The organism is Pseudoalteromonas sp. SR41-4 (genome assembly GCF_014163985.1).
GTDB lineage: Bacteria > Pseudomonadota > Gammaproteobacteria > Enterobacterales > Alteromonadaceae > Pseudoalteromonas > Pseudoalteromonas rhizosphaerae.
Map to the genome: position 1 here is coordinate 1 of NZ_JACJEI010000024.1, position 57,671 is coordinate 57,671.

Consider the following 57,671-nt stretch of genomic DNA (forward strand, 5'->3'; position numbering starts at 1 on the left):
GTTAGACTGTGAGGAGTCAGTTGCCGCAGGGAAAGCCAATGGCCTACCGGTCGTATATGCATTATTTGACGATGAAGGTCATGGTTTTAGCAAAAAAGAAAATCGTATCACTGCCTCCAACGCGTATCTAAACCTTTTAGATACCTACTTAAAAGAACCCTTTGGCCCACAAGGCTAATATATTAAAGCTGACTAGAAGTTTAATTATAAGCCGGTAGTTCTGATCAAGCTTGCTGGTTTTATTATGTTCTTTGTCAAGTTCAGGTAAGATAACTGATAGCTGATAGCTGATAGCTGATAGCTGATAGCTGATAGCTGATAGCTGATAGCCAAAGTATGTTTTATTGCAATAGGTATACAAGGACTTTATAAACTTATTATTGAGGAAATAACAAGTGGCGGAGTGGACGGGACTCGAACCCGCGACCCCCGGCGTGACAGGCCGGTATTCTAACCAACTGAACTACCACTCCGCAGTGGTATGTGCATGGGGTAATGCACTTACTAATTTTATTACTGATATCAAGTGGCGGAGTGGACGGGACTCGAACCCGCGACCCCCGGCGTGACAGGCCGGTATTCTAACCAACTGAACTACCACTCCGCAGAGATATCATTATACTTGTTATTACTTAATTTGTTGGCGGAGTGGACGGGACTCGAACCCGCGACCCCCGGCGTGACAGGCCGGTATTCTAACCAACTGAACTACCACTCCAGCATACAAATTTTGTAATATAACATTGTTTAAATAGTTGGCGGAGTGGACGGGACTCGAACCCGCGACCCCCGGCGTGACAGGCCGGTATTCTAACCAACTGAACTACCACTCCAGCGCATATTTAAACTGTTATTTTTTCTTATTGGCGGAGTGGACGGGACTCGAACCCGCGACCCCCGGCGTGACAGGCCGGTATTCTAACCAACTGAACTACCACTCCATAATAAGAATATGTTTTACAACCATATGTTGTGTAAGTGTTGGCGGAGTGGACGGGACTCGAACCCGCGACCCCCGGCGTGACAGGCCGGTATTCTAACCAACTGAACTACCACTCCAGCGTCTACTTACAAATTGTCGAAAATTGGCGGAGTGGACGGGACTCGAACCCGCGACCCCCGGCGTGACAGGCCGGTATTCTAACCAACTGAACTACCACTCCACATTTTCGTTGCTGTCTGAGTCTCCCCTGACAGCGGCGTGAATAATACGAACCAACCCCTACTTCGTCAAGGGCTTTTTTGTTTTTTTACAGGTTTTTTAGTCATCTGACATCGAAAGGTTTAAAATTTCACCGGATCTATCACTTTTTGAACCATTTTTGTCGAGTTCTTTTTTTTCATTACTTTGCGGCTCATTTTCAACTGCTGTTTTTTTCTTCAAAAATGGTAAGTTGATTTTCGGCATGATTGATTTTTTCTGCACAAATACACGAATTGCTAACCAACCCAACAGCAAAACCAGTAAATTCCCGCCAACAATTAAACTAATAAATGTAATTGTTGCCATTGATTCGGCTTCCTTAGCAACTCTTTCTATTTCTTGTTGCTGTGCTGGGGTAATAATTGGTTCTGGTAATTCAGGCACCACTTCTATTGGTCGTTCTATTTCAAATTTATAGGTCGGTAAAGTCGCCATAAATTCGCGCCCATTAACATTAGTACCAAAAACAGACAGTTCAATACTGTATCGCCCCCAATCATAATTTTTAATCGTCAGCTGACGGGTCAAACTGTTTTTAGCATCAAGCGTAAACATTTGCTCTTCATTATTGGGGTAATAAATTTTACCTTGGATCAATACCGTATCTGGTTGCACTATTTGGTTATCGAGGGTAATGGTTAATTGATGTTCTTGCAGGTCATCTTCGGCTAAGGCGATTTCATAACTAAAGGGGGGTTCTTTAACTTCGATAAGATCTTGCACGACGGTGCGCTTTAATAATGGGGTTTCAATATATAGCTCTGGTCGCCATTGTCCGGCTGGGAAAACTAATTTAAATTCACCGGTAAAAATACCATCTTTAGGGCGCTCATCGAAACCACGGCCATCGTCTTTAAATTCAGCAACATTCTGAGTGCCAGCGCCAAAGTTTGCAAAGTCACTGTTATTGGTGCTAATAAAGTCAACATTTAAACTGACCACATCCCGAAACAAGCCCACTTGAATCGGCTCACCATCATTTAGTATTTGCCCTGTAATTTTAACTGTTTCGCCACGAAACAGTAATGGGGGTAATGGTTCGGCTTGTAATTCTACTTCTCCTAACACCACAATCCGGCTTTTCGGCAAAATACTACCAACGACCTGCCAAGGCCCAGGCATTGGCTGCTTAATAGTAATCAGATCATAACTTAGCTCATCAAACCATTGTAGGTTGTCATCTTTTCTCGCCGAGGTTGCATAATATTTACTGCCATCGGGTTTTACCAATACCACTGCTGGTGCACCGGGCTTGCGAAAAAATAATAAGGTGATTTCGTCAACTTTATAATCAATACGAAAACGATTTTCCAGTAAAGGAATTTCATTTTGCCGCCCATCGCGCTGCAGTAAGGTTATTTTATCTTCATTTGTTGCACTGCTGGTGTTTGGTAACATCATAACCAAACACACAACTAACATTATGCTTCTCATGTTTTGCCTTATTCGGCGCGCCATATACATTGACCACCGGCTTCGTTGACTATATTTAATCGCTCTTCGTGAGCGAGTTGCTCATCATTATTGGCTTGTAAGACCACCAGCGGTGGACGGTTTGAATCTAAACGACGCAGTTCTTTTTGTTGTTGCTCACTGCCTTGATTTTTATTTTGATTAAGATTGAGCTTTACCTGCCCCCCCGTCATCGCTAAATAAACGTCAGCTAAGATCTCAGAATCCAGTAGTGCGCCGTGTAAGGTACGCTTAGCGTTATCTACATCATAACGCCGGCATAACGCATCTAAGTTATTCTTCTGTCCTGGATGCAAGTCACGCGCCATTTTGAGGGTGTCGAGAACTTGGCAGTAATCATGGGTTTTTTGATAACCTTGATTGAGCAACGCAAATTCATTATCCATATGACCGACATCGAACGGCGCATTATGAATTACCAGCTCCGCCCCTCTAATATAGTCGAGAAACTCTTGAGCTATTTGATGGAATAACGGTTTATCACGTAAAAACTCATTAGTGATACCATGAACATCAATGGCTTCTTCGTCACTTTTGCGCTGTGGGTTGATATAAACGTGAAAGTTATTGCCGGTTAAACGACGATTCACTAATTCCACACAGCCAATTTCAATAATACGATGCCCTTGTTTAGGGTCGATGCCGGTGGTTTCTGTATCTAAAACTATTTGTCTACGTGCCATATCGAATTTAGCCTGACTCTGGTATCTTTCTATAATCACTTTATTGTACATAAGATCAAGGGAAAACAGTGCAAAAAACCGTAGAGATTTACACCGATGGCTCATGTTTAGGTAATCCGGGCCCCGGCGGTTATGGTATTTTTATGTTTTATAATGACCACGAAAAAAAATTAAGCCAAGGCTATACCCTCACCACCAATAATCGAATGGAAATGCTCGCAGCAATTGTTGCTCTTGAGAGTTTAAACCGCCCGTGTGAGATAAATCTCACCACCGACAGCCAATACGTGAAACAAGGTATTGAATCATGGCTTGCTAACTGGAAGAAGCGAGGCTGGAAAACAGCTGCTAAAAAACCAGTTAAAAATGTCGATTTATGGCAGCGTCTTGATGCAGCCTGCGCCCGTCATAATGTGACTTGGAAGTGGGTAAAAGGTCATAGCGGCAATAAATACAATGAAATTGTTGATGATTTGGCGCGAGATGCCGCTGGCAGTAAAGATTTATTAGTCGATGAAGGTTACAACCCTGAATAATATTAGTAGGTAATTCATCATAAACCATTTAACAACTTAGTTATATGATATAAGATTTGGATATATTAAATAATGGAGTTGTTAAATGGCTATCTCGATCGAGTCTTTTTTTCATCAGCAAAGTGCTACCTTTACTTATTTAGTGTCTTGCCAAACCACTAAATCTGCCATGTTGATCGATGCCCCTGCTGACTTTGATGCTGCTAGCTATACGTTAAGTTTTCAAACCGCCGACGAGATCATTGCCCATATAAACGATAACCAACTTATTCTTGAGTGGGTTTTAGAAAGCCACGCCCATGCAGATCACATTACTGCCGCCAGTTATATAAAGCAGCAACTTGCGACATATCATCCTTGCAAGTTAGCAACGGGTAAAAAAATAATACAAGTGCAAGAACATTTTAGCCGCCTGTATAATATTAATATGCCATGTGATGGCAGCCCATTTGAACAGCTATTTACTGATAACGAGCATTTTGCACTGGGCGCACACAAGGTTACTGTATTAGCGACTCCAGGCCATACTCCAGACAGTGTGTGTTATTTAATTGAAGGCAACTTGTTTGTTGGTGACACATTTTTTATGCCCGATAGCGGCACTGCACGCTGTGATTTCCCAGGTGGCAGTGCCAAAACGCTTTATCAGTCACTGCAACGTATTTTAGCCCTGCCCGATGAAACTATTTTATGGATGTGCCACGACTATCAGCCGGGTGATCGCCCACTTGCTAATAAAACATCGGTACTCGAGCAGCGCACCAGTAATATTCATCTACAAGCCTCTGAGCAAGATTACATAACAACCCGTAGCGCCCGTGATGCAACACTCAGTGCACCTAAATTATTGCACCCAGCAATACAAATGAATATTCGCGCAGGCCAATTACCAAAAGCACAGCAAAACAGTCAGCGTTATTTAACGCTTCCGCTCACAGTGTTGCTTTGAGGTTTGCCGTAAACCAGCTCCTTTTACTGGAGCAAACTGTGGACGAGCGTGCCATTTAGGCTTTATGGGTGTCAAAGGCGCAACTCGTTTACGAGCGACCAACATATACACACTTCCCATGGGTTTTAGATATTGCTTGGTAAAACGTCGCCATGGCGCAAACCGCGATAAACGGTTGCCTCGTGCTAATGACGAATAAATAAAACGTTCATCACTGACTATTTCAAAACCTAATAGGTTAAGCCAATCTTTTACCCGTGCGGGAGTGAAAAAGCGTCCCGTCCATGGCAACTTTTGACCGCTAAAGGGCAACAACTGCGCAAGTCCACATAAACTAAATGGGTTAAACCCGGTGATCACCATATAGCCACCTGGTATTAAGGTGCGGTGTGCTTCACGTAATATATGATGCGGATCGGTGTGATACTCTAAGCAATGACTTAATATACAGGCATCAACACTGTGCTCGTAAAAAGGGAGTTCATCTATATCGGCAACAACACCTGTAAATGGTCCTGACTCTGCTACGCAGACTTGGTGTTTAATGGTACTTTTACTGGTATTAAGTTCGCCACTGAGATTACCGAGTTTTAACATGTGATAGCCAAACATTCGCGGTAACCACTTGGCCATTTTACGTTCTATATCACTACGTAAATAGTCACCATGAGGAAACTCTTGCCACGACAGTGGTTTGGGTCCTTCTTGAAAACTAAGGGCTGGTTTCATACGCTGAGCTCGTTATACTGTTTGATATCGTCACTTTATAGAGCAATGTCACATGGTGCAAGTCAAAGCAATTAAAGCCTTTTCTGATAATTACATTTGGTGCCTTAGCGATCCTACAAGTTCGCAAGCATGGGTAGTTGACCCAGGTCAAGCTGAACCAGTGTTAACTTATTTAAACCAAGCTGGTTTGACCTTAGCGGGTATTTTAGTTACCCATCATCATTATGATCATACTGATGGCGTAGCCGCTTTGTGTGAAAAATTTGTGGGCATTGATGTATATGGCCCACACAATAGTCCATTTAAAGGGATCACAAAACCATTAATGGACGCGGATAAGATAACCGTACTTGGGACAGAATTTTCCATCATAACAACACCTGGACATACCTTAGATCATATTTGCTATACCCACCCTGCTCTCGCTTTTACTGGCGATACATTATTCAGTGGTGGTTGCGGACGCTTATTTGAAGGAACAGCAGAGCAAATGTACCACTCATTTAACAAACTAAAAGCGCTACCGCATGATTGTAAAATTTATTGTACTCACGAATACACCCAAGCTAACTTAGCATTTGCATTAGCCGTTGAACCGGATAATCAAGACTTGCTCAACTATTCACACTGGGTTGACGAGCAACGTAACAACGACTTAATCACTTTGCCGAGTACTTTAGGGCAAGAGTTAAAAATAAACCCGTTTATGCGTAGCGAGCTGCCAAGCATTACCACGCTATTGCCTGCACAATTTAAAGGACTCAGAAAAAACTCAGCACAAAAAACTGAACCTTGGCAAAACTTCGCAGGTCTGAGAACCTGGAAAGATCATTTTTAATATAATAAACCTGCTCTGTAGTTAATAAATCTAAGCAGATTATTTAGTTAGCTGGTAAACAGCGGCATTGTTGCATATTTTAAACGGTCATAAAGTGGTAATACCGACTCATAACGGGTAGTATTCGCCGAGTTTTTTACCTGATGTATTGGTATTTATGAATAAATCCCCCCTCGTTTTAGCCTTGGCTTTAGTGCTAAGTGGTTGTCAAACCTTGACATCAACACAATCTGATGACGCTATCGTCAATCAAGCAGAGCAGCCACAACTTAATGGCGCCAGCCCACACGATATCAGTGAAGCATTGATGATCAATGCACAATACCAACAAGTTAACGACTTGGATGATGCACCACCCGTTTTTGATGATGTGTGGGAGCGAATTCGTTACCAATTATCAATTGAAGTGCCGCAAAATCGCCCAGTTGTCACTGAGCGTAATTATTATGCTAAACATCAAGCTTATCTAGATCGCATCTCAAAACGCGCGGAACCTTATCTGCATTTTATTGTAGAAGAAGTTGAAAAGCGTGATATGCCAATTGAAATAGCATTACTGCCTATTGTTGAAAGTGCCTTTGACCCGTTTGGCTACTCATACCGAAGTGCATCGGGTATTTGGCAATTTATGCCACAAACTGGTGAGCGTTTTGATTTAAAGCAAAACTGGTGGTACGACGGTCGTCGTGACATTGTACAATCAACCCGTGCGGCGCTTGATTATCTATCTTATTTACATAAAACCTTAGAGGGTGATTGGCTCAACGCCATTGCGGCCTATAACTCAGGTGAAGGGCGTTTATTACGCGCCATAAAAAAGAACCGTAAAAAGCACTTGCCTACTGATTTTTGGTCTCTTGATTTACCAAGTGAAACCACCGCCTATGTGCCAAAGCTATTAGCATTATCAGATTTACTAAAACGCCAAGATGACTTTGGGGTAAAGTGGAACCCGATTATCAATGCACAAGTTGTTGAAGCCGTTGATATAGGTTCACAAATTGATTTAGCACTTGCTGCGGATATGGCTGACATTAGCCTGACTGAATTGTATCGTTTAAATCCTGGCTTTAATCGCTGGGCAACGGATCCAAATGGTCCTCACTTTTTATTATTACCAACAGACAAAATTGAGCAGTTTCAACAGTTATTAGCTAAAACAGCGATGAAAGATCGTCTGCGTTGGCAACAGTATATTGTCGCAAGCGGTGACAGCTTATCGGTAATTGCGAAGAAGTTTGCCACCAGCACCAGCGCTATCAAATCACTCAATAAACTAAAGTCAAATACCATTCGTATTGGTCAGCAATTATTAGTGCCGTTAAGTGACGGTGCAATTAATAGCGAACACCTACCAAAACAAATGCGTATGGCGGTGAATAACAATAGTCAAAAGAAACTGTCTCATACGGTTAAAAGTGGCGACACTTTATGGGATATAAGCCGAGAGTACGATGTAACCATTAATGAACTCGCTAGCTGGAATAAACTTAAAAAGAATAGTGTATTACGTTTAGGCCAAAAGTTAACGGTTTATCAGAGCCCTAAGACCCCTAAGGCGGCGTTAGTCAGTACCGAGCGGACAATCACCTATAAAGTTCGCCGTGGTGACTCTCTGGCTCGCATCGCAGCTAAGTTTAACTTAACAGTAAACGATATTATCAAATGGAATAACTTAGCAGGACAAAAGTACTTACAACCAGGGCAAAAGTTAAAGCTTAAAGTGGACGTAAAAAGCACCTAAGCGAAATAATACAGACAATAAAAAAGAGCGTTTTCGCTCTTTTTTATTGTCTAATGAGGTAACTTAGCTAACCACTCTTGGAGCCATGGCTGAGTTACTGGCCAAGGTTCAAAATCTTCACAGGCATCAATTTCTAAACGATGGCCGATAGGTTGTGCTTGTAAGTCACGAAATAACTCATCAAAACTTCGCCCTGCACCACAAAACGTATCACCATAACTTCGGTCGCCCATAGCGATAATACCGTATGGCTTAGCAGTTAACATAGGAAAAGTGCTATTCAACTCGTTAAAAAAACCAGCAAGGTTGTCAGGAATATCACCTTGCCCGGTAGTTGAAGTGATAACTAAAATATGTGTGGCTTGCTGAATATCTGCAATGGTTGGTTGATCGACTAAATTTACGCTGTGCCCTGCTTGTTCTATTGCGTCAATAACTTCGACACTTAAACGCTCGGCACCGCCATATACACTGCCTACAAATATGCTAATAGTTGCCATTAATAATCCCTCTCTTGATGTGGCCAGCCAAGCTGTTGACAAATAGTGAGCATTTCTTCACCTAGCGGCGCTTTAATATTGATCTGTTGTTGAGTATAAGGGTGCACAAAATTAAGCTCAGTTGCAAATAACATTAATCGACGTAATGCAAAATGCTCTCTAAAAAATTGGTTATGCTGATTATCACCATGATTAACATCACCAATTATAGGCAGTGATAAATGTTTTAAGTGACGGCGGATTTGATGCTTACGACCAGTTTTAGGAAAGCACTCCACCAGCGAATAGCGCACTGTTGGGTATTTATCAATTGGTATCGGTAACGTTGCTTGCTGCAAGCAGTTAAACAGAGTTTGTGCCTCTTGTGGGGCTTTATTTTGATCAGCAAACTTATCCGCAATTTTATCCAGCTGTTCTTTTAGTGGCTTATCTAAAAACACCGACTCCGGCGCAAAACCACGCACTAACGCGAGATAGCGTTTAGAGATTTGATTATCAATAAATAACTGATTAATGTCCCGTGCAGCTTCAGAGCTCAATGCAAACAGTAAGACGCCCGATGTAGGCCTATCTAAACGATGCACAGGGAACACATGCTGGCCAATTTGATCGCGCAGCATCTGCATCGCAAATTGTGTTTCATGTTTATCTAAAAATGATCTGTGTACTAATAAACCAGAAGGCTTATTAATTGCGATATAGTTTTCATCACGGTATAAAATTTCAAGCTCAGCAAATTCAATTGGCTCAGGGCGTTCACTCATGGCTGCTTCCTAGTACATTATCAAACTCTGTGAGTAACGCGATGATGGCATCGCCTCCAGCCTTTTCAGTAAGCATTAACTCAGCCATCGGTGCAATTGCAAAATTACTCGGTAACGGCTGCTGTTTAGCAACTAACATTTGCATTTTTTCAATAAATACAAATTGTAACCACTGCTCAAACGCCATAGTATCGTGACAAAATGGCACTGTTGAGTTTAACGCTTGCGGATCAATTGGAGTATTTTGCCAAAGTTGATGCTGTTTTAATAAGTCTTCGAGTTGCGTTAAGTAAGTTTGGGTCTGTTGGTACATAACCACCCTTGTTGATTATCATTGCTTGATTATACCCTGTTCCCACATGGCCTGCTATGGCGTATAATTTAACGAATTTTGCAGTAAAAAATCAGTGGATCATTATGACCGAGCAGATCGCAACCTTAGGGCAATTACTTGATGGCGCAGGTACAAATTGGCGCGCTTTTGATATTGGCAGACATATTACCAAGCTAGATAAAAAGCAATTTTTAGCCATTGAGCAAGCACAGATCCCCTATCCTTTCCCGCTCGCAGGCCATGCATGGTTAGCTATTCAGTTTTGGGATAGCAAAGCCAGTAGCGAGCCCTACGTGTGGTTTTTAAAGTTTCCAGTTGATGAGCAAAGCAAACTGGTATGCGCCAGTCGCGATCACTTTGCCAATATGGTGATAGAAGCACTTGGCAATGATTTGACCGGCGAGCAAGCCGACGGGAAGCTTGATAATAACCCATATGTGTTTACACCTAACGCAAATAAACTAGCTGCATTTAATGCACAGTTAAAAGTGTTATTAAAACAACCTGCCTCACAATATTATGAGTACACCCAACTGTATTTTAGTGGCAAACTAGGGTTTGATAATTGGCAAAGTGTTGCAGTACAGGGGATTGCTGATTTTGCATTACGCTTAGATAGCGATAAAAATCTAGCGTCATTACAACAAGCCTGGGAGCAACTGCCAGCTGAAGTGTTACAACCGCTCAGCGCAATGCTTGAACACGTTGAAATACCGCCGGTATTTAGTCAACAGTTGTTAAGCTACGCCCAGCAAGCCATTGCGCAAAAAGATACCTTAGCACTGTGTTGTGCCCTACGTGCAATGTCAAAAGCACAAGCGCAAACACTTACGGTACAATTAGTGGATACTCTTTTAGATTCAGAAATCGCCACAGAATCGGATGTTTTACTGACCATTGCAGGACGTTGTTTTAACTTGCTCACTGATCCCGAGCGGTTACATATTTTTATGGACAATTGCGCCCACCATCAGCAAATTGAAGAGCTTTTCCCAAGTATTTTTGCTGACTTAGTTGCAATACCGAGTATTCGACCACACCTATTAGGTTTACTTCGCAAAGAAAATCGCAGCGAAACCCTCGCGCGAGCAATTGGAAGGTTATTCTCGTAAATGGCAAGTTTATGGACATTCATTATCATTGGTGGTGTGATTTATCTTTTTTGGCTTAATCGTAAAGTTGCTGAAGCTGCCAACGCACACGCAAAACGTCAAAGCGACCAGTTACAAGTGCAATTAATGAGTGTCGCCTGCACTAAACGCCGCTTTGGCCTTTTAAAAAGCGGCAAACCTGGTATCAAAAGCGAGTTTATTTTTGAATTTTCCAGTGATGGTGAAAGCGTTTATCAAGGGGTGTTATTTATGGAAAATGAAATGCTGAAAAGCGTTTTAGTGCCGCCGCATAAGATTTAGTAGTGAGTTAGTGAGTTTGCGAGTTAGCGAGTTAGCGAGTTTGCAAGTTAGCAAGTTAGAAAGTTAGAAAGTTAGAAAGTTATCAGCACACACTGATATTTAATCATTTCACGTCAACTATAAAAAACTAAGGCGTAACATATAGTTACGCCCCAATCTGACTTCGTCCATAATAAGGCATCCATACCTACGCCGAAGCTACCATTTTTATCTATCCCCTGAACGGGTATATATCCAAATACACCCTCACATTGCATCTATGCAATATCCTACACATCCTAGTGTTATCCTCTTTGCCTACCTGGCCGTCCTGCGTTTCCAAACGCTCCTATTACTTCCTGTAATATAATCCTTTGGGCTATCCTTATCATTAGCTCCGCTAATGTACCGCATCCTCGCAGTGTCCTAACTCATCCTTGCATCCGTGTTAACTTGTCCATTTGCTTCCTGCTAAGCATCTTGCTTAATTGCCATAATCCGTTTCCTTGGCAGCAGCTCATTCATTGAGTCTGTGTCGTCTTGACAAAGTAAAGTTTAAAGCAAAGTGGACTCAGCGGTAGTCATAAATAATAATAATTTTCATGTAACAAATTTGCAAAAACAATTTTTTTACTATAAAACAGTTTGTTACGATGAAATCAATCATGATCACAGCGATATAAAAGGCTTAAGCGCACGATAATGTAAGATATCTCTCACAGTGACATTTCCATTATGGCGCTTTATCTTAAATCAATGCTGTTGAGCTGATTTAAATAGCAGTTCACCTTGTACATTGTTAAAAGTCAGTTGTTGTAAGTGCACAAAACCTTCACTGGCAAAAAACGCGGTATGTTTATCTTGGGTTACAAATACAGCCATACCCGATGCAGCTGGATTACCGCTAACTAAATCATTCAAGCCACGAAGTAGATGACGGCCGAGGCCTTCACCATGAAAATGAGGATCAACTGCAATAAAGGCTAAAAAATAGTAGTTTCCTTGTGCTGCGAGCGCATTACGGATCGTTTGCTCTTTCTCAATTAATTGATTTGTTTGCAAATAGCCAGCACTAAGCATTAACTTTAAACGCCAGTGCCAATAGCGCTGTGCTTGCAGCTGACTTGATGATTCGAATACACACGCAACCGCTTTTAAACGATCATTTTTATATAAACCAATCAGCGGCTGTTTTTCTTGCCAAAAAGTACTGAGCTCTTCACGGATCAGAGCACGTAATTTTTTTTCATAAACGGCTTTATTCGCCTCACTATAATTGAGCATTGGTTGCAATAGCGGATCATCATGATAAGCTTGATAGATTAAGCTCGCAGCAATACTAATGTCTTCTGCAGCAATATATTGAACTCGAAATGTCTCATTTTCAGTCTCAACTGTCATAGCTAGTCCTTTTTTATTATTTTGATTTTTTGTACATCAACAACTATAGGTATATTCCTATCTGCGTTAAAAGGCAAATTCAGCGGGTGTTAAACTCTAACAACCCATCATAAAGTTCTATAACTGTTTTACTGTTACCATCAAGGAGCATGACATGGATACCACTAAACACGATATCAATACATTATTCAAACAACTCGGCTTACCAAGTTCAGAGGCTGAGATTGACACTTTCATTGCTGCTCATTCATTACCCGCCACAACATTATTACAAGACGCCCCTTTTTGGGATCAAGCACAACAACATTTTATTGCTGAATCATTAGCAGAAGATGGTGATTGGAGTGAAGTGATTGACGAACTGGATGTACGTTTACGTCAGCAGTAAAAGTATTTGGCTACGGCCAACCACCTGTTATTATACCCGGCGCAGCACATGTTAGTGCTATGCCTTACTTTAAAGAGTTTAAAAATCGAATGAATGCTGTTGTTTTTGATGCAATTAAAGCCCTTCTTGATGAAGGCAAAATTCCTACTGTAGCTTTAACTAAAAGTAAACTGACACAACCTATTCCATTGCCTGTTATTATTGCTGCTGTTAGCCAATATAAAAATAACCCTGATTCTATCCATAATTTAGCAAAACAACCTCAGCAAAAAAGTGAGACTATAGATAACTCTAGTCAACTTGATCGCATCGAAGCAAAACTAGACCGCTTACTAGCACTACTTGAAAAATAATAAATTAGAGATCCATCATGTTTGTTGTTGATTTAACGTTTGATTGTTACCAAGACACGACCCTTGAAAATGCCGAACAAGCGATAAACCGCTTAGTTAATGCACTGCGCTTTAATGGGCAAATAATGGGAGAAGAATTCCCAACAGTATTAAAAGATGGCTACTTTGTAACGCGTGTTATGTGTCCCACTGATGATGCAATGCACCCGCTCAACAACAGTCCATTTGTAAAACACAGCATTGATAAATTACATAGCGCTGGATTGCTGGCACCAAAAGTAAAAGTGATCGGCCAAGATATTCACTCTAATGGTGCAGATGAGTGTCATGAGCCGTCCAGCTATATTTTATATACAACCTATGTGCATACATGTAGTCCGCTGTATTGCGGTGATGATTTTTTACCCGTTCCGTTGTTTAAAATACCCGCTATTGCCAATGGTGATTATAAAACTTTAATAAAATGGCAAGAAGACTGGCAAGCTTGCGACCAAATTCAAATTAATGGTGCAACACGTTGTGAATTTCCTGCATTAGATGAAATATCAAACATTGATAGCGATCTTTCTCGTCGCGGTAAAGATATTGCCAAACGTGTTAGCTTTTTAACTAAAAAGCCAGTTTATTATTATTTGTATCGGGTTGGTGGCAAAGACAAAGCATCTGAGCTTGAACGTAAATGCCCAGGCTGTAATAACGATTGGAAGTTACCTGAATCATGGTTTGGCTTATTTGATTTTAGGTGTGAACCATGTGGTTTAGTGTCTAATATATCGTGGGATTTTCAGTAATAAAAACAAAAGGGAACTGCAGTTCCCTTTTTTAGCATTGTTATATTTCAAGTGCTGCAATAAACTCTCCAAGATTAGCCGCTAAGGTATGATGCGGTTTCTTTCCGACATACTCCAAACATACTTCACCTGAAGAAATTAATACTGATACTAATAAATCGTCTTGATCCGTTAAGCCTATAAATACCGTTGGCTCTTGCTTAAGCTTACGCTTCATCAATACATGCCCGGTTATATTTTGCTGCAGTAAATCAAAGTCATCTTCATTCCAAGCTTGCAGTAACTCCACGCTATGTTGGTTTATTTTGGCAGTAATTGCTCCTGCGAAAAACGCGCCATAATACTCATTCAGTGCTTGTGGAAACTCAACCTCAAGGGCTGCTGCTAAATCAGTTAAAGAGCCTGTAGGACTGCGACGCGTCGCCTGCCATTGGATCATACCATTTGCATCCGCACTGCCAACCTCACAAGGGCTTGACCAATCACTGTCGTGCTCAATACATGGTAATGAATCTGTTTGCTCTAACTGGCGCTGGGCAAATCGTTGATGAAGTTGTTCTAATTCTGTAGCAATACTCATACTGTGAAACTCATAAGCTTTAGGTATAATGGCGCTATTGTAACTATAAAAGACGTAACATGACAGATTACAGCAATTCACCTGAACTAAAAGGCAGCGTACTTGGCCAATCAACCGAGTATGTAGATACCTACACACCGAGCTTATTGTTTCCGATCGCACGTAAACTTAACCGCGATGATTTAAATATTGATGAAAGTGCCTTACCCTTTAAGGGTCAAGATCTTTGGACTGGCTATGAGCTATCGTGGTTAAACGCAAAAGGTAAACCTGTGGTTGCCGTGGCCACCTTTGAATTTCCTTGTCAAAGTAGCCATATCATTGAATCAAAGTCTTTTAAGTTATATTTAAATAGCTTTAATCAAAGCCGTTTTGATTCAATTGATGACGTACAGGCTATTCTAACTGCGGATCTATCGACAGCAGTAGCAAAGCCCGTCAATGTTACTTTGTACAGCCCGAGTGATTATAACTGTTTACCCTGTACGCCGTTGCCTGGTGAGTGCATTGACGACTTAGACATTGAAATTGATAACTACCATTTACATGCTAACTCTTTACAATCGGTCGCGACAAATACAGTGACTGAAACACTGCACAGTCACTTATTAAAATCTAATTGCTTGATCACCTCACAACCTGACTGGGCGAGTATTATTATTCGCTATACCGGTGAGCAAGTATGTAAAGAGTCTTTATTGCGGTATTTGATTTCTTTTCGTACTCATAATGAGTTTCATGAGCAATGTGTTGAGCGTATTTATTGTGACTTAATCACGCAATTGAAGATTACCAAGCTTGAAGTTTATGCCCGTTACACCCGACGTGGTGGCCTTGATATCAACCCATATCGATCCACAGATCACGATACAATACCATTTAACGTGAAAATAAACCGCCAATAATAGTCATTTTATTGTATAGAACCCCGAGCCCGCTCGGGGTTAATTTTCAACTCGCTAACTTTCTAGCTCACTAACTCTTTTAGTTGGTATTGACATACCGCATACATCAACATAATTAGGCGTTTCTACAAACCATGCTTCACTGCGATTTTGACGCGCTTTAATCAACATTTTAAAACTATTAGAATCTGTTTTTAGCACCTTAAATTGACTGCGGTCCTCTTTGCTTATATCAGCTAAAACTTGCAGATCCGTTATTGGATTAAATTTCTCTCCTGCTGTTTCTATGCGTGAGAGCAGATTAAAATGAGCCATGCCTTCTAGCACCCGGCCAAATACGGTAATATTTCTATCTAAGTAACGAGGTCCATGACCTAATGTGACATAAAACTCAGTGCCACCGCTGTTAATATCATTATCCCTTGCCATCGCAAATATACCGTTACAATGTACTTGCCAAGTTTGGGTTTGCGCTTCATTTTGTGCCACTGCAAAGCCATTTAAAAACCCCGTGATTGCAGCGTAACCATCTTCTCTATCCAGTTCGGTAATTTTAAGTGCCGTTTTAGTCGCTAAATAAAACTCAGCAGGTACTGCTTTACTTGCAGTGTTAATTACTTTTTTACCACTGGCATCACCGCCTTGGGCTACAAAACCTTCCACAAAACGGTAAACACTCAAACCTCTATAAAAGCCTTCACGAGCAAGTTTTTTTATATTCTGTGTGTGTTTTGGTGCAAGTAATGGATTAAGTTCAATATACGCCGCGCCCGAAGGTAGAGTAATTTTAATGATATTATCAGTATCTACCATTCGCCATTCTGATGCGCTGACATTACTCATTACGCCACTGACTGTTGGTTGTTCAACCGTGTTTGCCACGCTTGTTTGACTCAAGATTAACGCAACTGCAGCTAAGCATGATTTTTTCAACATATCCCACAACTTTTTTTATTATTAGTGGTGCTACATTATTGGGTTAAGGTTTTTTTATCAAGCCAAAATTGTTGTTGCTGAATCGGCGCACTGCGCGGCAACAAGGGATTAATGAGCTCAATAATTCGACGATTTTTTAAATTAGCTTGCGCAATAGCTGCGGCAAAATACTGATAAAATAACGCATCAAAAGATCCATCAGCGATCGCAGCCAATAGTCCATCTTGAAGGAGTTTATGTAATGTTTCATTATTATTTGCGACAAAAAAGTACACTGCGGATGGGTAACGAATAGCAATATGCTGATCGTGAATAACATCATTGCCGTAATTTTTCGACACATCAAATATATCGTACGCAAGTGCATCAATATGCCCAGTACGAAGCATTTCTATTGGCTTAGCCCCCATGCCATACCTTAGCGTAGATAACTCATTGCGTTCGAAAATAGCTGAGTCAGGCCAATCTTGCCTTAACCCAAATAGAAATGAACGCAACTGTCCTGAATGCGTAACTTCTGCAAACATATTTTTGTTACTAACATGCACTAAAGGAATACGATAACCCAGTAAACCTTTATCTATGGGGATCAAAATGGCTTTGGCTTGTTTTTCCCATTTCGCGCTTGTTACCCCCCAAAACACATCAATACCATTTTTATCGCCTAACAAGCGTATTGCTCTGGTTTGCGATGGAATACTAGGTACTTCAACTGGCACAATAGTGATAGCAGACTTACTTAATACCAGTGCGAGTAACTCAGCAGAATAAGGATGGCTTCCTGCCGAGTAACGTACACTTAATTGCGTATTAGCGTACCCACTAAAAGAACACAATAAGTAAACTAACATTAGTTTTCTCAACGTATCATTACCACTAATCTAAATCGAATTTATAAAGAATATCAACATTTTGATACAGGCCACTGGTGATTTCAATGTATAACTGCGACAGTAACTGATAGCGTACTGCCACTTCACTGAGGGAGTCAAAAATCCCCACACTGTATTTCACTTGAATGCCTGGCGCAACGTAACCCGAAATTTCAACTTTGGTCTCTTCGCCGCTCCCCTTAGAGCTCAAACTCACATCAGATAAACCAAACGTTTCACCAACTTTAGAAACCATTCCTTCACTACGGCTCACCCCTTGTGCTAGCAACAACTGAGTTAACATCGCATCGGTTGAGCTATCACCTTCACCTAGTGGTTGACCATTTAACAAGTAAGCGAGTGATTGTGCTTGATCCATTGCTGGTTCAGAGAACACTTTGAATACAGGCTGATCGATATTGCCTGTTAAAGTGATCCCGGCAATAACATCATTAGCAGTATTGTCTGGATTACGGATCGCTTTAATATTTAAGTACGGCTTATCAATTGGGCCACTAAAACCAATTTGCCCGGTACGAATTATCAAATCTTGACCAAATGAACGATATGTACCTTGTCGTAAGTTCAATTCACCGGTGGTGATCATTGGCGTTTGTTGATCCATTTTAATCGCTAAATCACCTTCAATTTTTGACTCCAGACCAAAAGATTTTATACGCACATCGTTTTCAACAATTAGCTTTAAGTTTATATCGTAATCAAAAGGCACAGCTTGCGTTTGCTTGGTCTGCTTATCAATAATAATCTCATCATCACTGACTCGCACAGCGCCTTCTGGTAACTCTTCTATTTCTATTCGACCATACGGGACAACCACTTGCCCTGCTAGTTTAAAAGCATTATCAACTAAACTTATTTTTAGGTCTGGGGAGATCTTAAAAATCACTCCTTGCTGCGCACGCACGTAAAACTGCTCACCAAGTACCGCTAAGTTAACTGCAGGCTGAGTTCCTTGCCAATCAATATCACCGATCAGTGCTAATTCACCGCCTTCAGCATCTTTTAACTTCCCTTCCAAGGTGGCTTTGGTTTTATCAAATGCGATACTAATATTTGAATCCACAATCGCAACTGGAAGTTGCTCGCCTTGTAAATTCACGTCGGAAATCTCAAGTTCACCATTTAACAATGGCGCACTGAGCGAGCCAGCTAACGCAATTTGCCCGCTAATACTGCCTTTTAATTGCTCTAGAGTACCCATAAAAGGCTGTAAATCGGTTAATAAAATCTTATCAATCATAAGTTGACCACGAAGCAATTGCTGACCAGTTAAATCTTCAGTATTGAGATCAGCACTGATATCACCAATCACACTAGAGCTTAGACGAGCCTGCAATTGTGCATTTTGTTGATCTGCGGTGGCGTTAAGCGAAAATGTTTCTATTGGTAAACGATAGCGTTTATCTTCATTTATAAGCGTGGTCGCTAAATCATGTGAGCTAATTACTGCTGTTAAAGTTTGTAATTGAGTGTTTTGCCAATTCGCATTTAGTTGGCCGTTCAAGCCCCCTTCGGTAATAATATTCTCAGGTAATAAATGTTTTATCTCAGCTAGGTCAAAATTATCCAGTTGCGCTTTAAACTGGCCTTGTTGGTTAGTTTGGCTAAGCTGCTCAACGCAAAGTTTGCTATTGTCACTTTGCCAGCAATGTTGCTGCACCGAAAAATCACCATTGTCGATGTTAAATTCAATTGCAACCGCCGGTTGTGCGCTAACGCGAATAACATTATCAGTAAGCATTACATCACTGACATGGCCTTGCCATAATTGATTAGTAAATTTACCAGCAACTTCAAATTGAGCTTCTCCGTCAGCGGCATCTAAATTAAATTGCAATTGATGATCAGCTTTATCGCCTGCTGCTGCAATAGTAAAACTGTTGATATGACGACCAGATACACTCGCATCTGTGAGCTTTAAACTCACATTGGTTTGCCAATCAGCGGCATAATTAAAGTCGGTCTTGAGCGCTAGATGTTCAATCGCAATATCAGCAAAGCTTAAATGACTGATGCCAACATCTAGATTGACTATCGGCTCCAACCGTTGCCCAGTTATAGCAAGCTTACCTTCACCAACACCGGTAAATTCGAGTTCATTTTGCTGCGCTTTATTTAAATGTAACAGCCCTTTAATATTCCACTGCTTAGTAATATCACCAGATAATGTGAGTTTATTCTCACCACTGGCAAGCTCAAACTTGTCAATGCTTGCATACAGTGAGTTATTTAAATCAAAGTCTGAGGCTAAGCTAAATGGTATATCGTTCAGCGTACCAGCTAGCTGAGTATTGGTCATTTTCAGCTGCCATTGCTGCTGCTCAGCACTGAAAACACCGTTAAATTGCCCTGAAAGATCACTTGTTAGCGCATCTGTTAGGTACTGGGCTTTCAAATGAGTTAATTGCCCTGAAAACTCACTATGGATACCTTCATCCCAACGCGCAGACGCTGTAATAGTGGCTTTACTCTCGTTCGCTAACAATGACAAGTCATCGACGTGGATCTGGGTTAGGCCACCTTTAAGAGAGGACTTTAACTGTACCTTAGGGTATGCCGCCAACTGACTTTGTGCTATTAGCTGTAACTTATAATCATCAGCATTACCTTTGCCAGTTAACTGCACATCACTAATCTCTAAAGCGTTGTTATCTACTTCAAGCTGCCACTGAGTAATATTTGCATTGACTGAAAAAGGAAAGTTTATCGTTTTTAAATCTGCGTTTATTTTTGCACTTAGCGGATATTGCCCTTGGGTGATTACATCTAGTTGCAAATCGTGTAAATCACCATCCACAGCCAAACTGAGCTGATGCTCTGGATTGTTAAGAGTTATTTTTGCCGTAACAGGCGTATCATCAACTAAGGTTGCTTTCAATTGGCTACTCAAATGCCATTGCAAATAATCAGCACTGAATGAAGGTAATATCAGTTGACTTTTTGCAATTGAGAAAGCACCTTTAATATCTGTAATTTCATGACTTTGCTCACCTTGTACAATCGTTACTTTCGATACCAATAATTGCTCAAGTGTTGCTGCAAGCGGCGAGCTAAAATGGATGTCAGGTAACGCCGCAAGTGCAGTTAGTGGTTCGCTAGGAGGTGATTGAGTCTCTTTGAGCAGCACATCAACTTGAGCAATTGAGAGTGAGTTTAACGTCACAAGGGATTGCTCTGCCGAGGCTGACAGCGCAAATTTTGTCACTGTGACATCAGCGCTGGGATGAGCAAGCTTAAACGATGCAATTGCGATACGTTTAATCGAAATTGCTATCGGTAAACTGATCTCATCAGTACTACTGGCAACTGGCTGCTCTGGAACAGTCGCTTCATCATCAGCTAAATTTTGTGAAATATCGGGCAATATCAGTGCCATACTCTGCGCACTAATATTTTCGATGCAAATACCTTCACATCCCCACCAATATAGGTCGAGTTTTAGGTTTTTAGCATTAAAATCTAAGCCATCTTGTTGAAACTGCACATCAAATGAATCGTTATATAAAAAACGGCCATTGTTAATATCTATGTGTAAGCCATCGACTAGTTTATTTGCAGTATAGGCAATCAGCTGATTACCTGGTGCTGTAAATAATAAACAAAATACCAGCACGAATACCGAGGCGAGAAACACTGTGAGTACAGTGATGATTTTTTTCATTCTTGACATTAAATTTCAGGCCCTATGGTAATACTTAATCGTGTACTTTTACTTTCTTTAGTGAGTCCCCACGCGTGATCAATTCTCACAGGGCCTACTGGTGTTAAATAACGAATACCCAACCCAGCTCCCACTTCGACACGATCAGTAAAGTCATTGGTCGCTGTACCGCTGTCTACAAATAAGGCTGCTCGCCAACTCTCTGCAAATTGATAATTATATTCAACAGTACCTGTAATTAGATATTTACCACCAATCAAACGACCGGCTTCATCTGTAGGTGATATTGATTGATATGCAAAACCACGTACGCTTTGATCACCACCAGCATAAAAACGCAGTGAAAATGGTACTTTATCAATATCATCAACCAACATTGCACCAATATTTGCTTTTAAAAAAATCAGATGTCGATCAAGGTATGTTTGCAACCAAGCATTTTGTATCTGCATTCTGACGATATTAGTAGTTGAAAACATGTCCTTTAAGCCAAACTCTGCCGACAATAACCATTGATATCCTGATGATGGTGTTGTGCCTCCCTCTGTGACTTTTTTTGCGTAACTGAGCCCAGGCATTAACATTTTTGAGCTTTGCTCTGCATCACCAATTCGGTATGTTTCTCGATCGCGGCGTAAAAAGGCAGTACGAACCCAATTATCATCAGTCAACCATTGGCGTTGTAGTTGCCCAGTAAGGATTTTACTGTAAACGTCGTTAGTTAACTCATCTTCTAACTTGTAACCGACAGAAAAACGCCATAAATCATCATTTGGATCATCAACAGGAACTGTGTAACCAAGTGAAATATCTTGTTGGGGCTGCGACACATTTAAGTTGCTTTCAAGATAATGGCCATCTTCTGTGATCCAAGGTTTACTCCACTTAAAACGGACTCTAGGCTCACTTTCAGAAACACCGCCACCTATTTCAAAACTGTTGGCAGGTCGATGTAGTACGTCAACCCTAATGGGTACTTGCTTATTCGCACGATTAGCAATATCAGCGTAAACACGTACGCTGGCAAAATAAGGAGTGGTTGAAAGCGCTAAGTTATACTCAGAAACCAAGGTTGCTTTATAAGCTTCACCTTGCTTAAATTTTGCAATTGAACGAATGTATTTCTCTGCTTGGGTTTCTTCACCTAAAACTAACTCACCAAATTGGTAGCGAATACCGGTGTCGATCGTTAAAATCACTTCAGCACTGTTATTCTTTAATGAAATTGCGAGTTGATGTGCTTGCCATTTAACATCAAAATATCCTAACTCAAGCAATTGTCCTTCAATTTTTTTACGCGCCGCGTCATAATTGCTGTGATTTAAAATATCTCCTTGCTTTAAATTAATACTATTGATGCTTTGCTTGAGAAGAGGGTCATCTTTACCATCACCTTGAACAGTGATACGTACATCTGCAATTCGTGTTACAGGTCCACGCTCAATGGTAGCGACTAAGGTTTGTGTTTCATTATTATATTTTAACTTAATGGTCGGTTTATAATAACCGAGTGCTTTTAAGCTAATCGCCACTTGTTTTTTTGCATGACTTAACAAAGTGCTGGTTACTTTTTCACCATCAAGTTGTTTTAAGTACAGCGCAACGTTTTTTTCAAGATCGCCCTTAATACCATTAATTTCATAACTAGTTACCACTTGCGAAGCTGCAAATACATGAAATGAAAACAACAAAAATAAACCAACCGCAAAGCGAGTTAATATCCAACTGGGCAAGTAATTTCCTTACTTAAAAAAAATTTACCGATAATGATTGAAATAGTACCATATTGAAGTGACTTCACGCAGTAACTCAAATGTGAAAATTAGTACGCTTATGTGCTTTATTTTGGTTACAATAGTCGATACTAATTTGAAATAATTTTATTGAGTTTTTAAATGCACTTTCCTGATGATGACAATGGCCAACTTTTAGCTGAAATCGCCGCTGCGGGTATAGATTTGGCGCAGATGCACAAAATTGATTTCTATATTTTATTTGAGCAAAAAGTAGATGCCGAAAAGTTTGCCACCGCGATAGCCGAAGATGAACTCTCCCCTGCCACCGAATTAGTGCAATGCACAGACACGGGTATTTGGGAAGTGGTAACTCAGGTCGAGATGGTGCCAGATCACACTTTACTTGGCCAAACAGAGCAATATTTAGAAAGTATTGCAAATGGCTATAACGGTTATGGTGATGGCTGGGGATTAATGGATGGCGACGACGCCTAAATCTAAAATCAGTTAAGCTTATTAATAGCTTAGCTGATTTGCCTTTCTAAAGTTACCTTGATAATCAAATAGTTTATCGGCAACCTTCCAGCCATATTTTTTACTCTTTCTAGCAATAACAAAATCCGGTGCAACAAGCTGCATCTGTCCAGCAATAACTTGTCCAGCTGACTTATATTCTGTGGGTGTTTGACCATTAGCAGTACGCTGAGAAAATTGTTTATTAAACGCATAACGGGCGCCGGACTTTGAGAAATCATAAATTTCATCGCAACTAGCACCATCTTCATCATAATAAGTAACTTTAATAATATGTTCGTTATTTGCGAGGCTAACAACACTTAAACCACTGCAACGTAATACCAATGCATCTTTTAAATTTAATGCAGCACGTAGTTTATCATCAGGATCAGCCATTACCTCATGGCAAGACTGGCACTGACGTGCGGCAATATCATTTTGCGCACCACACGCTTCACATTCTTTAAAGCGAAAACGGTAATCACATTGCTCTTTTGAGCCATCATCATCTTCGAGTAAACCTTGGCAGCGACGGCCAAAATGCTCAATCACTTTACCTTGTGTATCGGTTTTTCCCCAAAATATATTGGCAAAACCACAACCAGGGCAAAGTACTTGTACAGGCTCGTTATCACTATCGCCTTTTTTACTTCCTACTTCGGGGTAAAATAAGTCAAAGCCATTACCTGCATAATCAATTACCAAACACTCGGTTTTCCCTTCGCTTAAACGCAGGCCTCGACCAACAATTTGTTGGTATAAACTAACCGACTCTGTCGGGCGTAAAATAGCAATAAAATCAACATGAGGCGCATCAAACCCGGTGGTGAGCACAGATACATTGACTAAATACTTTAGTCGGCGCTGCTTAAATTCCATAATAATACGGTCACGTTCAGCGTTAGGAGTATCCCCGGTGATCAAAGCCGTTTGTTGTTCAGGCAAATAACCATAGACTTCTTTTGCATGCAGTACGGTCGCAGCAAAAATCATGATCCCTTGGCGTTGCTCGCTGTACTGAATAACTTGCTGCATAATAGCTTTGGTTGCTCTGCTATGCTTTTCTAGTAACTGGTTCATATCATCGGCTGTATAGCGTCCGAATGAATCACTTTGTAAAGAAGAAAAATCATAATGACTGATCGCCGCATCCACTTCCTTTGGTGCAGTCAAATAATGATGCTTGATCATATAACGCAGTGGTAGTTCAAAAATACATTCTCGAAATGGACTCGCTTTATCGCCTCGAACAAAACCATGATAATGACGATAATAAACCCAGCCCATTCCCATACGATAAGGCGTAGCGGTAAGTCCAAGTACTTTTAACTGCGGATTATATGCTTTTAGCGCAACGATCACTTTTTGGTACTGGCTATCTTGCTCACCACTGACACGGTGACATTCATCTATGATCACTAACGAATAATGTTCGTTAAGTTGCTCAAGATTGCGTGACAGCGATTGGATACTGGCAAACGTTACTTGATGTAGCAATGACTTTTGTTTTAAACCCGCAGAAAAAATACTCGCCTGAAGACCAAAGCTTTTATATTTTTCAGCATTTTGCTCAACAAGCTCTTTGACATGGGCAAGTACTAAAATTTTCTTTCTGGCAATTCGCGCTAACTCAGCGATCACCAAGCTTTTACCTGCACCCGTAGGTAATACAATTAAAGCAGGATCTGAAGTTTTACGAAAATGAGCGACTGTGCGATCAACCGCTTCTTGTTGATAGGGTCGTAGTACATACGTCATAGTAGCAACTTCGAAGGGGTCAAAAAAATAATGGAGTAATAAACTATTTTGTAAATAAAGAGGGGGTATACACCCCCTACAGTATTAAGCTAAGTGGTCGGTAAGTTCAACACCTTGGAATGCTTTAGGGCGTTTACCACGGCCAGTCCATTCAACAATTTCACCCTCAAACTCAATACGGTATTTAGGCATTACTTTTGTGCGTTTATCGTTGGCACCGTCTTGAAGATCATCAAGAGTAAGACCTTTTTCTTTCAACAGATCAAGTACTTCCTGTTTAGCTTGCTGCTGCTGCGTATATTTTGCAATCGCATCACCAAGTAATGCCTGTGCTTTTTCTAAGTCTGATAGACTCGCTGATTTAATAAAAGCTTTAACTTCTTTCATTTTTTACTCACTAAGTTGTAAAGTTATAAATTAGATATGATTCAACTAAATTATAAGCCTATTCTTTAAAATAGGCCAAGCTGATTAATCAGTTTTTAAGGATTTTATTTAAACGAGGATTAATCAATAAGATTAGTATAGTCATTTATTAAGGTTAAGTAGTTTATTATTCACTTTATCAGCGCTGAAAAATATACTTAACATGCTTAATTAACCTAAAGAGTATGCAATCCTTTTATTTAAAAACGAACGTTCAGTTTAATATTTTCGCAATTACATAAAATCATTTGATCACTTTATAATACAACCACATCGACGTTATTAGCGTTTCAAATCGCCATTTTAAACCAATATCATTAATATTTTTTTCAATACCAATGAAATAGGATTGATTTTCGTCAGCCCAAGATAAACTAGTGTACACATTATCGCTATTATCTTTAAGTACATAAAGGATCCCTGGATTGCTATTTACATAATAATTCACCGCGTCCGCATCGATATATACACCACTGCTTTGACTAAAACTAAACATTTTTATAATCACAGTACCAAACGTATCATTTTTGACAACCTGAGTTAACTGATCCCAGCCGCTACCGGCAATAAAATTTCCACCGACCATTCTACTAAAGGTAATAAACTCTTGCTGTAACAAGATACTGTCTAAGCTAACTGTATCGCCTGCAAATTGCTGCGACAAATTAGTTTGGTCTGCGATTGATTGCGCCGCCATAATTTCAGGTTTTAAACTACGCAGAAATAGTTCATGGCCATTTTTGTGCTCTGCAATCACTTTTTCAATATCTTTGATCTGAGATGTGTCCACTAACGCAAAACCATTGCTTTTAGTCTCTAAAGCAAGCCGTAAATAGCCTGTATCTTGGGCTGTATTAATTTTATCATTTTCGTGCAGTTCAATTGGCGTTTCTTTAAAAGAAAACACCTGAGCGCCCTGCTGTTGTGTTGAAGGTTCTACAAGAAAAGGATTAGAATTTAAATCGGGCTCATTAGCAAAAGCTACAACCGAGAATACAGCTATTAGAGTTGCATTGAAGATCACGTTACATTTTTTCATAATAGGCTCTTTATCCATAAAGAAGGCAATTAATGGTGATTAACTAACAATCAGTATAGTCGATTAAATACACAACTTGTACCTATATAATAAAAATATTATTTTGATTTATATCTCGATGACCGGTTATAAACAGCAGCCCTTACAGCGTATGCCTCCTCTTGTAAATTAAGCCGCAGTAATAGTGCTAATATTTAATAATAACCTTATAGATACAAAAAAGCCCTGTACGTGCAGGGCTTCAACCATCTGAATAATATTAGTTTAAATGCTAGGTACTAATTTAATTGCGCCCTGCTCTACTTTCATATCTAAAGGTAATTTACTTAATAGCGCAACCTTAGGGTCATTCATATTTAGTTTATAAACTGGGTTTACAGCTAAAAATCCGTTAATAACTTTCATTGCTTCATCATCAAGTACCGCTAGGTTTCCCTTAAAACCGCCTGCGTCGATAGTTGAATCAAGCAATTTTACATTCCGTAAAAATACCGCCTTTTTCTCACTATCATAAAATGGCGCACCTTCTATTTGCAGCTTTAAACGCACTGGGTATTTAAGTGCGAAAGCATTTATAACAGCACTCGAATCTGCACCTAATAAGATTACATCACGATTATCAGGGCCAACATTCACGCTCAAATCATTCACATTAAACTCTACAGGTAATCCCATCAAGCTGACTTTTTCACTAAGTTTTGGTAATTGCTGGTTAAGTGCTGTTTCAATTTCACTGCTAGTAAATGAATAAACCGATACGCCGTTCGTGGTGTTACAAGCAGAGAGTAATAAGCAACTAATTAATAAAATATACTTCATTGTTTTTCCTTTACTATAATATTATCGTCAAAACCAAATAAAAATAAAAGCCGCACAACGGCGGCTTTTATTTAATCTACAGCGCCCTAGATTATTTAAATGCTAAATACCGCTTTTAAACGTCCTAGTGTGTCAGCATCAACTGAACCTTGACCCAAAGCCAATAACTGTTTTAAGTAATAATGTAGATCAGCTTGTTCACCGCGATGCTTATCGTCAAGCATTGCAACCTGCTCAGCCATACGCGGTGCTCCCTCAGGACTGGCAACATTAGCTAGAATTTCCATTCTTAGCATCAGTTGTGTAATGGTTAAATGCGTATCAGCACCCCCTTGCCATTGTGCAGGGATTGCTTGCTGGTTTTCAAGCGCACTAAATAAAGCGCTAAAATCAGCCTGTGCTGCTTGCTCTGTCAGCACGGCTAATTTACCATCAATGTTAGCTAATAGCTTTTGCATGCGGTTATTTAGTTCTTTGCTCCCTTCAAGCGCAATTAGCTTAGTGCGTAAATCAAGTAATTGTGCTTTTTGATTAACCGCTGGTAATGCGTCTTCAAGTTCACTCAGTTGTGCTGCGATAACTGCGTTGTCGGCGGCTTGTTGCTGCTTATGCTGAGCAAACTCTTCACTGCGTTTAGCAAATGTCACATCGTTGCATTGACGGAATTTTTGCCATAATGCATTTTCAGCTTTTACACCCGCAAAGCCTATTCCCTGCCACTGCTGTTGCAGCTCTTTGAGCTGCTGACAAGCATCAGCTAAGTCTTCACTTACTGATAATTGCTGTGCTTGTTCAACTAGTGCATTTTTTGCTGCCGCGTTGCTTTTATGAAACGCATTCAACGCATTGAATACTTGCTGTTGCTGCGCTTTATATTGTGTTTGCAAAGCACGGTATACTTTTGGCTCTACATTACCAGCATTACGCCATACTTTATTGATACGATTGTATTGGCTTTCAAACTCTTTCCAATCAAACTCATCACTCGTCGTATCAGTATCAGCCAATGATTTCATCTGAGTAATAATCGCTTCGCGTTCAAGTTTCGTCGTTTCGCGCTGTTGTTCTAGTTGCGCAAAATGTTCACGACATGGTACAAATAATAGCTCTATCTTGTCATCAAACTCTTTACCTTGCGCCTGCTCTTGCTCGGTATCTAAACGCCCAAGCTCATTCCAACGACGACGTAATGTTTTCACTTCGTTTGCACGCGCCTTGGGATCTGTGCAAGGTTGATTGAGCAAACTGGTAATTTCAGTTAGTAGCTCTTCACGCTTAGGGGCAGACGCATACTTTTGCCAATCACGAGCATTTTCTAACTGCTGCTCAAGATCTGCTTTGACTTTTTCAAGACTTTGCTGACTAACTGGAGTTAACGTTTCATACAGCTCAATAAAGCCTTTAAACACACCAAATGCAACATTAAAACGGCCTTGTTCAATAAGGCGCTGAACATCGCGTCCTTTGCGAGTAGCTTGTTGCTGATTTTTCGTTAATTTATCACTAATAGGTGCAACAGCTTTATCCCAGCGTTGTTGTTGCTCATTTAATTGTGCTTTAAAAGGCCCTTGTAAAGGCTTAGGTAACTGAGCTAGAGATGCATTCGCCGCTTTATACGTCTGCTTAAATTGGCGATTAGCCTCATCATAATTTGCTTGGTCAATATCGTCAGTGTTGATACTGCTCAATTCTTTTAATGAAGTTTTAAAAACCCTGATCGCTTCACTAAGCTCTGGTAATTTAGCTACTTGCTTAAACAAACTTGTTAATCTGCCAGTCACTTGGTTTTTTTGCCCGCCGTCTTGCAGTTCGCTTTGTGTCAATGTTTCCTGTGCTTGTGCAACTTTAGCTTCCAACCAATCTTGTTGTATTTGCTCTGGTGTTTCTAAGCCAACTTGTAGCGCATTTTCAATTTCATCACTTAACGCTTCTAAATTTGCCAACGCCAATAATTGTCGTTGCTGCTGAGCTAACCGTTGTTGTTGTTGCTCATGCACAGCTTGTAATTGACTAACTAACTCATTTAATTTTTCGGTTAGTACGATGTATTTATTTGCAACCGTCTCGCGTTGTTCTGGATTTAACCAGGTTAGATCAAGTGCCTGCCATTGCTGAGTAAGTTCGCCATATTGTTGAGTAACAAGCGCATAGTCTTGCTTTTCACGTAATGCATTAAGTTTTGCCAAGATAACACGAGTATCATTTTGTACTTTTAATGGCATTTCAATTGCTAAACGCTCATTTTCTATATGCGTCTCAAGGGCTACTTTTGCCTCATCATGTGCATGCTTAACTAAGTTTTTCACTAATTGATGGGTGATCACTTGCTCAACAAGGTTTACTTGTAGTTCGCTTGAACCTTCTTTAAACGCCTTTTCAACTAACTTAGGATTAGCCAAGCGTTTTAATAGCTTCACTCTTACTTGTAGTTCTTTTTCTGCAAATGCAAGTTTTTCAAGTGTTTTTACTGGAGCAAAACGCTCTATGTATTCGTTTTTAATTTGGCTAGATAAGTTACTTTCATCACTCAGTACGGCATTTGATATATGCTGTTCTGCTAATTCTTTTAAACTTTGATCTTGTTTATACGCCTGCCACCACAACACTAAATCATTGACTTTATTAAGCGCTTTTTTACGGATCTCTGCTGAACTATCTTCCAGAGCTAATGCATTTAAAATCGTCGCATCACGCTCTACATCTAGCTTTTCAATTGCCTCTAAACGTACTTGTTGCTTTGGGTGCTTCCACTTCGGGGTAAAAAGGTGTTTAAAGATCATTTTCACTAAACCTTGCTATTTCGTTGTCTGCGGTAAATTCTTTTTGCAATTGTGCTTTGGTTTTTTGCACCATTTCACCATTAGAACCTATGGTGAATTGCTCATTTGTTTGCGCTACTTTTGCTTGGTAAAGCATAACTAATTGCACTGTCTGCTGCTTTTGCTCGTCACTGAGTACCGTGCCATCAGGCCACTTACCTGTTGCTGCACCATACTGAAGGCGTTCGAATAATTCTGGGGTAATTGTTTTTACGAGATTATCGATGTTCATGTCATTTTTTCTTTTTTAAAGTCACTAAAATAACGCGGTTTATTAAATACCAAATACAACCGATTGCAATGGCTGCGGAGCATGCGTACCACGATGGAGTTTCAGGTTCTGGATGTAAAAAGTATAAACTAAAGAATCCACCTAAAAATATCAGTAGAGCAAAAAAAGAGTGATTCATAAACATTTGCTGTTTTTGAATGCGTTTTTCGCGCGCTAGCTGTTGACGTTGTTCGTCATCAAGCTGCGCTACATTATTCTCACAGTGAGGGCACTGTTGGTGTTTATCGGATATTGACTTATTACAACTAGGACAACGAACAATTGCCATATCTTTCTCCATACTTCGCATAAAAATCTACGCATAAAAAAGGCGCCTTGCGGCGCCCTTTATTGTACGTGTTTTATTTGTCGTTGTCTTTTTTCAATTGCAGCCAATAGCTGAGATCCGAAAAACAACGAGTATCTAATTTTTACAATAACCAAAACACCTCTGATTACGCCACTCAATCCTATAACTGAGAGTCTTTTGATTGTTTTGCGAGACGCTTTTCCCAAAAAGTAGCGTTTTTGATCCCTAACTTAACAGGGTCAAATGTGATATCTCCCCCTTTTTTCTTCTGATCTTCGTAATCGCGCAAACATAATAGCGCTGGTCTAGCCACAAAGAATATTGATAAAATGCCCAATATATTTATCCAAGCCATTAAACCCACGCCAATGTCACCAATACTCCAGATATAACCAGAGCTGTTTACCATGCCATATGACACCATAAACATAATCACAAATTTCACCATCACAAGCGGAATAGTGCCTTTAAAATAACGATTTAAATATGCAATATTGGTTTCAGCAATATAGTAATAAGCAAGTATTGTAGTAAAAGCGAAGAAGAACAATGCAATACCAACAAATGCTTCACCAAAACCACCAAACACGCTGAATAAAGCCATTTGCGTGAAAGCAGCTGAACCAACTTCAGTTGCAGCATCAACGTTTTGTACAATAAATTGCCCTGCTGGTAATTCACCCACTACATTGTATTGCTGGGTAATTAAAATCATTAATGCTGTCGCAGTACAAACAAAAATAGTATCAACATAAACAGAAAAAGCTTGCACTAAACCTTGTTGGGCTGGGTGATCAACTTCGGCCGCTGCAGCTGCATGCGGTCCGGTACCTTGACCAGCTTCGTTAGAATAAATACCACGTTTTACACCCCAACCAATAGCGGCACCAAAACCGGCCTGTGCGGTAAACGCATCTGTTATGATTAAAGAGAAGATATCAGGTACTTTATCGATATTTAAAAATACCACGATTAAAGCTAATACTATGTAGCCTAACGCCATAAATGGCACCACAATTTGAGTAAAGTTAGCAATACGCTTAATACCACCGAAGATAATAAACGCTAAAACAATAAGAATAATTGCCAAAGCAACCAATTTAAAGCTACCGACTTCACCAAAACTCGTTGAGACCATAGTGCCATCACCAAACACTTGGGTAAACGCGTTGCCAACAGCATTGGCTTGCACGCCCGGCAGAAAAACACCACATGCAATAATTGCCGACACGGCAAATAAAATCGCCAGCCATTTTTGTTCTAAACAGCGATCAAAATAATATGCTGGGCCGCCGCGATATTGGCCATCTTCTTCTGTTTTATAAATTTGCCCTAATGTTGATTCGGCGTACGCTGTACTTGCTCCTAAAAAAGCCACAACCCACATCCAAAAAATAGCACCTGGGCCACCAAAACCAATAGCTGCCGCTACACCGGCTATATTACCAACCCCTACTCGTCCAGATAACGACACAGCCAATGCTTGAAAAGATGAGATCCCTTTATCTGAGGTGTTAGGGCTAAATAGTAATTTGCACATTTCTTTAAAATGTCTAACTTGAGCAAATCGGGTTAATACAGAATAGAACAAGCCTGCGCCTAGGCATAAATAGATGAGTGCGTTACTCCAAACAACATCATTAACAGCGCTTACAAAAGCTTCCATGGATATCCTCTATAGTTATATTTATTATTTTCTAGTTACGATACTCTGCTGTAGCTAATCAGAATGCGCGACATATGGCTATGGGAAATAAGGTAACAACATTACTACCTCCCCTGCAACTTTTTGAATATTAACTTAAACGTTCTAAGTTTGTTAACACTTAATTTTCAAAATAACTACTTTTAAAATTTAATTAACCCTACATGGTTTTATGTAGGTAACTTAAAGATACGACTCGAACAGAGCTTGGAAAAGATTTAAGTAACACATTAAGCAAATATCATCGCTTTATTAGCGTCGCTAATGCCATTCATCGCGATAAAAAAAACTAAGGGCATCGATATGAATGATGCCCTTAGTAACAAACACGTTATCTTAATTTATCTACTACGTTAACAATCGCAGCCAAGGTGTCTTGGCCAAATTGATATGAACGGCGATCTGACCAGCCATAATCAGGATCTGGTAAACCATCGTTATCTTTAAATGGCATTTCAACCGTGTAAGCAAGCGCTTTAAATTCTTCTGCAACAGCTGATGACCCCACCGTTAGATTGGCTTGACCTGGCTCATCTTTCGGGTAACCGTGGATATCTTGAAACTCAGGAGTCACTATGTGCAATGCCGCTTTAAAACTGTCTTCTAAGTCTTTTAAGCGCGCATCATAGCTTGGGATACCTTCACTACCGGCTACAAAGTTATATGGAATCGCTTCATCTCCGTGAATATCAAGGTGCATATCAACACCGGTCTCACGCATTTTATTTAGCACTAAATATACTTCAGGGCTATTTTCCATGCTTGGAGTTTGCCATTCACGATTTAAGTTAACTCCTTTTGCGTTAGTACGTAAATGCCCACGAGCACTACCATCAGGATTCATATTGGGTACAATATAAAATACCGCTTTTGATAACAATGCTGCTGCATGTGGATCTTCATCATCTAATAACTTATGTAATACACCTTCAACAAACCATTCGGCCATCGTTTCGCCTGGATGTTGACGGGCTGTTATCCAAATTGTTTTCTTATTTTCATCACTTTCGCCACCAATACGCAGTACGCTCATATCACGGCCATCAAGTGTTTCACCTAAGGTTTCAAGCTGACAGGCTTCTTGGCTTTGTGCCCATGTGATTAGATCTAAGTGACGCTCGTAGCTATATGGTGCAAAGTAAGCAAAATAAACACAGCCACATTCTGGCTCAATCTCAAATGATAACGTGCCATCAGCATAGTTTGAAGGAACACGAAACCAGGTTTGGCGATCATACGATGCAACAGCCTGATAACCTTCCCAGCCGTCAGGGTAAGCTGAATTTTCAAGGTTATTGATATGTAATTTATGGCTTTGAAAAGGTGTTGTTTCTAAACGGAAATGGAACCACTGAAAAAAATCAGATAAATGATCTTTATTGATCTCAAGCTGAATATTAAGTGGATCGGTCGCGGCAATGACCTTGATATTGCCACTGTCAAAATTACTGGTGATTTTCATTTTATTAAACCTATATATGAAAAATTAATCGCTAACTTATCGCTTGTTAGTTAGAAATTAAATAACGCCCACTATAATGGGCGCATTGTTATTAAAATGTAGCAAACTGGAGACAGCCTACCACATGGCTTGGGTTTTGAAAAAACATTCATGACTAAAAAAGCCAGCGAATGCTGGCTTTTTGTAAAGATTTTTAAGCTATTACCAATTAACGTGGCAAGCTTGGGAATGAAACCTCGGCCATATCGCGCATACAACGCACAACTTGGCAGCTGTAACCAAACTCATTATCATACCAAACATAAAGTACAATACGGTTGTCATCAACGATAGTGGCGGTTGAATCAACCACACCCGCATAACGACTGCCGACTAAATCGGTAGACACAATCTCAGTAGAGGCCGTGTAATCAATTTGGTCGCGTAACTCTGAATGCAGAGCAGCATGGCGTAAGAACGAGTTTAACTCCTCAACCGTGGTGCTGGTCGCAAGGTTTAAGTTCAAAATAGCCAGAGACACATTCGGTGTAGGTACACGGATTGCGTTACCCGTTAATTTGCCTTCAAGTTCTGGTAATGCTTTTGAAACGGCTTTAGCTGCGCCAGTCTCAGTGATCACCATATTAAGTGCTGCGGCACGGCCACGACGATCTGCTTTGTGGTAGTTATCAATCAAATTTTGGTCATTAGTGTACGAGTGAACTGTTTCAACGTGACCATTGTTAATACCAAACTTATCATTAAGTGCTTTTAATGTTGGTGTGATTGCGTTGGTAGTACAGCTTGCTGCACAAACAATTTTATCTTCCGGTTTGATATCGTGGTTATTAACACCATATACGATGTTTTTGATATTGCCTTTCGCCGGTGCTGTTAATAGTACTTTTGCAGCGCCTTTTGATTTTAAATGTAAGCCAAGGCCAGCTTCATCTTTCCAGATCCCCGTATTATCAACGATCAATGCGTTTTCAATACCATATGCTGTGTAGTCAATTTCATCTGGAGAGTTAGCATAGATCACCTGAATGTAGCTACCATTGGCTTTTATTGCATTACGTTCTTTATCAATGGTGATTGAACCATTAAAAGGACCATGAATTGAATCACGACGTAATAGGCTAGCACGCTTTTCAAGGTCGCCGTCTTTACCACCACGAACAACGATTGCACGTAAGCGTAAATCCGCATAAGGACCTGATTTTTCAATTAACAAACGCGCTAGTAAACGACCGATACGACCAAAACCATATAACACCACATCGCGTGGCTCTTTGGCTTGTGAGTTTACAATTTCAGCTAACTCGTCGTTTAAATACTCTTCGATAGAACGACCATTTGCAACATCGTTAAATAAATAACCATAAGCCAGTTTACCAATATCGATACGTGCAGAGTTTAAATCCATTTTGCTAATAGCTTCTAAAAACGGAAAGCTTTCACGTAAACGAAGTTTAGTGCCTTCAAACTGCGCCACTGTTTTGTGAGATTTGATGATATCAATTGTACTGGCATTGACGAGAGGACGGCCATATACCGCGATTTCAATACCACGATTACGATAAAGCTTTCCAATGATAGGTTGCATGCTTTCTGCGTAATCTTGGCGTTCTTGCCAACTATTTGTGTATTCTAACTCGTGAGATGAGGTCATTTTATTTACCTAATTAAACAATTTTTGAACGGATAGCCATAAGACGTATTGAGTTTTGAGAGCAACACGCCTCAGTGGGCTTCGCTATTCTAATTTAAACTAACTTTATTCTCCACTGTTAGAGAGCAATTCATTACGCTAGAATAACAAGGTAATTATTAAGGTGAGGTTAAGGGATGTTACTAAGAGCAAGTGTTTTACTGAGTTTGTTGGCATTAACTGGGTGTGAAGAACCGTTGACACTTGCACAGGTGTGTAAAGAAACCCCAGGTTTATGTAATGATTTAAATAAAGATAGTCACTGTAAAGCCCAACGTGCTGATGTGATCATGGCGCGTTACCATGAATACAAACAACCGACTGATAATAACAAATATTTATTATTAAAAGGTTTTGAAAAATACGATCAATGCGTATCGCTGGCGGCAAAAATTGAACATATCAAATTAAAAGAAAAAACCACCTCCCGCGTTGAAGCACATTTAACCAGTATCAAGGAAATGACGCGGTTATTTCAAGATACCAAAAATACTAACCACCCTGGGTTGTTGTATTATCATTGGTCTCGCAATAATGACCAATCAGCCCTGACTAAATTACTTGCGCTTGAAAACGATCCTAGTGTCACTGAGGACGCTGAAATCCAGTTTTTCTTAGCCAGTTATTATATTAAGTTTGATGAAGATAAGACCATAGACTTACTGTATAAAACGTTAGAGCTAAACAAAGCTGAACAAACTCCAAACCCCGAGATTTACACCTCATTGATCAGTTTATTTTATAAACAGGAAAAATATAAGCATGCCTATACTTTTGCAAAAATTGCACAGCTTTCTGGGATAACCAATGTTGAAATATTCCCGATTGAGCAGCAACTCACAGCAACAGGAAAAAGTCTCAGCGGATTAGATACCCTCGCACAGCAAACCTACGACAGTATTCAAGCTGGGCAGTTTGTTTCACCACGGGATTTTTAATCGTGTTCAAACTTAGTTTATAGAAAAGAAAAAGGCAGCTGACGCTGCCTTTTTTAATTTATTTGCTCGTACCAACTTCAACACGAGTTTTGAGCTTTTGACCAGGTCGAAAGGTGACGACGCGTCGTGCCGAAATAGGGATATCTTCCCCAGTTTTCGGATTACGGCCAGGCCTTTCTTTCTTGTCACGAAGATCAAAGTTACCAAATCCAGAGAGCTTAACCTGCTCGCCTTTTTCAAGCGCTGAGCGGATTTCTTCAAAAAACGCTTCAACTAAATCTTTGGCATCCTTTTTATTGATCCCCAATTTTTCAAATAGGTGTTCAGCTATGTCGGCTTTAGTAAGCGCCATATCTAGTCCCTCAACGATGCATTAAACTGTTCGGCCAGTGCGGCCACCACGTTATCAACTACTAGATTGATATCTTTCTCTTCGAGTGTTCTATCAACCGCTTGCAGTGTTAGAGCAATCGCCAAACTCTTATAATTTGGCTCAATACCTTTGCCCTTATACACATCGAATAAGTTTAGGTCAACCAATTGATTTCCGCCAACTTTTTCTATCACTGATAAAATGTCGCCAGATTTCACCTGATCTTCCACTAAAATAGCGATGTCGCGGCGGTTTGAAGGGAACTTCGAAACCCCTACAGCCTCTGGTAAATTTCTTTTTTCAATGGCTGACATTTCAATTTCAAACACATAAGTCGCATTATTGATATCTAACGATTTTTGTACTTGAGGATGAATAGCACCAAAGAAACCGACCTTTTTACCTTCAACATAAATCACCGCAGATTGGCCCGGATGTAAGCCATCTGATTGCTCTGCTTTGATTTCAAAACGCGTTATATCATTGGTTAATGAAAGTAATGCTTCAACGTCACCTTTTAAATCATAAAAATCAACGGTGCGCTTTTCTTCAACCCAATGTTCACCATGTGCCAGACCAGTAATAGCCCCACCAATAACTGCAACTTGGTTTACGCCATTCTCTGCGTTTTCATCACGTAGAAATTTAAGGCCATGCTCAAATAAACGAATACGTGGCTGCTGGCGGTTTTGATTATACATTACTGATGCCAGTAAACCTGGCATAAGGCTCACACGCATTGCCGACATTTCAATCGAAATTGGATGTGGCAAAACCAGCGCGTCACTGTCTGGGTGTAAAATAGCTTGTGCTTTAGGGTCAACAAAGCTGTATGTGATCGCTTCTTGATAACCACGAGTCACTAGCGTATTGCGAAATTTGCTCACTGCAATATTGGCTTCGTTATGAGTGGTCATTTTTAATTTAGCAGTCGGTGCTACGTTTGGAATACTGTTGTAACCATATACGCGAGCAACTTCTTCAATTAGATCTTCTTCAATACGAATATCAAAACGGTAGCTTGGTACATCTGCACTCCACACACCATCGACAATTTTCACATCAAGCCCTAAACGGGTTAAAATGTCGGTTACTTTCTCATCTTCAATATGATGACCAATAACACGGTCTAAACGCGCACGACGAAGACGCACTTCAGTGACCTTAGGAAGCTTATCTTTTGCAACAGCTTCAACTACAGGGCCTGCTTGACCGCCTACAATCTCAAGTAACAACGCAGTTGCACGTTCTATTGCATCATGTTGCAGCGCAAAATCCACACCGCGTTCATAACGATGCGATGCATCTGTGTGTAAACCATAGCTACGAGCTTGCCCTGCGATAGCAACTGGATTAAAAAACGCACTTTCTAATAGAATATCCGTTGTTTGCTCGGTAACGCCTGATTGCTCACCGCCAAAGATACCGGCAATCGCCAGCGCTTTGTTATGGTCGGCTATTACTAAGGTAGATTCATTCAACTTAGCAGTATTACCATCTAGTAATACCAGCTCTTCACCAGCATGGGCGCTACGTACTTTGATACCGCCTTCAATCGCATTTAAATCAAAAGCATGCATTGGATGGCCAAGTTCAAGTAACACATAGTTAGTTACATCAACCACAGGGTCAATTGCGCGCACGCCACTACGACGAAGCTTCTCAACCATCCAAAGTGGTGTTGTGGCGTCAAGGTTGATGCCTTTGATCACACGCCCTAAATAACGAGGGCAGGCTTCATCGTTTACTAGTTCAATTGATACTTTATCATCAATAGTTGCTGCAACCGCTGGTATTTCTAGGGCTTTAACATCAATACTGTTAAGTACGCCCACTTCACGAGCGATGCCTTTAATACCTAAACAGTCACCACGATTCGGGGTTAAATCAACATCAATAATGTTGTCATCAAGGCTTAAGTATTCACGTAAGTCTGTGCCAACAGGTGCATCAAGTGGCAACTCCATGATACCGTCGCCTTCTTCGCTAATACCCAACTCCACGAATGCACACAGCATGCCGTGAGACGGTTGACCACGTAGTTTGGCTTTTTTAATTTTAAAATCGCCCGGTAATACAGCGCCAACCATAGCTACTGCAACTTTGATACCTAAACGGCAATTTGGCGCACCACATACAATATCTAATAGCTCATCGCCACCGACATTGATTTTAGTTACACGTAGTTTATCTGCATCAGGATGCTGACCACATTCAACTACTTCACCGACAACAACGCCAGAGAATTCTGCCGCAGCGGGCTCTACGCCATCTACCTCAAGGCCGGCCATCGATAACTGTTCCGAAAGAGCCTGCGTGTCAATTGCAGGATTAACCCACTCTCTTAACCACTTTTCACTAAATTTCATGTTATTTCTTCACTCTTAACGGAACTGATTAAGGAATTTCAAATCGTTTTCGAAAAACGCACGTAAGTCATTTACCCCATAACGCAGCATGGTTAAACGCTCTACACCCATACCAAAGGCAAAACCAGTGTATTTTTCTGGATCAATTCCCACTGATTTAAGCACGTTAGGGTGCACCATTCCGCAACCTAATACTTCTAACCATTTTCCGTCTTTACCCATCACATCAACTTCCGCTGAAGGCTCTGTAAATGGGAAAAATGAAGGACGGAAACGAATTTCCATATCTTCTTCAAAAAAGTTACGCAAGAAATCGTGCAAAATACCTTTAAGCTCAGTAAAGCTTACATCAGTATCAACCATCAACCCTTCAACCTGATGGAACATCGGCGTATGTGTTTGGTCGTAATCGTTGCGGTATACACGCCCTGGAGAAATAATACGCAGCGGCGGTTGCTCAGCTTCCATGGTGCGAATTTGCACACCACTGGTTTGCGTACGCAACACCAGTTTTGGATTAAAGTAAAAAGTATCGTGATCAGCACGCGCTGGGTGATGCTCAGGAATATTTAGCGCGTCGAAGTTATGAAAATCATCTTCTACTTCTGGGCCAGATTTAACCGCAAAACCTAATTCGCCAAAAAAGCTCTCAATCCGCTCAATGGTACGCGTCACTGGGTGTAAACCACCTGTTGGCATAACGCGACCGGGCAATGTTACATCGATTGTTTCAGCGGCTAATTTCTCTTCAAGGGCCTTGCTTGCTAGTAATTCGCGCTTGTCGTTAATCGCAACTTGTACATCTTGCTTAGCTTGGTTAATTACTTGGCCTGCTTCTTTGCGTTCTTCAGGGGCAATTTTACCAAGGGTTTTTAATAGATTCGTGATTTCGCCTTTTTTACCAAGGTAGTTAACCCTGATATCTTCAAGCTGCGCGATTTCACTGGCACTGGCGACCGCCTCAAGTGCTTGCGCTAATATATTTTCTAAGTTCATTCGATACCTGATCTGTCACAGAAGGTGATTTAAGTAATAGCTAATGATAACTGAAAGCAATGGCTAGATTCCAGACCTTATACCAATCTTATTGAATTCTTTCCCATTCTGGTTAAGCAAAATGGGAAGTTAGACGATTTTGTAGAGAAAACTAGGGTCTGTTGATCTTTCAAGGTTAAATTTGCAGCAGTCTGTTTGGTATTTAGGCAAGGCAGAGCCTATGTGGTGTGGTTATTCCCCATAAATAGGCGATAACGCAGCATCAATGCCAAACAGGCGCTGCCCGAAGGGTTCTGCCTAGGGGCAATTAACTCTTTGTTGCTCGGCTTTTACTTAGCCCACTAGGTTACAAACCTCGCGCCGCGATTAAATTGCCCCTAGTTTGAACAAATATTAATCCGCAAAGGCCAACAGACCCTAGAGTTTTAGAGTGGATTTTATGAAAGGAATTGTCAATTTACGTTGTGCAGCCATCGAGGCATGGTCAAGTTTATCAAGCACATCAAGTAACGCTCGCATATCACGACTCAAACGCGTTAATAAAAAGCGCGCACATTCATCACTGAGCTCTAAACCGCGCATATTGGCGCGCTTTACTAAGGCTTCGGCTTTATCATCATCACTCATAGAACGGATTTGAAATGTCGTACCCCATTTTAATCGTGACTCAAGATCCGGCAAGTTAATGTTAAGCATGTCTGGTAACAGATCCGCTGTCACTACTAAGCATTTACCCGGTTCGTTAAAACGGTTAAAAAAATTAAACAACGCTTTTTCCCACGCATCGTTACCAGCTACTAAGTGCACATCATCAATACACAACACATCAAGCGCGTCTAAGCCATCGAGCACCATAGGGCCAAAATCAATCACTTCGCGCATTGATAGCAGCATAGTCGATAAGCCATGCTCTTGGGCATGAATACAGGTTGCATACAGTAAATGTGATTTACCCGAATCTCCTAAACCACATAAATATGTATATTGAAAAGTGGTTGCTAAACTTTTAAAAGCATTTTTTAAATGACTCACTTCCAGTGAATTTTCACCACCAAAATAAGATGCAAAGGTTTCATCATCCGGCAACGTTACCGGTAATGCCATTTGCACCGGCTCAATTGTCTGCATTACAAACCAACCCATTGATATTCTAAATCGTCTTGCGCTACTACGGGATAAAATGCACGAGGATCAACAAATGGTTGAAAAGCGCGGTCGAGCTCTAAGGCTTTTTGTAAATCATGCATACTGCCAGTATGATTTATCGCAAAACTAACTACATCAGCAGTACGAGAACGAATTGTCACTTGGGTAACTACGCTTAAGCTCTGTAGCTGACGTTTAGCCAACTCAATATCGACAAAGTTAGTGGTGCCTTTTAATTTAAACACCGCTTGGGCAAGCTGCGTTGTAGAATTTGGATCAACCGCATATTCATTGGCCAAGCCAGCTGCTAAGCTGTCGATCATTAAGGCTATGGCTTGTTGTTTATCACCGCTTACTCTATTTGCTTCAAACAGCTCATCATTAGTAAAGCGCCAATCCAACAACCAAATCTCGCTGTCAGGTTGTTTGTATAAACGCGCGGTAATACTGCGTTCTGCACTATAACGGCTTGATGCCTGTTCGACTGGCGTGGAGAAATTACCCCACACCTCAGGTATTCCCACTAATGCACGGTCTTGTAAATCAAGCAACGGTACCACGACTGGCAAGCCACGTCGCGCTGCGGTGCTATAAATTAGTTGCTCTAGCTGCGGATAACTTTCTTGGGTAACAAGTTCACGACGCCAGTTATCTTCAATGGCAAGCCAAATAGCCACCAGCGGGCGACGCGTACCCCACAATGGTAAATTAAGCTCTTTGACGAGTGCATTAATTTTATTTGCTTCAAATTTAACCACGAGATTAAGTTGACCATTGGCTTTTTCGTCGTATTCAAATTTGAGCATGTAATCTGATATATCTTTACTACGTTGCTGAGCGATTGGATTTTGATCCGCATTCGGATCGCCACTAACCTTAACCAGTACATTGAGCAACGCCTCTCGGCTGGCGCTGAGTCGAGCATCGCGAGATTTGTCAGATACTTTTAATACGTCCTGATATAGATCAGTAACTTCAACCGCAGTCGCAGTAAAACTTAGGAAAATGATGATAATAGCAATAAATAATCTAGACACAGGGCATTAGTTCTTGGTTTTAAACTGTTTTGATCCTAATTCAAAGCACCCAACAAAGCAAAAATATATTTGTTAAAACCCACTTACAAATAAGTGCTTGTGATCAGTGCATAGAAGCTTCCTGCTACATGCTCCTCAAAGATCTAAATTAGCTTGCGTATTAGTAATCAGTTTATGCTTTATCGCCAGTGCTAACAATCTCATAATTGTGCTTAACCATCCCAAATTGGTTTCTACCCCTTTCAAAAACAATTACCATTGCGCATTCTATTACAGCAACTAACGGATGCTTACATGCTCGACTTCGCAGTCCTGGGGGTATTTATACCCACCTTCTTTTTTGTCTCTATTACACCTGGGATGTGTATGACTTTAGCCATGACCTTAGGAATGAGTATTGGCGTGCGCAGAACTATGTGGATGATGATTGGCGAATTACTTGGCGTTGCTATTGTGGCTGTTGCAGCAGTCGCAGGGGTGGCAAGTATCATGCTCAACTACCCGATACTTTTTAGCGTATTAAAATGGCTAGGTGCAGGTTATTTAGTCTATATTGGGGTTGCAATGTGGCGAGCAAAAGCAACCATCAAATTAGGCGCAGACAGTAAATTAAAAGTATCTCGCCAAGCGCTATTCTCACAAGGGTTTATCACCGCGATTGCCAACCCTAAAGGCTGGGCGTTTATGATTTCCCTGCTACCGCCGTTTATAAATATTGACTACGCGATTGCGCCACAATTGAGTATGTTAGTCGCCATCATTATGCTCAGCGAGTTCACTTGCATGATGCTCTATGCCACTGGCGGTAAAAGTTTACGGCTGTTTTTAAACCAAGGTGACAATATCAAGTGGATGAACCGCATCGCTGGCAGTTTGATGGTTGGCGTTGGAGTATGGTTAGCGCTTAGCTGAGTCGCTTTATTTTAGAGCGACTATAAAAAGCCTGCAAATGCAGGCTTTTCGCTTTCAAAGAATTTATTTACTTAACTGCAAAGCTAATTTTGACTAACCACTCGTCGGCCACTAAATGCATGCATTAATGTCATGCCATCGAGCAAATCAAGTTCGCCACCGACCGGAATACCATGGGCTATCCGCGATGCATCGACTTTATAACGGTGACAAAGCTGGGCAATATAATGCGCTGTAGTTTCCCCTTCAACTGTAGGGTTGGTCGCTAATATAACCTCGTTTATCCCACCTTGTTGCAACTTACTTTCAAGAATATCAAGGCCAATTTCATTTGGACCAATACCATCGATAGGTGATAAATGTCCCATCAATACAAAGTACAAACCTTTATACTGGCCAGTTTGTTCAATCGCCAACACATCGGTAGGTGATTCAACCACACATAAAATTCCGCTATCTTGACGTTTGGGGCTTAAACAGATTTCACACTGCGGCTGCTCTGCAAAAGTACGACACGATTGACAGTGTCCAATAGCAGTCATCGCTTTGGTAAGTGCATTACCAAGCTGAGTGCCCCCCTTACGGTCACGCTCAAGCAGATGAAACGCGATGCGCTGCGCTGACTTTGGGCCTATGCCCGGCTGACAGCGCAATGCTTCAATTAGCTGGTTTAAACTCTCTGAAAGCTGCATATTTTATCTTAAAATGGCATTTTCATACCTGGTGGTAATTGCATACCGCCAGTTACTTTACCCATGCGCTCTTGTGTTTCTTCTGCTACACGGCGAACTGCGTCATTACACGCAGCGGCAAGTAAGTCTTCAATAAGATCTTTTTCGTCTTCCATTAAACTTTCATCAAGTTCAACACGTCGAACATTATGGTTTCCAAGCATGGTTACTTTAACTAAACCAGCACCTGCTTCACCAACCACTTCTAAGCTAGCAATTTCGTCTTGGGCTTTTTGCATGCGCTCTTGCATTTGCTGCGCTTGCTTCATCATGTTACCCATTCCACCTTTAAACATAACTTTCTCTCTTTCTATTTCTAATTGCCATGAAGATAAGGGCTATTGCAGTGAATTACAATGCCTGAATACTGTTTTCATCGATAATTGCAGAAAATAGCTGCTGTAACTGTACGATATTTTCATCACCGTTGATTACATCAATGGCTTGCTGATGGCGCCCTGCATCAATCTTTTGCTGAATTAAGTAAGGCGAATCTATCACCCCAGGGGCAAAATTGATTGTCAGCTCAACATTATACCCGTAAATACTGGCCAGCGCCGCACTAAGCTTTTGTCTTAACATAGGGGTATCGAGATGTTTTTGCGATTCATCCACTTCTAAGTGCAGCTGTTGTTGTTGCTTTGAATAAATTGAATGCAAAGCAAATTGACGCATCCGCCCGCCAAGTCCCATCCGCTTAATTAAGTATGCCCACTCATCTTGTTGATGTGCAAAACGAATATCGCTGATCGGGCTTTGAAAATCATCCGGTATTTGAATATTTATTTCAGGCTCAGGTGCAGCAACTACTTTTTGTGGATTAATTTGCTCTAGCAATTCCGGTGCTAAATTCTCAGTAATAGTCTGATGTTTTTCTTTAAAGTCAGGTTTCACACGCTTATTTGGGGCGATATTCGGCGTGTAACCATCAGTCTCAGGCTGACTACTTGCCCCCGTTATCTGGGGCTGTGACTTTTTTACCGCAGTACCGCGCTCAACCGCAGCTGGTTTATTCGTTGATGGCGCCACAGATGTTTTACCACCAGAGAGCGTACCTGCACCAGAAATATTTCTATCTCGTAAAATACGTGCAATTGCGGACTGCGCTTGTGCTTCTTTTTGGCTAATATCTGTGGTATCTGAATAGTCAGAGAATGAGCTGTTATTTTGTGCTGGAGCGGTTTGCTCTGCGCTATATTGATGCTCAGGCAAAGATTGTTCTGGCGCATGCTCAAAGCCACTATGAAAGCCCTGCTCCACTGCGTTATTCATTACCTCATCATATTGGGATACTAATTGTTGCTCAAGCTCAGCATCTGAATCATGCTCATTACCATGCGCGGCTTCGTGCATAATTCCCGAATTTGTATGTGGTGCAGTAGTAACAGTTGGCTGCGTATCGACAGGTGCTGTTTGCTCACCGGTTACAGAGTGTTCAGTTGTTGCAACGACTTGTTCAGGCGCACTCACGGCCGTTTTTAGCGGTGCAGCTTGAGGCAATGATACTTGGTTATCAACAGGCTGTGGTGTTGCAGGCTTATTTTTATTGAGAATATCTCTCAATGCTGCTGAGCGAGACCGGTTGTTATCGGCCGCTGGTGCCTGCGCCGCAGTACTTGCAAGCATTTGGCTATCAACTGGTTGAAATGCCAGTAAGCGCAGCATAACCATTTCAAAACCTAAACGAGGCTCTGGCGCCCATTGTAAGTCTTTTTTGCCATTAAGCAGTAATTGATAATAAATTTGGATTTGTTGTGAATCGCAGCTCTTTGCTACTTCACTTATAAACTCGCGATTATATTCATCTAACTTGGCGGCATCGGGCACTAATTGGGTTAATTGTGCTAAATGTGTAAGGCCAATTAGATCATCTAACAAAGCAATATAATTTGGGTTTTGGGTGGCAACTTGCTCTATTTGCGCCATCAATGCATGGCCGTCTTGGGCTAATAATGCAACCAGCAAGTGCTGGCTATAATGGTTGTCCATCAACCCTAGCATTGCTTGCACCGCTTGATGCTTAATATCACCATTCGTTTGAGCAATCGCTTGATCAGTTAAACTCAATGCATCACGCATACTGCCATCAGCCGCTTTGGCGATAATTTGCAGGGCTTGAGTTTCAAAACTTAATTTTTCTTCGCCTAACACATATTCAAGTTGTTGGAGTATTTCAGGTTGCGATAACGCATTAAGATTAAACTGCAAACAACGCGATAAAATGGTGACAGGCAGCTTCTGTGGATCCGTCGTCGCTAATAAAAACTTAACGTGCTCAGGCGGCTCTTCCAAGGTTTTTAATAATGCATTAAAACTATGCTTTGAAAGCATGTGTACTTCATCGATCAGGTACACTTTGTAGCGACCGCGAGTTGGCGCGTACTGCACGTTATCCAATATCTCACGGGTATCTTCAACTTTAGTGCGCGATGCGGCATCTATCTCAAGTAAGTCAATATAACGACCAGTTTCGATATCTATACAGCTGCTACACTTGCCACACGGTTGCGCCGAAATGCCTTCATCACAATTTAAGCTTTTTGCAAAAATACGTGCGATGGTGGTTTTACCCACCCCGCGAGTCCCAGTGAACAAATAAGCGTGATGCAGTCTGTTTTGTGTTAAAGCATTAATAAGCGCTTGTTTCACATGGGACTGACCGACCAATTCATGAAAGGTCTGTGGACGCCATTTTCTCGCTAGGACTTGATAACTCATTAATTATTCGCCTTCGAATTCAACCAATTTTAGGATTTTAATCCCCATTTTTGCAATGCGTTGCTCGCCACCTAGTTCTGGTAAAGAGACTACAAATGCTGCATCTGTCGCATGACCACCCAACTTATTGACTAATTTAGCGGTCGCTTCAATGGTACCGCCGGTTGCTAATAAGTCATCGACTAAAAGCACTTTGTCACCTGGGACAATGGCATCTATATGCAGCTCTAATACATCTTCACCATATTCTAGCTGGTAATCTTGAGAGATCACTGCACGTGGTAGTTTGCCCGGTTTACGCACTGGAATAAAAGGAATACCTAATGCATATGAAAGCGGCGCACCGAAGATAAAACCACGTGATTCAGTACCTATAATCTTGGTAAAACCTTGATCTTTATAAGCTGAAATAAATGCATTAATTGTTGCTTGAAATGCAGCGGGATTAGCCATTAGCGTAGTTACATCACGGAACATAATGCCTGCTTTAGGGTAATCTGCAATAGTAGTTATGCTATCTTTAATGATAGATGGAGTTACTTGAGTCATAATTTAAACTGTTTTATCTGTAATATTACAAAGCAGACAATTATAACATCACAAAAATGAGTTGTCGGTAAGAAGTTAAATAATTAAGTAATAAGACTGTATTATATACAGCCTTATTATAATTTAGCAGTGCTAAATTAAGAGACTGTGGTGATCCAGCCTAGGATTGCATTTAAACAGCCGATTCCTGCAAACACAGCTAAGAACGCAAGAAAATACATTGCATTAAACGGATCTTTAAAATCTTTATCTTCTGACATAGGTACTACCTTTTATTAAGCGCGACGAATTAAGGCGCACATAATAGACGATGTAAAATAATCAATAAAGACTTTAAGGGTGATTTTTTGTCACGATAACGCCACGTTCCGCCATTGCATGTAATGTTACTGTAGCACCTTGAACAAGCTGTTCTGTAGTAAATTGCGGCGCTTGTAAAGCAACTTGCTCCACCAACGAAGCTAATTTGATACTCGGTGTTGTGTCTATAATTGCCAGTAATAATGCGGTCATTGCATTGGTAGCAAGAAATTGTACTTCGTCATCGGTATCGCGATACACCACAAAATAATGAGGCTGTTCACTAGACTGCTGTGGTTGAAAATCAACACTGATATGCTGTACAGCAAACTGATAACTTAAATTTCGCGCGCAACTACTCATATAAAGAGGCACATTACTCAGCGGTGCATTAATGATGCAATCAGTTGGATCCGCATGCGCAACCGAGACATCAAGCTCAATCCATTCATAATGAGCAAGTTCAAGCATAAAGGGGGGATCAATTTCTTGCAATTGGTAATCACTACTTAAATACGCAATAAACTCACTAGCAATATCCAAAAAATAAGGTGATTGACAATCGTGTTCAGCAAAAAATTGGCGAACTAATCTTAACCAATTGTTATCGCTGTAGAGTGTTTTCAGAACCGGAAATGCTGAGGAAGTAAAGCCATTGATATTATTGAAAAATAAATCACGGTAGATCGCCATACGACGCTCTTCAATGTCATCGGGCTTTGGTTGTGTATCTGGCGCTCGAATATGCGCCATAAACGCTTGTTGGGTTTCAATAAAATTCATATCAGGCACTTTCTTTACGCTGTATTATTGCGTGCTTGGCTTGTAGTTGATGAATTATATCCAGCTCTTTGGTAAGCTCAGCGATAGCTGGAATATTAAAATCACGTTCCAATAAAGTCGCAAACACTCCATGATGTTGATAAGCACGATCAAGTAATTGCCAAACAGGGTCAATCACGTCAGCGCCGTGAGTATCAATAAGTAAATCATCCGCCTCATTGAAATGCCCTGCGACATGACCATACGCTATACGTTGCGATGGCAAGCTAGCTAGAAAATGTTCTGCATCATAACCATGATTTATCGAATTCACATAAATATTATTTACATCGAGTAATAACTTACAATCAGCTTGCTGTAATATTTCAGTGGTAAATTCTAACTCGCTCATTTGCTGACCAGGTGCGGCATAATAAGACACATTTTCGATAGCTATTTGCTGCTCGAGAATATCTTGCACCTGTTTTATCCGCCCAACAACATGGGCAATCGCAGCTTCAGTAAATGGGATCGGCATCAGATCATACATGTGGCCGCTGCCGGAACAATAACTAAGGTGCTCACTAAAAAGCTTAACATTATGTGCTTTGAAAAAGACTTTTAATGCTTTAACAAATTCAATATCTAACGGTTCAGGAGAGCCGATGGATAATGACAAGCCATGACAAACAAAATTATTTGTATCGGTCAGTGACTTAAACTGCTTAGCAAAGCGACCACCGAGTTTTAACCAGTTCTCAGGCGCCACTTCCATAAAATCAATTTGCTTTGGTATCTGCATCAGCAATTCATCGAGCATTTCTCTACGCAGCCCAAGCCCTACCATGCCAAATTCACTGTTACTAGATACAGTCATATCAACTCCTTCATTTAAAAGGGCCACAATGCGGCCCTTTTATAAACATACTACTTAGCTAAAGTGCAGGTTACTTAACTTATCTAATTAATGGCTACCGCATTTGCCTTCTTTTTTAGTTTTAGCATCGCCGCCGCACTTACCTTCTTTGTTAGCTTTATCGTGTTTAGCGTCGCCGCCACATTTTCCTTCGCCGCACTTACCTTCTTTTTTTGCTTTATCGTGTTTAGCATCGCCGCCGCATTTGCCTTCGCCGCACTTTCCTTCTTTTTTAGCTTTGTCATGTTTAGCATCGCCACCGCATTTGCCTTCGCCGCACTTGCCTTCTTTTTTAGCTTTGTCATGTTTAGCATCGCCACCGCATTTGCCTTCGCCGCACTTGCCTTCTTTTTTAGCTTTGTCGTGTTTGGCATCGCCACCACATTTGCCTTCGCCGCACTTACCTTCTTTTTTAGCTTTGTCGTCTTTAGTTTTAGCATCTCCACCGCATTTACCTTCGCCACATTTTCCTTCTGTCGCGTCGACTTGGTAGCCCGTTACCATTTGTTGAAATTCAAACGGATTCGCTTGAACATCTGCAGAAATAAAACTTGTGCTACCTACTACTACCGCGCCTAATGTTAACGCGATTGAATTTTTTTTAAGTGTATTCATTTTATGACTCTCTCTAAACATACAAAGGTTGTACTAAGTAGACCTTGCTACAAAAATAATATTTCATTTAATCACATATTTTTATTTATTATTGATGATAACGCTACAAAGGAGTACAAAACTGGAGTTAACTATGGGAGTAAAATTGGCATTTATCAATGTTACAGGTAAAATACGCCTCCTTATGTAAAGTCAAAGTGCCCCTATCATGAAATTAGTTTTAGCGCCTATGGAAGGGGTTGTCGATTTTAAAATGCGTCAACTACTCACCGAAATTGGCGGTTTTGATTTATGCGTCACTGAATTTGTTCGTGTTATTGATGCCTGCCTGCCTGATAAAGTATTTCATCGCTATTGCCCAGAGCTAAATAATAACGGTTTCACTCGTTCAGGCACTCCTGTGCGTATCCAATTACTTGGCCAAGTTGCACACGCATTGGCTGAAAACGCAATCAAGGTAATAGAGCTTGGCTCTCACGGCGTTGATCTTAATTTTGGTTGCCCTGCTAAAACAGTCAATCGCAGTAAAGGCGGCGCCGTACTACTAAAAGATCCTGAACACATGTATGAAATCATTAAAGCAGTCCGTGATGCCGTGCCAAGCGAGCATCAAGTAAGCGCTAAAATTCGTTTAGGTTTTGATGATGACAGTAACAGTCAAGAAATTGTTGATGCCGTTGTCAGTGCCGGTGCCAATAGTATTGCCATACATGCCCGTACAAAGCGAGACGGTTATAACCCGCCCGCTTACTGGGAGAAGATTCCACCACTGATCAAAGATAAAAACATCGCCGTGGTCGCAAATGGTGAAATTTGGCAAGTAGAAGATGCACTACTTTGCCAGCAACGTAGTGGTTGCACAGACTTAATGCTTGGTCGCGGTGCATTATCGCATCCTGATTTAGCACGTAAAATAAAAGCACACTTTAATGATGAGCACTATGATGGCCTGCAGTGGGAGCATATTCTCTATCATCTGATCCATTCAGCCATACATCATGACCCAGCGAAAGATGAAAAGTATTTTGCTTCTCGTACTAAACAGTGGCTAGGCTATTTAAAGCGCCAATATAGCCAGGCCGATACTTTATTCGATGAGATCAGGCGCCTTAAAACAAAAGAAGATGTTGCAGGTGTTTTGAAAAAATATGCTATCGCACCTTAATTTGACACACATCATAGTCGGCTTTTTTAAATTAATGAATACTGCAGCATTGCTCAACGAGGACAATGACAATGATCAATGCTCAACATCACCTTCTAAGACTTAATACAGAGTTAGAGCAAGTAAGGCAGTGCTTGCTTACGACACTATCAAGCTCAAGTAACAAATCGCATCACTCGCTAGCTGAAACCTTGCACAAAAATAACCCTGAACAATGGTTAGAGCTTACGCAAAAGCAACTTGGCACTGAATATAAAGATATCATAGTACGCTTAGAACAACTTGAAGCGGCGGTCTGCCAAATCGATATCGGCCAATATGGTTATTGCTGTGACTGTGAAGAAAAAATTGACTCGCAACGGCTGAATGCCGATCCAACAGCGCAGCGCTGTGGCAACTGCGAGCCAAGGCTATAAAAATCAGCAAGCGGACTTACGAAGTTGTTAAAAGTGTTGCAAACGCAAAACTTTGCGCCGGATAAAAAATGATATCAGCCACTAAATAATCGACTTGTTGTGGCGTCATTTTCAGCCGTTTAAGCAAATTAACTTTCGCTTGTTGGACAGTCCAAGCATGGTAATGTATGCCAAGATCGGTTTCCATCATAGCTAACCAAAAAGTACGCTCTTCATTACTTAGTCCTGTTGCAGCTTGCCCAGCATAGCCTATCAGACTCTGATAATCTTGTGCCCAATCAAAGCCAACAAGCTTTTTATTAGACAATGCAAAACGCTGTGCAAGCACGGAATAGCGATGACCAACTGCTACATGGATAGAATATGCTTCTTGCTGCATTTCCTTCAACTGAGATTGTACTGCTACTAGCCAATTTATTGGTGCTTTAGTGACGCCTGAGAAGTAATTTAACTTACTTTGATACCAAGACCCACCATTTGATATGCCATGTAAACCAACACTACCTCGGGGTGCATAGAGAGCTAAATAATCATTAAATTCAGTTAGAGTGTGTTTAAGATTTTCTGGAAGATCAACGCGAGCAAGATTTTTAGTTACCTGCGCTTGTAAGGCATTAAGCTCGATTGAGTTGAGTCTAAGTTTGCTCTCTTTAGCAAGTATTAACTGCTGCTGGGTAAAACTAAGCCAATTGTTTATGTTTGCAGTAATATCGTGTTGCTGGTTATAGGCAAGCATGTTATCGAGCACAGGAATATACACCGGCCACGTAAAGTAACGCTGCGGAAAACGCTCTGCAATAATGAGGTAATCCAATGTGCGCTGAGCGACAGGAGTTAATTCAAGGGTTTGCATTGCTTGATATATGCTGTGGCGCTCTTTTAAATACGCATCACTGAATGGAAACTGTTGCTCGTTAACTGGTTTAATTTCACCTGTTGGTCTTAAAAATTGATTTAGTGTTTGCAACGCTTGCTGAGCTTGCTCTTTACTTTGATACTGATTATTCGTATCACCACATGCGCTCAAGAAAAGCGCTAAGAAGCATATCCATATTAGGTGTTTTATCATGAGTTAATCCAATAAAAAAAGCCCCATAGGGGCTTTTTATAAATTGCTATAGCGAATTAAAGTTAAATCTTAACACCGTTGCGAGCGGCTTTATCTTTAATAAATACAGACCAACCTTTCGCAAACTTACGCGTTCGAGGGTCATCCATTGCTTTAGTAATTGCAGCATAAGCTTGCTTATACTTTTCTTGATAGTAATAAGCTTCCGCTAAATCTGAATAAATAGTTCCTTTCTTATCAGAACCAAATTCAAGCGCCTTGTTCAGACGAACAACGGCAGCACTATAATTTTGCGATTGTAAAAGTAATGAACCTGCTTTGCGATAAAGCTCAGCATCGTCATCAAATTTTGCCGCTTCTTCATAGTACTTAGCTGCTTTTGCAATATCTTTTGAGCGATGGTAGTTACTTGCCACTGCACTGATATTTTGTTTATTACGCTTCACAATCTTATCATCGATAGACTTCTCTAAAACCTTAGCGGCTTTATAAGGGATCTCATTCAATGAATAGAAGTTAGACAAAACTTTATAATCAACTTCAGTTTCAAAATAACCGTTTTTGTAAGCTACTTCCATCGTCGCAAGACCAGTTTTGTAGTCTTCCGTCTGAAGGTAGTATTTACCTAAACTTACCCATGCTTTTTTATCATCTGGCCAGATACGAACAATTTCTTCACCAATTTTAACCATATTTTTATAGTCTTTAAGTTCAAAATAAGAACCTAATTTTAATTGGTAAGGGCCTTTATTAGGCTCTTTTTGAAGTTTAATTGCTTTATCTGCAGGTGCAAAAACATCTTTGAACTTTTGTAACTGGTAATTAGCTTGGGCTATACGAGTATAAACCGTTGCATCTTCTTCACCAGTAAAGTCCATCCATGCAACATAAGCATCTTTGGCTTTTTCATACTGCTCAGTACCAGCATACATATCGCCTAATGTTTTTAAACTTTGTTCTTGATCGGCAAAGTTCAAAACATCAGGGGCCACAGCTAATTTTAAGTAACCAATCGCAGTTTTGTACTGCTCTTTCTGGCCATACATACTACCTAAATAGCGATTAACTGTTGCTTTGTCGAAATCATCAGAAGCATCGATCTCTTTCAACATGGCAATTGCTTCGTCTAGCTTTTCTTCGTTATATAAGTCAAACGCTTTTATAACTTTTTTACCAGTGCGCTCACCCATGATTCTAGTTTTTGCTTTCTTCCGCGCTTCAATTTTCGCGGGATCTGGCGCTGCTAGAACCGGTGCAGTAAATACTGCACCCGAGAAAGACATAAGTACCGCAAGTGCTGTTACTTTAGATAAATTTCTCATTACTTGCCTCCTTAATTGCCTTGGTTAATTTTAAAGTCTAGCTGAACTTGTAAGCCAACTTGCTTTTGTGGCTTACCGTCAATAATTTTAGGACGGTATTTCCACTTGCTCAAGGCGCGTTTAGCTTCTCTATCGAAAATACGTTTAGGGTCTGCGTCGATTACTTCAACATCAGTAACCCCACCCAATTCATCGATTGAGAATGAAAGTTGTACCCAACCTTCTTTGCCATCACGTGCTGCTTGTGTTGGATATTTTGGTTCAATACGAACGATTGGTGTCGCATCACCGTCTCGTCCGAATGCCCCTGGACCACTTAGACCACCTGCCGAACTTCCCACATTAATGCTTGGCATGTTAAATGACATAGCACCTGGATTTGGGTTGTTGTTTTCCGGCTGTGGCGGCTGCGGTTTAGGCGGCTGCTTTGGCGGTGGAGGCGGCGGAGGCGGTACTCGCTTCCGTTCCTGCACCTTAGATTCAGGCGGATTCGTCATAATTTCGACTATGATCTGCTCTTTTTGTTCCGTATTACGGTCAGCCCCACCAGAGATGAGGAAGGCCATGAAGTAGAACAAGCCGAAAGTAACTGCCCCACCTGCAATCAGTGAAAACAGAAAACGAATCATTACTGATCTCCAGCTATTGAAATTCTCAGGTTGTCGCCCGTCGCTTTGATCTGGTCCATAACTTTAACCACTACGCCGTGTTTTGCATCTTTGTCAGCTTGCAAAATTACAACTTCAGTAGGTTGTTCTGCTAATAAACTTTCAATTTTTGCTGAAACACGTTCAACATCAACTTGCTGTTTATCAATCCAGATTTCGCCGTTGTCACGAATTGCAATAAAAATGTTAGCATTTTTTTGCTTCGTAGCTTGGGCCGCTTTTGGTTTATTGACCTCGATACCAGCCTCTTTAACGAACGATGTAGTTACGATAAAGAAAATAAGCATGATAAATACGATGTCAAGCATCGGTGTCATATCTACCGTTGCATCTTCTTCTTCACGAAAACGTTGTTTACGTGCCATATTTAATTCTCTCTCTAGTGATGAGGCATACTATCAACAAGCTTGGCTTTCACCATTCTCGCTCTTGCCTCAAGGCGTGAGCTAAAGAATACTCCAGATAATGCCGCAACCATTCCAGCCATTGTTGGGATTGTTGCCATTGAAATACCTGATGCCATTAAACGTGCATTACCTGTACCTTGGCTTGCCATGGTTTCAAAAACCGCGATCATGCCTGTTACTGTACCAAGTAAGCCAATTAAAGGACAAACAGCTACTAATGTTTTAATCAACAACATACGCTGATCTAATTTTTCAGACGCTTCAGAAATCCATGCTTCACGGATTCTGTGTGCGTACCAAGACGTAGTGTCTTGGCGGGCATCCCACTTTGCTACAATTTCCGACGATAAACGAGGAAATTCTGCAAGTAAGAACCAATAGCGCTCAATCATTAAAACCCACATAAGAAAGAGTGCTATCGCGACCACGTATAAAACCTGGCCGCCTGTGCCAACAAAATCCCTGATAGATTCCCAGATCTCCATCAGGACTAGCATTAGGCTTTCTCCTTCTCCGCGTGAGTAGCAATAATACCTGCGCTTTGCTCATCAAGGATGTGTAATACCGACTTACTACGACCCGCAACAACAGCGTGAAGAAGAATAAGTGGTAGTGCAGCAATTAGACCTAGCGCAGTAGTTACAAGTGCTAGAGAGATGTTACCTGCCATGATCTTCGGATCACCTGTACCGAACAATGTGATTGTTTGGAACGTTAAGATCATACCGATTACCGTACCTAGTAGACCAAGTAACGGGGCGATTGCAGCAAGGATTTTAATGATATTGATACCAGCTTCAATGCGTGGCGTTTCACGAAGAATCGCTTCATCAAGTTTAAGCTCAAGGTTTTCAACATCTTGCGATTTATTGTCATGATACACTTTCAGAATACGACCCAGTGGGTTATTTGTATTCGGTGTAGACACGTTTTTAAGCTGGCTATTAATCTTACTACGAGTAAGTGTAAGGTCAATAAAGCGTACTAGTGTGATTAAGATACCTAAACCTAATAACGCAGTAATGATGTAACCAACTACGCCACCTTGGTGGAAGTATTCATCAAGTGTCGCTTTTTGTGTATTGATACGTAAGATAGCACCACGAGTCGGATCCACGTATACACCAGCATAGTTATCAGAAGACGTATTTTCTAAGTCTTTAATACCAGCAAGGATGTAACCATCAGGCTGTTTACCTAAAGGCTGAATTGATTTAGTTTCAGGCGAATAGATTAAGTAGCCATCGTCTGTTACTAAGTTGAAGTTACCGATACGTGTTACTTTCTTAACTGTCGCGTTACCGTCAAGACCTGCAACTTCAGTTTCGAATGTTGAAACTTTAGCTGACTCAGTCATTTCAGTTTGTAGTGAAATCCAAAGCTCTTCAAGTTCACGAACTGTTGGTAGTTCTTTAGCAGCAGCTAATGAACGTAAGATTTCAGCACGGCCAGGTTTTTCAGCAGAAACAAGTGATGCTTCGATTGAACCAATAGCATCTTGCGCAGCACGACGTACAACACCAAACATTTCACCCAACGTACCTTGTGCGCTTTGAAGAGCAGCCTCTTTCTCAGCTAAAGTATTTTCGTTTTGTGCATATTCTTTAGTTAAACGATCGCCACGAGCTTTTTCAGCAGCTAATTGGCTTTTTGCTTTATTAAGTAACGCTTGCTTATCAGCACGATCTGATAAGAATTCTTGCTCACGTTGCTTATTGATTTTGCCTTCAGATATACGCTCTTGCTTGACTTGCTCAAGAATTTTATCTAAAGCAGTGGTATTTGCATGTGCATTAAGCGCGGTACCTGCAGAAACAGATAGTACTGCTGCAACAGCAAAACCTTTAAATAGTTTCTTCATTATTGATTACTCCGCGCCAAAGATTGGTAGTTTAACAAGTTCTAATGTCGCTTGCTTACGCGCCATACGAATAACTTCTTTAACAGGTTTTAGGTATTCATCACCTAATTCTTTCCACTGTTTAGTATTGTTATCCCATACCCATGCGTGCTTTAAGTCAAACGATTGAGCAACGTAAGTGATACGACCAAGTTGGCCGAAATCAACGTTAATGCTCTTGCCATCAACTTCTAAAGTACCTTGTGAAGCAGCTACTAAAGAGCTATATGCAGCTTCGATAGTGTACGCTTCTAACACTTGACGGAACTTCTCTGAAGTAGTAACAGAAGAAGAAACCATTGTTTCACGTAATCTTTCAACACGCGCCAAACGATTGTCACTGTTAAACGGAACGTCCGCTTTGATGAATTGCTCGAGCGTATCGATCATGCGATACATCAAAGGCACAACGTTTTGTTTTGTGTTGTCGATCGTAGCGATTTGACGGTCAAACGATTCAATTGACGCGTTTTGGTCAGCGACCAAACGGGCAACGTGATCGTTGTATACTTTTAATAGCTCAGATTCATCAACAACGCTACGGTACTCAGCTAATAGCTCTTGAGTTTGACCATATACATTGTCAATTTTAGTTTGAGACTTAACCGCAGCCGTTTGAATTTGTAGACCTGCTTTTTGCACGTCATTCAAAGGATCTGCAATCACATTGCTGCTTGCGAATGCAAAAGCGCCAACCAACGCAGTTGCTACAAGACTCTTTCTGATTTTAACAGACATAGTTCCCAACCAATTAAGTA

General features: G+C 40.8%; 57 protein-coding genes and 7 tRNA genes. 15 read left to right on the top strand and 49 right to left on the bottom strand.

All coding sequences use genetic code 11. The features are described from left to right. Positions 1-396: 396 nt before the first annotated feature. From H5180_RS16800 to dnaQ, 9 genes are all read right to left on the bottom strand, one after another. Positions 397-473 (bottom strand) — tRNA-Asp (locus tag H5180_RS16800). 54 nt (positions 474-527) lie between these two features. Continuing rightward, positions 528-604: transfer RNA gene (locus tag H5180_RS16805), tRNA-Asp, on the bottom strand. 37 nt (positions 605-641) lie between these two features. Next, positions 642-718: transfer RNA gene (locus H5180_RS16810), tRNA-Asp, on the bottom strand. A gap of 38 nt (positions 719-756) precedes the next feature. After that, positions 757-833, bottom strand: a tRNA-Asp gene (locus H5180_RS16815). Between the two features lie 31 nt (positions 834-864). Then, positions 865-941: transfer RNA gene (locus H5180_RS16820), tRNA-Asp, on the bottom strand. A gap of 41 nt (positions 942-982) precedes the next feature. Further along, positions 983-1,059: transfer RNA gene (locus H5180_RS16825), tRNA-Asp, on the bottom strand. A 27-nt stretch (positions 1,060-1,086) separates the two neighbouring features. Further along, positions 1,087-1,163 (bottom strand) — tRNA-Asp (locus H5180_RS16830). Positions 1,164-1,261: 98 nt separating this feature from the next. Beyond that, positions 1,262-2,638 carry a TIGR03503 family protein gene (locus H5180_RS16835; protein ID WP_149982935.1) on the bottom strand — a complete coding sequence of 459 codons (1,377 nt, stop codon included), beginning with the start codon at positions 2,636-2,638 and terminating at the stop codon, positions 1,262-1,264. Between the two features lie 8 nt (positions 2,639-2,646). After that, positions 2,647-3,360 carry a DNA polymerase III subunit epsilon gene (gene dnaQ / locus H5180_RS16840; protein ID WP_145241655.1) on the bottom strand — a complete coding sequence of 238 codons (714 nt, stop codon included), beginning with the start codon at positions 3,358-3,360 and terminating at the stop codon, positions 2,647-2,649. 68 nt (positions 3,361-3,428) lie between these two features. Here dnaQ and rnhA point away from each other — a divergent pair, with 68 nt between their 5' ends. Together rnhA and H5180_RS16850 are read left to right on the top strand one after the other, a co-directional pair. After that, a complete protein-coding gene (gene rnhA, locus H5180_RS16845; protein ID WP_145241653.1) occupies positions 3,429-3,896 on the top strand; it encodes a ribonuclease HI in 468 nt (155 codons plus the stop codon). 85 nt (positions 3,897-3,981) lie between these two features. Further along, positions 3,982-4,845, top strand: a complete 864-nt coding sequence (locus H5180_RS16850; RefSeq protein WP_182758674.1) for an MBL fold metallo-hydrolase — start codon at positions 3,982-3,984, stop codon at positions 4,843-4,845. On the opposite strand, the gene H5180_RS16855 is transcribed toward H5180_RS16850, so the two are convergent. Continuing rightward, positions 4,816-5,574 (bottom strand): class I SAM-dependent methyltransferase, encoded by a 759-nt coding sequence (locus H5180_RS16855; RefSeq protein WP_145241649.1) that lies wholly within the window; start codon positions 5,572-5,574, stop codon positions 4,816-4,818. The genes H5180_RS16850 and H5180_RS16855 overlap by 30 nt on opposite strands. Before the next feature lie 52 nt (positions 5,575-5,626). Between H5180_RS16855 and gloB the strand changes: the two genes are divergently transcribed. Continuing rightward, positions 5,627-6,412: a hydroxyacylglutathione hydrolase gene (gene gloB / locus H5180_RS16860; RefSeq protein ID WP_145241647.1), complete on the top strand. Its 786-nt coding sequence runs from the start codon at positions 5,627-5,629 to the stop codon at positions 6,410-6,412. 157 nt (positions 6,413-6,569) lie between these two features. Continuing rightward, positions 6,570-8,156 (top strand): LysM peptidoglycan-binding domain-containing protein, encoded by a 1,587-nt coding sequence (locus H5180_RS16865; RefSeq protein ID WP_145241645.1) that lies wholly within the window; start codon positions 6,570-6,572, stop codon positions 8,154-8,156. 50 nt (positions 8,157-8,206) lie between these two features. Here the strand turns inward: H5180_RS16865 and H5180_RS16870 are convergent, their stop codons facing one another. From H5180_RS16870 to H5180_RS16880, 3 genes are read right to left on the bottom strand one after another with little or no spacing between them, the layout of a single operon-like run. Further along, entirely contained in the window at positions 8,207-8,656 is a 450-nt protein-coding gene (locus H5180_RS16870) for a flavodoxin (RefSeq protein ID WP_182758675.1), read from the bottom strand. Next, the gene (truC, locus tag H5180_RS16875) at positions 8,656-9,420 is read right to left on the bottom strand and encodes a tRNA pseudouridine(65) synthase TruC (protein ID WP_145241641.1); all 765 of its coding nucleotides are present in this window, start codon (positions 9,418-9,420) and stop codon (positions 8,656-8,658) included. Before truC ends, H5180_RS16870 begins: the two co-directional genes overlap by 1 nt. Beyond that, positions 9,413-9,733, bottom strand: a complete 321-nt coding sequence (locus H5180_RS16880; protein WP_182731913.1) for a YqcC family protein — start codon at positions 9,731-9,733, stop codon at positions 9,413-9,415. The genes truC and H5180_RS16880 overlap by 8 nt, the downstream gene beginning before the upstream one ends. 104 nt (positions 9,734-9,837) lie before the next feature. On the opposite strand from H5180_RS16880, the gene H5180_RS16885 reads away from it, so the two are divergent. Both H5180_RS16885 and H5180_RS16890 read left to right on the top strand, forming a co-directional pair. Further along, the gene (locus H5180_RS16885; protein ID WP_145241667.1) at positions 9,838-10,866 is read left to right on the top strand and encodes a DUF3549 family protein; all 1,029 of its coding nucleotides are present in this window, start codon (positions 9,838-9,840) and stop codon (positions 10,864-10,866) included. Then, on the top strand, positions 10,867-11,166 hold the full coding sequence (locus tag H5180_RS16890; protein WP_145241637.1) for a DUF3301 domain-containing protein: 300 nt from the start codon (positions 10,867-10,869) through the stop codon (positions 11,164-11,166). Between the two features lie 732 nt (positions 11,167-11,898). Here H5180_RS16890 and H5180_RS16895 read toward each other — a convergent pair. Beyond that, a complete protein-coding gene (locus tag H5180_RS16895) occupies positions 11,899-12,546 on the bottom strand; it encodes a GNAT family N-acetyltransferase (RefSeq protein WP_145241634.1) in 648 nt (215 codons plus the stop codon). Positions 12,547-12,700: 154 nt separating this feature from the next. On the opposite strand from H5180_RS16895, the gene H5180_RS16900 reads away from it, so the two are divergent. From H5180_RS16900 to H5180_RS16910, 3 genes are all read left to right on the top strand, one after another. Next, complete coding sequence (locus tag H5180_RS16900) at positions 12,701-12,934, top strand: DUF2789 domain-containing protein (RefSeq protein ID WP_145241632.1); 234 nt, start codon at positions 12,701-12,703, stop codon at positions 12,932-12,934. Positions 12,935-13,023: 89 nt separating this feature from the next. Beyond that, entirely contained in the window at positions 13,024-13,287 is a 264-nt protein-coding gene (locus tag H5180_RS16905) for a hypothetical protein (RefSeq protein WP_145241630.1), read from the top strand. Positions 13,288-13,304: 17 nt separating this feature from the next. Next, on the top strand, positions 13,305-14,078 hold the full coding sequence (locus H5180_RS16910; protein ID WP_182731912.1) for a Zn-ribbon-containing protein: 774 nt from the start codon (positions 13,305-13,307) through the stop codon (positions 14,076-14,078). A 40-nt stretch (positions 14,079-14,118) separates the two neighbouring features. Here H5180_RS16910 and syd read toward each other — a convergent pair whose 3' ends face one another. Then, positions 14,119-14,658, bottom strand: coding sequence for a SecY-interacting protein (gene syd, locus H5180_RS16915; protein WP_182731911.1), 540 nt, complete (start codon positions 14,656-14,658; stop codon positions 14,119-14,121). Positions 14,659-14,717: 59 nt separating this feature from the next. On the opposite strand from syd, the gene queF reads away from it, so the two are divergent. Beyond that, a complete protein-coding gene (queF, locus tag H5180_RS16920) occupies positions 14,718-15,563 on the top strand; it encodes an NADPH-dependent 7-cyano-7-deazaguanine reductase QueF (protein WP_182758676.1) in 846 nt (281 codons plus the stop codon). A 54-nt stretch (positions 15,564-15,617) separates the two neighbouring features. Here the strand turns inward: queF and H5180_RS16925 are convergent, their stop codons facing one another. The 4 genes from H5180_RS16925 to H5180_RS16940 are packed head-to-tail and all read right to left on the bottom strand — an operon-like array spanning position 15,618 to position 22,744. Beyond that, positions 15,618-16,499, bottom strand: coding sequence for a peptidylprolyl isomerase (locus H5180_RS16925; RefSeq protein ID WP_182758677.1), 882 nt, complete (start codon positions 16,497-16,499; stop codon positions 15,618-15,620). Positions 16,500-16,534: 35 nt separating this feature from the next. Continuing rightward, on the bottom strand, positions 16,535-17,350 hold the full coding sequence (locus H5180_RS16930) for an amino acid ABC transporter substrate-binding protein (protein WP_145241620.1): 816 nt from the start codon (positions 17,348-17,350) through the stop codon (positions 16,535-16,537). Between the two features lie 25 nt (positions 17,351-17,375). Further along, entirely contained in the window at positions 17,376-21,062 is a 3,687-nt protein-coding gene (locus H5180_RS16935; protein WP_182758678.1) for a translocation/assembly module TamB domain-containing protein, read from the bottom strand. Next, the gene (locus H5180_RS16940) at positions 21,062-22,744 is read right to left on the bottom strand and encodes an autotransporter assembly complex family protein (protein ID WP_259399587.1); all 1,683 of its coding nucleotides are present in this window, start codon (positions 22,742-22,744) and stop codon (positions 21,062-21,064) included. Before H5180_RS16940 ends, H5180_RS16935 begins: the two co-directional genes overlap by 1 nt. Before the next feature lie 204 nt (positions 22,745-22,948). On the opposite strand from H5180_RS16940, the gene H5180_RS16945 reads away from it, so the two are divergent. Then, positions 22,949-23,284 (top strand): ribonuclease E inhibitor RraB, encoded by a 336-nt coding sequence (locus tag H5180_RS16945; RefSeq protein ID WP_182731907.1) that lies wholly within the window; start codon positions 22,949-22,951, stop codon positions 23,282-23,284. A gap of 21 nt (positions 23,285-23,305) precedes the next feature. Here the strand turns inward: H5180_RS16945 and H5180_RS16950 are convergent, their stop codons facing one another. From H5180_RS16950 to H5180_RS16995, 10 genes are all read right to left on the bottom strand, one after another. Further along, complete coding sequence (locus H5180_RS16950) at positions 23,306-25,063, bottom strand: DEAD/DEAH box helicase (protein WP_182758680.1); 1,758 nt, start codon at positions 25,061-25,063, stop codon at positions 23,306-23,308. Between the two features lie 84 nt (positions 25,064-25,147). Next, entirely contained in the window at positions 25,148-25,450 is a 303-nt protein-coding gene (locus H5180_RS16955; protein WP_145241611.1) for an H-NS family nucleoid-associated regulatory protein, read from the bottom strand. A 283-nt stretch (positions 25,451-25,733) separates the two neighbouring features. Then, positions 25,734-26,528, bottom strand: coding sequence for a hypothetical protein (locus H5180_RS16960; protein ID WP_182758681.1), 795 nt, complete (start codon positions 26,526-26,528; stop codon positions 25,734-25,736). Between the two features lie 264 nt (positions 26,529-26,792). Beyond that, entirely contained in the window at positions 26,793-27,347 is a 555-nt protein-coding gene (locus H5180_RS16965) for a DUF1439 domain-containing protein (RefSeq protein WP_145241607.1), read from the bottom strand. Positions 27,348-27,442: 95 nt separating this feature from the next. After that, positions 27,443-30,127 carry a DUF349 domain-containing protein gene (locus tag H5180_RS16970; protein WP_182735415.1) on the bottom strand — a complete coding sequence of 895 codons (2,685 nt, stop codon included), beginning with the start codon at positions 30,125-30,127 and terminating at the stop codon, positions 27,443-27,445. Further along, complete coding sequence (locus H5180_RS16975; protein ID WP_182731903.1) at positions 30,117-30,398, bottom strand: YeaC family protein; 282 nt, start codon at positions 30,396-30,398, stop codon at positions 30,117-30,119. Before H5180_RS16975 ends, H5180_RS16970 begins: the two co-directional genes overlap by 11 nt. Before the next feature lies 1 nt (position 30,399). Further along, positions 30,400-30,726 carry a hypothetical protein gene (locus H5180_RS16980; RefSeq protein WP_149982912.1) on the bottom strand — a complete coding sequence of 109 codons (327 nt, stop codon included), beginning with the start codon at positions 30,724-30,726 and terminating at the stop codon, positions 30,400-30,402. 181 nt (positions 30,727-30,907) lie between these two features. Next, positions 30,908-32,413 carry a sodium:alanine symporter family protein gene (locus H5180_RS16985; RefSeq protein ID WP_145241599.1) on the bottom strand — a complete coding sequence of 502 codons (1,506 nt, stop codon included), beginning with the start codon at positions 32,411-32,413 and terminating at the stop codon, positions 30,908-30,910. A 370-nt stretch (positions 32,414-32,783) separates the two neighbouring features. Next, entirely contained in the window at positions 32,784-33,914 is a 1,131-nt protein-coding gene (locus tag H5180_RS16990) for a carboxypeptidase family protein (protein WP_182731902.1), read from the bottom strand. 208 nt (positions 33,915-34,122) lie between these two features. Further along, positions 34,123-35,565, bottom strand: coding sequence for a glyceraldehyde-3-phosphate dehydrogenase (locus tag H5180_RS16995; protein ID WP_145241596.1), 1,443 nt, complete (start codon positions 35,563-35,565; stop codon positions 34,123-34,125). A gap of 176 nt (positions 35,566-35,741) precedes the next feature. Here H5180_RS16995 and H5180_RS17000 point away from each other — a divergent pair, with 176 nt between their 5' ends. Then, on the top strand, positions 35,742-36,542 hold the full coding sequence (locus tag H5180_RS17000) for a DUF2989 domain-containing protein (protein ID WP_145241594.1): 801 nt from the start codon (positions 35,742-35,744) through the stop codon (positions 36,540-36,542). 58 nt (positions 36,543-36,600) lie between these two features. Here the strand turns inward: H5180_RS17000 and ihfA are convergent, their stop codons facing one another. The 5 genes from ihfA to H5180_RS17025 all read right to left on the bottom strand — a co-directional run bounded on the left by ihfA (position 36,601) and on the right by H5180_RS17025 (position 42,463). Then, positions 36,601-36,894 (bottom strand): integration host factor subunit alpha, encoded by a 294-nt coding sequence (gene ihfA / locus H5180_RS17005; protein ID WP_016707763.1) that lies wholly within the window; start codon positions 36,892-36,894, stop codon positions 36,601-36,603. A gap of 2 nt (positions 36,895-36,896) precedes the next feature. Continuing rightward, the gene (gene pheT / locus H5180_RS17010; protein WP_182758682.1) at positions 36,897-39,284 is read right to left on the bottom strand and encodes a phenylalanine--tRNA ligase subunit beta; all 2,388 of its coding nucleotides are present in this window, start codon (positions 39,282-39,284) and stop codon (positions 36,897-36,899) included. A 15-nt stretch (positions 39,285-39,299) separates the two neighbouring features. Next, positions 39,300-40,280, bottom strand: coding sequence for a phenylalanine--tRNA ligase subunit alpha (pheS, locus tag H5180_RS17015; protein ID WP_145241591.1), 981 nt, complete (start codon positions 40,278-40,280; stop codon positions 39,300-39,302). A 417-nt stretch (positions 40,281-40,697) separates the two neighbouring features. Further along, positions 40,698-41,408, bottom strand: coding sequence for a DnaA inactivator Hda (gene hda, locus H5180_RS17020; protein ID WP_182731917.1), 711 nt, complete (start codon positions 41,406-41,408; stop codon positions 40,698-40,700). Continuing rightward, positions 41,408-42,463, bottom strand: a complete 1,056-nt coding sequence (locus H5180_RS17025; RefSeq protein ID WP_182758683.1) for a DUF2066 domain-containing protein — start codon at positions 42,461-42,463, stop codon at positions 41,408-41,410. The genes hda and H5180_RS17025 overlap by 1 nt, the downstream gene beginning before the upstream one ends. A gap of 294 nt (positions 42,464-42,757) precedes the next feature. Here H5180_RS17025 and H5180_RS17030 point away from each other — a divergent pair, with 294 nt between their 5' ends. Further along, a complete protein-coding gene (locus tag H5180_RS17030) occupies positions 42,758-43,375 on the top strand; it encodes a LysE family translocator (protein WP_182758684.1) in 618 nt (205 codons plus the stop codon). Between the two features lie 83 nt (positions 43,376-43,458). On the opposite strand, the gene recR is transcribed toward H5180_RS17030, so the two are convergent. The 8 genes from recR to H5180_RS17065 form a co-directional block, all read right to left on the bottom strand. Next, positions 43,459-44,067: a recombination mediator RecR gene (gene recR / locus H5180_RS17035; protein ID WP_145241586.1), complete on the bottom strand. Its 609-nt coding sequence runs from the start codon at positions 44,065-44,067 to the stop codon at positions 43,459-43,461. Between the two features lie 8 nt (positions 44,068-44,075). After that, positions 44,076-44,402: a YbaB/EbfC family nucleoid-associated protein gene (locus H5180_RS17040; protein ID WP_145241584.1), complete on the bottom strand. Its 327-nt coding sequence runs from the start codon at positions 44,400-44,402 to the stop codon at positions 44,076-44,078. Between the two features lie 55 nt (positions 44,403-44,457). Then, positions 44,458-46,824: a DNA polymerase III subunit gamma/tau gene (gene dnaX, locus H5180_RS17045; protein WP_182758685.1), complete on the bottom strand. Its 2,367-nt coding sequence runs from the start codon at positions 46,822-46,824 to the stop codon at positions 44,458-44,460. A gap of 3 nt (positions 46,825-46,827) precedes the next feature. Beyond that, a complete protein-coding gene (gene apt / locus H5180_RS17050; protein WP_145241580.1) occupies positions 46,828-47,373 on the bottom strand; it encodes an adenine phosphoribosyltransferase in 546 nt (181 codons plus the stop codon). A gap of 137 nt (positions 47,374-47,510) precedes the next feature. Continuing rightward, positions 47,511-47,633 carry a hypothetical protein gene (locus H5180_RS23645; RefSeq protein ID WP_257325665.1) on the bottom strand — a complete coding sequence of 41 codons (123 nt, stop codon included), beginning with the start codon at positions 47,631-47,633 and terminating at the stop codon, positions 47,511-47,513. Between the two features lie 73 nt (positions 47,634-47,706). Beyond that, positions 47,707-48,456, bottom strand: a complete 750-nt coding sequence (locus tag H5180_RS17055) for a DUF2063 domain-containing protein (protein ID WP_182758686.1) — start codon at positions 48,454-48,456, stop codon at positions 47,707-47,709. A gap of 1 nt (position 48,457) precedes the next feature. Then, positions 48,458-49,282, bottom strand: coding sequence for a DUF692 domain-containing protein (locus H5180_RS17060; protein WP_145241663.1), 825 nt, complete (start codon positions 49,280-49,282; stop codon positions 48,458-48,460). Between the two features lie 117 nt (positions 49,283-49,399). Next, positions 49,400-49,966, bottom strand: coding sequence for a hypothetical protein (locus H5180_RS17065; RefSeq protein WP_182758687.1), 567 nt, complete (start codon positions 49,964-49,966; stop codon positions 49,400-49,402). A gap of 208 nt (positions 49,967-50,174) precedes the next feature. Here H5180_RS17065 and H5180_RS17070 point away from each other — a divergent pair, with 208 nt between their 5' ends. After that, entirely contained in the window at positions 50,175-51,131 is a 957-nt protein-coding gene (locus H5180_RS17070) for a tRNA-dihydrouridine synthase (protein ID WP_145241574.1), read from the top strand. Between the two features lie 71 nt (positions 51,132-51,202). Beyond that, positions 51,203-51,547, top strand: a complete 345-nt coding sequence (locus tag H5180_RS17075; RefSeq protein WP_145241572.1) for a TraR/DksA C4-type zinc finger protein — start codon at positions 51,203-51,205, stop codon at positions 51,545-51,547. Between the two features lie 16 nt (positions 51,548-51,563). Here H5180_RS17075 and H5180_RS17080 read toward each other — a convergent pair whose 3' ends face one another. From H5180_RS17080 to H5180_RS17110, 7 genes are all read right to left on the bottom strand, one after another. Further along, positions 51,564-52,616, bottom strand: coding sequence for a hypothetical protein (locus tag H5180_RS17080; protein WP_182758688.1), 1,053 nt, complete (start codon positions 52,614-52,616; stop codon positions 51,564-51,566). A 62-nt stretch (positions 52,617-52,678) separates the two neighbouring features. Further along, complete coding sequence (locus H5180_RS17085; protein WP_145241568.1) at positions 52,679-53,938, bottom strand: hypothetical protein; 1,260 nt, start codon at positions 53,936-53,938, stop codon at positions 52,679-52,681. Between the two features lie 11 nt (positions 53,939-53,949). Next, a complete protein-coding gene (locus H5180_RS17090) occupies positions 53,950-54,567 on the bottom strand; it encodes an energy transducer TonB (protein ID WP_145241566.1) in 618 nt (205 codons plus the stop codon). Then, a complete protein-coding gene (locus H5180_RS17095; protein ID WP_054205753.1) occupies positions 54,567-54,971 on the bottom strand; it encodes a biopolymer transporter ExbD in 405 nt (134 codons plus the stop codon). Before H5180_RS17095 ends, H5180_RS17090 begins: the two co-directional genes overlap by 1 nt. A 14-nt stretch (positions 54,972-54,985) precedes the next feature. Further along, positions 54,986-55,510, bottom strand: a complete 525-nt coding sequence (locus H5180_RS17100) for a MotA/TolQ/ExbB proton channel family protein (RefSeq protein WP_145241564.1) — start codon at positions 55,508-55,510, stop codon at positions 54,986-54,988. Continuing rightward, a complete protein-coding gene (locus tag H5180_RS17105) occupies positions 55,510-56,874 on the bottom strand; it encodes a MotA/TolQ/ExbB proton channel family protein (protein WP_145241562.1) in 1,365 nt (454 codons plus the stop codon). The genes H5180_RS17100 and H5180_RS17105 overlap by 1 nt, the downstream gene beginning before the upstream one ends. Before the next feature lie 6 nt (positions 56,875-56,880). After that, positions 56,881-57,651: a DUF3450 domain-containing protein gene (locus H5180_RS17110; protein WP_145241560.1), complete on the bottom strand. Its 771-nt coding sequence runs from the start codon at positions 57,649-57,651 to the stop codon at positions 56,881-56,883. Between the last annotated feature and the right edge of the window lie 20 nt (positions 57,652-57,671).

Coding starts and splice junctions, on each gene's coding strand:
- H5180_RS16835 (WP_149982935.1), bottom strand. CDS start 2,638: ATGAGAAGCATAATGTTAGTTGTGTGTTTGGTTATGATGTTACCAAAC.
- dnaQ (WP_145241655.1), bottom strand. CDS start 3,360: ATGGCACGTAGACAAATAGTTTTAGATACAGAAACCACCGGCATCGAC.
- H5180_RS16850 (WP_182758674.1), top strand. CDS start 3,982: ATGGCTATCTCGATCGAGTCTTTTTTTCATCAGCAAAGTGCTACCTTT.
- H5180_RS16855 (WP_145241649.1), bottom strand. CDS start 5,574: ATGAAACCAGCCCTTAGTTTTCAAGAAGGACCCAAACCACTGTCGTGG.
- gloB (WP_145241647.1), top strand. CDS start 5,627: ATGGTGCAAGTCAAAGCAATTAAAGCCTTTTCTGATAATTACATTTGG.
- H5180_RS16865 (WP_145241645.1), top strand. CDS start 6,570: ATGAATAAATCCCCCCTCGTTTTAGCCTTGGCTTTAGTGCTAAGTGGT.
- H5180_RS16870 (WP_182758675.1), bottom strand. CDS start 8,656: ATGGCAACTATTAGCATATTTGTAGGCAGTGTATATGGCGGTGCCGAG.
- truC (WP_145241641.1), bottom strand. CDS start 9,420: ATGAGTGAACGCCCTGAGCCAATTGAATTTGCTGAGCTTGAAATTTTA.
- H5180_RS16880 (WP_182731913.1), bottom strand. CDS start 9,733: ATGTACCAACAGACCCAAACTTACTTAACGCAACTCGAAGACTTATTA.
- H5180_RS16885 (WP_145241667.1), top strand. CDS start 9,838: ATGACCGAGCAGATCGCAACCTTAGGGCAATTACTTGATGGCGCAGGT.
- H5180_RS16890 (WP_145241637.1), top strand. CDS start 10,867: ATGGCAAGTTTATGGACATTCATTATCATTGGTGGTGTGATTTATCTT.
- H5180_RS16895 (WP_145241634.1), bottom strand. CDS start 12,546: ATGACAGTTGAGACTGAAAATGAGACATTTCGAGTTCAATATATTGCT.
- H5180_RS16900 (WP_145241632.1), top strand. CDS start 12,701: ATGGATACCACTAAACACGATATCAATACATTATTCAAACAACTCGGC.
- H5180_RS16905 (WP_145241630.1), top strand. CDS start 13,024: ATGAATGCTGTTGTTTTTGATGCAATTAAAGCCCTTCTTGATGAAGGC.
- H5180_RS16910 (WP_182731912.1), top strand. CDS start 13,305: ATGTTTGTTGTTGATTTAACGTTTGATTGTTACCAAGACACGACCCTT.
- syd (WP_182731911.1), bottom strand. CDS start 14,658: ATGAGTATTGCTACAGAATTAGAACAACTTCATCAACGATTTGCCCAG.
- queF (WP_182758676.1), top strand. CDS start 14,718: ATGACAGATTACAGCAATTCACCTGAACTAAAAGGCAGCGTACTTGGC.
- H5180_RS16925 (WP_182758677.1), bottom strand. CDS start 16,499: ATGTTGAAAAAATCATGCTTAGCTGCAGTTGCGTTAATCTTGAGTCAA.
- H5180_RS16930 (WP_145241620.1), bottom strand. CDS start 17,350: ATGTTAGTTTACTTATTGTGTTCTTTTAGTGGGTACGCTAATACGCAA.
- H5180_RS16935 (WP_182758678.1), bottom strand. CDS start 21,062: ATGTCAAGAATGAAAAAAATCATCACTGTACTCACAGTGTTTCTCGCC.
- H5180_RS16945 (WP_182731907.1), top strand. CDS start 22,949: ATGCACTTTCCTGATGATGACAATGGCCAACTTTTAGCTGAAATCGCC.
- H5180_RS16950 (WP_182758680.1), bottom strand. CDS start 25,063: ATGACGTATGTACTACGACCCTATCAACAAGAAGCGGTTGATCGCACA.
- H5180_RS16955 (WP_145241611.1), bottom strand. CDS start 25,450: ATGAAAGAAGTTAAAGCTTTTATTAAATCAGCGAGTCTATCAGACTTA.
- H5180_RS16960 (WP_182758681.1), bottom strand. CDS start 26,528: ATGAAAAAATGTAACGTGATCTTCAATGCAACTCTAATAGCTGTATTC.
- H5180_RS16965 (WP_145241607.1), bottom strand. CDS start 27,347: ATGAAGTATATTTTATTAATTAGTTGCTTATTACTCTCTGCTTGTAAC.
- H5180_RS16970 (WP_182735415.1), bottom strand. CDS start 30,127: ATGATCTTTAAACACCTTTTTACCCCGAAGTGGAAGCACCCAAAGCAA.
- H5180_RS16975 (WP_182731903.1), bottom strand. CDS start 30,398: ATGAACATCGATAATCTCGTAAAAACAATTACCCCAGAATTATTCGAA.
- H5180_RS16980 (WP_149982912.1), bottom strand. CDS start 30,726: ATGGCAATTGTTCGTTGTCCTAGTTGTAATAAGTCAATATCCGATAAA.
- H5180_RS16985 (WP_145241599.1), bottom strand. CDS start 32,413: ATGGAAGCTTTTGTAAGCGCTGTTAATGATGTTGTTTGGAGTAACGCA.
- H5180_RS16990 (WP_182731902.1), bottom strand. CDS start 33,914: ATGAAAATCACCAGTAATTTTGACAGTGGCAATATCAAGGTCATTGCC.
- H5180_RS16995 (WP_145241596.1), bottom strand. CDS start 35,565: ATGACCTCATCTCACGAGTTAGAATACACAAATAGTTGGCAAGAACGC.
- H5180_RS17000 (WP_145241594.1), top strand. CDS start 35,742: ATGTTACTAAGAGCAAGTGTTTTACTGAGTTTGTTGGCATTAACTGGG.
- ihfA (WP_016707763.1), bottom strand. CDS start 36,894: ATGGCGCTTACTAAAGCCGACATAGCTGAACACCTATTTGAAAAATTG.
- pheT (WP_182758682.1), bottom strand. CDS start 39,284: ATGAAATTTAGTGAAAAGTGGTTAAGAGAGTGGGTTAATCCTGCAATT.
- pheS (WP_145241591.1), bottom strand. CDS start 40,280: ATGAACTTAGAAAATATATTAGCGCAAGCACTTGAGGCGGTCGCCAGT.
- hda (WP_182731917.1), bottom strand. CDS start 41,408: ATGCAGACAATTGAGCCGGTGCAAATGGCATTACCGGTAACGTTGCCG.
- H5180_RS17030 (WP_182758684.1), top strand. CDS start 42,758: ATGCTCGACTTCGCAGTCCTGGGGGTATTTATACCCACCTTCTTTTTT.
- recR (WP_145241586.1), bottom strand. CDS start 44,067: ATGCAGCTTTCAGAGAGTTTAAACCAGCTAATTGAAGCATTGCGCTGT.
- H5180_RS17040 (WP_145241584.1), bottom strand. CDS start 44,402: ATGTTTAAAGGTGGAATGGGTAACATGATGAAGCAAGCGCAGCAAATG.
- dnaX (WP_182758685.1), bottom strand. CDS start 46,824: ATGAGTTATCAAGTCCTAGCGAGAAAATGGCGTCCACAGACCTTTCAT.
- apt (WP_145241580.1), bottom strand. CDS start 47,373: ATGACTCAAGTAACTCCATCTATCATTAAAGATAGCATAACTACTATT.
- H5180_RS23645 (WP_257325665.1), bottom strand. CDS start 47,633: ATGTCAGAAGATAAAGATTTTAAAGATCCGTTTAATGCAATGTATTTT.
- H5180_RS17055 (WP_182758686.1), bottom strand. CDS start 48,456: ATGAATTTTATTGAAACCCAACAAGCGTTTATGGCGCATATTCGAGCG.
- H5180_RS17060 (WP_145241663.1), bottom strand. CDS start 49,282: ATGGTAGGGCTTGGGCTGCGTAGAGAAATGCTCGATGAATTGCTGATG.
- H5180_RS17065 (WP_182758687.1), bottom strand. CDS start 49,966: ATGAATACACTTAAAAAAAATTCAATCGCGTTAACATTAGGCGCGGTA.
- H5180_RS17070 (WP_145241574.1), top strand. CDS start 50,175: ATGAAATTAGTTTTAGCGCCTATGGAAGGGGTTGTCGATTTTAAAATG.
- H5180_RS17075 (WP_145241572.1), top strand. CDS start 51,203: ATGATCAATGCTCAACATCACCTTCTAAGACTTAATACAGAGTTAGAG.
- H5180_RS17080 (WP_182758688.1), bottom strand. CDS start 52,616: ATGATAAAACACCTAATATGGATATGCTTCTTAGCGCTTTTCTTGAGC.
- H5180_RS17085 (WP_145241568.1), bottom strand. CDS start 53,938: ATGAGAAATTTATCTAAAGTAACAGCACTTGCGGTACTTATGTCTTTC.
- H5180_RS17090 (WP_145241566.1), bottom strand. CDS start 54,567: ATGATTCGTTTTCTGTTTTCACTGATTGCAGGTGGGGCAGTTACTTTC.
- H5180_RS17095 (WP_054205753.1), bottom strand. CDS start 54,971: ATGGCACGTAAACAACGTTTTCGTGAAGAAGAAGATGCAACGGTAGAT.
- H5180_RS17100 (WP_145241564.1), bottom strand. CDS start 55,510: ATGCTAGTCCTGATGGAGATCTGGGAATCTATCAGGGATTTTGTTGGC.
- H5180_RS17105 (WP_145241562.1), bottom strand. CDS start 56,874: ATGAAGAAACTATTTAAAGGTTTTGCTGTTGCAGCAGTACTATCTGTT.
- H5180_RS17110 (WP_145241560.1), bottom strand. CDS start 57,651: ATGTCTGTTAAAATCAGAAAGAGTCTTGTAGCAACTGCGTTGGTTGGC.